Raw genomic sequence first — 56,715 nt, 5'->3', positions numbered from 1 at the left:
CAGCATAAAAAGGATGCCATTTCAATCAGGGCTAAACTAGTTTGTAAACTATAGTCCTTATTTATACGAAGAGCATTTTAAAATTATAAATTCGAATTCTTTCTTATATTTACTAAAAAACCAACTATGAGTATTTTTACAAAGATTATTAGCGGAGAATTGCCAAGCTATAAAGTAGCAGAAAATAACGATTTTTTTGCTTTTTTAGACATCAATCCCAATGCAAAAGGCCACACTTTAGTGGTGCCTAAAAAAGAAGAAAATAAAATTTTCGATTTGTCTAAAAACGAATATGCTAGCTTAATGGACTTTTCTTACAGCGTAGCAAAAGCCTTAGAAAAAACAATTGATTGTAAAAGAATTGGCATGTCTGTAATTGGTTTAGAAGTACCACATGTGCATGTGCATTTAATTCCTTTAAATAGTATGGAAGATGCGCAATTTACTAAAAAAGTATCTTTAACAAATAATGAATTTGTTGATTTGGCCAATGATATTGCTGCAAATTTTGAGTAAGTTGAAACATTGATAATTCAAATACTATTAGAAACTTTTGGTTTTTATGAACTACAATTACTCTTTCTATATTTTGTAATTTTTAAAACTTTTCCAACAAAATCTCAAAAGTAGTTCCTTTACCAACTTCAGATTTTAGGACAAATATTTTTCCTTTGTGGTAATCTTCTACAATACGTTTAGACAAAGATAAGCCTAAGCCCCAACCACGTTTTTTTGTAGTAAAACCTGGTTTAAAAATTTGTTTGTACATTTTTTTAGGCATGCCTTTTCCAGTATCTGAAACTGTAATTTTTACTTTTTTCTGTGTATTTTCTACTTTTACTTGTAAACTACCTTTGCCAGACATAGCATCTATAGCGTTTTTTAGTAAATTTTCTATCACCCAACCAAATAACTCTGTGTTTAAGTTTGTGTAAATAACATCTTCTGAAGCCCAAAATGTAGAGGAAATTTGCTTAGAACTTCTAGATGCTAAATAATCGAAAGCTGTTTTTGTAATGGTAATAATATTTTCTTTTTTCAATTCGGGTGTAGAACCAATTTTAGAAAAACGATTGGCAATAGTGTTTAATCTACTAACATCTTTTTCTATTTCTTCGACATACTTATTATCTACTTTTTCCATTTTTAAAATGGCAATCCAGCCTAATAAAGATGACAAAGGTGTGCCAATTTGATGGGCCGTTTCCTTTGCCATTCCTGTCCATAATTTATTGGTTTCTGCAATTTTATTAGAATTATAAAATAAATAAATTACACTTAAAAATAGTATTAAAATTAAAATTAAGGCAATTGGGTAATAGGTTAGTTTGTCTAGTAGTTCAGAATCTTTATAATATACAAATTGTTTGTTTTTTCCCTTATAACTTACTTCTATGGGTTTGTTTTGAGACTTCATAATTTGCAACTGTTTCGCTACATAGTTTTTATCTAAAGACTTTACAGGATCTAAGTTTTGTATCTCTAAAATTTCACCTTTAGCATTTACCAAAATCATAGGAATGTTATTGCTACTTTCAATTACTTTTAAAGGTAAATCTACACTTGCATTTAAATCGGAATTTGTTGCCAATTCTTTTTGTGCAGCTGCTAAAATTTCTATTTTAATTCTTTCTTCTTTCTTAAATTTTTGGAAAAAGATAAACGTATTCCATAAAACGAGAGAAACGATCACCAAAGAAGTTAAAACAGCAACTCTTTTAAAGAAAAAGGTATTGGTTGTAAAATTCATAAAAACAAATATAAAGGTTTCAAGGATATAACTCATTTGTTAATTTGATAGTATCTTTACAAGACATTTTTTTACTAAACAAATGTTTTTTTGGTACGGTTAAAAGATTTAGTTCTCAATTGGGCCTTAATAGACATTTTAAAAAATTACAATTTTTATGTTAAGTATAGATCCAAAAGAAATATCAACAGGAAAATTACATAGTTATTTATTAGGTAGTATTGCACCAAGACCCATCGCATTTGCTAGCACAATTGATACTAATGGCAAGCCCAATTTATCACCATTTAGTTTTTTTAATGTTTTTGGAGCAAATCCGCCTATTTTAATATTTTCTCCAGCAAGAAGAGTTAGAGACAATACTACAAAACATACTTTAGAGAATGCTTTGGCAACAAAAGAAGTGGTTATTAATATTGTAAATTATGCTATTGTACAACAAATGTCTTTAAGTTCTACAGAGTATCCAGCAGGTGTAAACGAGTTTGAAAAAGCAGGATTTACCATGCTAAAATCAGACAAAATAAAACCATTTAGAGTTGCAGAATCTCCTGTGCAATTAGAGTGTAAAGTAAATGATGTTATTTTTACAGGTGATGAAGCAGGAGCAGGAAATTTAATTATTTGCGAAGTTGTAAAAGTGCATATTTCTGAAGACGTTTTAGATGAAAATGGAGGCATAGATCAACATAAAATAGATTTGGTTGCAAGAGCAGGAGGTAGCTACTATTCTAGAGCAAGAGATGGCTTTTTTGAAATACCCAAACCCATTCGTACTTTAGGGATTGGTGTAGATCAAATACCCAAAGAAATTAGAAATAGTCCTATTTTAACAGGCAATAATTTAGGTATGTTAGGCAATGTAGAACAGTTGCCAACTAAAGAAACTGTTAATAACTTTGCAAAAGAACATCCGCAATTTATTGGGTTAGAAACCCTAAAAAAACATACATTTGCGCAAGAGTTTTTAAATAAAAATGATGTAGAAAGTGCTTGGAAAGTGCTTTTAATTAAATAGTTAAGATTTATATTATGGAAGTTATCGGGAAAATAAAATTAATTGGAGAGGTACAAACTTTTGGTTCTAATGGTTTTAGAAAAAGAGAATTAGTTGTTACTACAGACGAGCAATATCCGCAAATGATTATGATTGAGTTTGTACAAGACAAAACAGATTTGTTAAATAGCTATAATGTTGGCCAAGATGTAAAAGTTTCTATTAATTTAAGAGGTAGAGAGTGGATAAACCCACAAGGTGAAGCGAAATACTTTAATTCTGTACAAGGTTGGAGAATTGAGAACTTATCTCAAACCGCATCTCAAAATCAAAATTTACCTCCAGTAGACCAATTTGAGCCAGCAAGTAAAGTTTCTGACGAAGAACCAGATGATTTACCATTCTAAAATAGTCAGTAGTCTTTAGACGATAGACAATAATAATCAATAAAAAAGAGTACAATTTTTAAAATTGTACTCTTTTTTATTATTAGTCAGTTTCAGTTTTTCTGTTATAAAAAAAACTAAAAACTAAAAACTAAAAACTAACGACTACCGTCTTTCTCTGGCATTGGTCCACGTAAATGTATAATTAAGCCATTTAAGAAGTTTCTTAAAATTTGATCACCACATTCCATATACTTTGGATGGTCTTCGTTTCTAAAAAAAGCCCCTAATTCACCTTTACTTACTTTAAAATCTACCAATTTGCAGATTTCTATAATATCTGTATCTCGCAATTTATGCGCTACACGTAATTTTTTAAAAATATCGTTGTTTGTTAATCCCATAATACAAATGTAAACTATTAAGTAACTACTTTAAAAATTGCCCACCCATAAACTGCAAATCGTAAAAAACGAAATACCCCAAAAACAACTACATTTTTAAAAGGATATTTAATCATACCTGCAGCTAAACACGCTATTGAGAAAGGTAAAGGTAATAATGCACCTACTAAAATTAAAAAGCCACCCCATTTTTTAGTGTTTTTTAAATTGGCAGCCATTTTTACTTCTAAATATTTTTTTACAGCAGGTATTTTTAAAGTCATTTTACCTAAAAAATAAGATAATAAACCACCAAAATAAGATAGTGTTGCTAAAATGGATAAATTTAAAATCGGTTCTGGAGTTTTTTTAGTCCAGGCTATAAACATTTCTGGTGGTACTAAACCCAAAAGTGTTTCTGAAATAAAAAAAGTAGTTAAAATACCAATTCTAGAAAAAGTTTCTGTAATAGTTTCTAAACCCTCATTAACATCGTAAACATACTTATTAAATAAAAATAAGAGTAGAACCACCAAAACTATGGGAAAAAAAGCTCTTTTTAAACTTTCCCAAACAAATAGATAAAAACCTGTTCTGCCATAGTAAACATGTAATCTTTTGCCAATAAAAGCAGTGTTCTTTTTCCTTTTTTTCTTCTTTTTATTCAAAAAAATAGCGTTTTAATGAGCTTGTAAAAGTAAGAACTAATTCTAAATAAATTGCGTGTATTATAATAGATTAACTGTTTTTTGTGAAATGGTTAAATTTGCAAAAAAAAAGATAGATTTTAAATGATTTGGCTTTCAGATACTATTGCATTTCCACCATACGAATTTACAACAGAAGAAGGCATTATTGCTTTGGGTGGCGATTTGTCTGAACAACGATTAATTCATGCTTATAAAAACGGAATTTTCCCATGGTATTCTCAAGGAGATCCTATTATTTGGTATTGTCCTTTTGAAAGAATGGTACTGTTTCCAGATGATTTAAAAGTATCTAAATCCATGAAGAAAATCATCAAAAAAAAGAAATATATAATCACAGAAAACAAAGCTTTTGCCCAAGTAATTTACAACTGTAAAAGTATCGATAGAAAAGATGATTTTGGTACTTGGATTACAAATGATATGGAGCAAGCATACATTAACTTACATAAAAAAGGAATTGCAAAATCTGTAGAGGTTTGGAAGGACGCAGAACTGGTTGGTGGTCTTTATGGTTTGGAAATTAATGGCATTTTTTGTGGCGAAAGTATGTTTAGTAAAGTTTCTAATGCCTCTAAATTAGCCTTTATCCATTTGGTTAAAAACAAGAAGTATCAATTAATAGATTGCCAAGTTTATACTGATCATTTAGCCAGTTTGGGCGCCAAAGAAATTGATAGAACTGCTTTTTTAGAAATTTTAAAAACATACTAAAGAGTAAGCGCTGTTTTGAAAAAAAACAGCGTCTTACTAAGTAAACTAATAAAACCAAGTATTAGTAACTATATTAGAAGTTAGCTTTCTAATAAAATTTTATTCAATATAAGGTTGATGCTTATAATTAAGCACCCTTTTTAATTTCCAATTAGTATTTTTGAGAAATGCTTCCACCAGAAGAACTTTTCTTAGATATTTTTTTCGGATTTCCTTTAAAATCTACATCACCACCACTAGAAGCTTTTGCTTCTATTTTTTCTGAAGCAAAAACATCTATATCGGCACCACTTGCTGCGCTTACAATTACATTGTTACTTTTTAAATTATAGGCATTTATAGAGCTGCCACTTGCAGCATTAGATGCATGATTGATAGCTTTTCCACTTATTTCTATAGCAGCACCGCTTGAAGCGCTTGTAGATATATTTTTAGCATCAATTTCTATATTTATATCTGCACCACTAGAACTAGATAGGGCAATTTCATTTGCTTTTATAATGCCTTCTCCATACACATCACTTCCACTTGTGGCTTTTAAAGAGTTTAATTGTTTTATAGTAACAAATACTTTTCTAGCTTTTGCTTGCCAAATATTTTTTTCTGTGTATATTTTTAAAATTCCGTTCTCAACTTCAGTAACAATGATGTCGTGTAAATTTTCATCTGCTTCTACAGATATTGCCGTATTATCATCTTGAGAGATGTATAAATCGATACCATTACTTACGTTAATCCCTATAAAATCTGGTTGTAAAGTTCGTTGTTTTGTTACAACATTTCTGTTGCCATTTACGCTGTTAAATATGCCTACACTACAAGATGCAAGTAAAGTAGTTATAAAAAGTACTGTTAAAATTCGATTAATTGCTGTTTTCATAATAATGCTTTTAATTTTGATGGTAAATATCTCATAATAGACGCTTACCCTCTAAATTTAGTAGCCCAGTTGTTGATTGTTTCGGTTGAGTTGTAATTATATAGTTGCTTTAATTTCTATTTTTTCTTCTTCCTTTTTACAATCTGTACATTCTAAATAATTTTTTTTCATTCTAAAGTGATGATTCCCCATCTCTCTCTCATCAATACCATCCTTATTTCTAACATTCATTAAAAAATATCTCATAGAATTATCAAAATATACTGTGGTTTTCTCAGGAACAAAGAAGGTGATTTTTACTTCTTCATCTTTAAAAATATTTTTTACATCTGATAAGAAGAAAGCGTTTAATACTACTTGATTATTTGTAAAGTTGTATTTGTAATTAATTTGTTCTGCATTTTTACGAGCTTTAATGCTACTTCTACCATAAGATTCTTTTTGTATTACAAAATAAGCTTTACCTGTATTGCTTTTTTCTACATCTACACGTAAATAATTAGAATACAGTTTTATAGTATTTTCTATTTCTACTTCTTGTTTACTATAGGTTCTTTTTAGATTATGTCTGTAATAAATGCTATCATCATTTACCATTTTTAAGATTAGTGTATCTTTTTTAGTAATATTTAGCTCTTGTTTTTCTACATATTTACCATAATTAGCATGGGTTGTACCAAACTCGATTCCTGTAAAAATGATAGCTAATAAGGCAATTAACCAAATACCTAATAATGTTAAAGAAGTGGTTTTGCTAAACTGTTTTACGTTGCTTGATAAAATTCTTAATCCTAATATAAACAGTACAATAAATGGAATACCAATTAAGGTAAACAAACAAATAGTTAACACCCATTTTGGTAAACTAGCATCATAAAAAAAATGCGGATAGTTTATAAAATTGCCATCGATGTTTAAAAACTCTATGCTACCCAAAGAAAACCCTCCAATAATTAGAGATAAAATAACAGCAGCAGCTATAAATACTAGAATAATACCTATAAACTTTCCTATAACTCTAAAGAGCACTAGAAATAGGTTACCAATAGTATTTAAAAAATCTTCTATACCATTATTTTTTTTTGTCTTTGCTGAAAAAGTTTTATTTATTTTTTCTGAAAACTCATTTGCACCATCTTTAATTTTTAAAGACGCATTGTTGGCAAAATCTTTTACATTTTCAGAAACATGTGTAAACTCTTCTCTAATTTTTTTTTCTATGTTATCTATATTTACAGGTTCGCCTTCCATTTGTAATTTTTCAGCAGTGGTTTTAGCTTCAGGTAATAAAATCCATAAGATGATATAAAGAATAATACCAAAACCAGCTCCAAAAAATAAGGCTAATAGGCCTAAACGTATCCAGATTGCATCAATATCAAAATAGTGTCCAATACCAGAAGCAACACCACCTAAAAACTTGTCATCACCATCTCTAAATAGTTTTTTACCAGATGCGTTATTTTTTCGGGAAGCGTAATTGGCATCAGAATAGGTTTCTTCTGCTTCTGCATAATCTTCTGGTTGTCCCATAATTGCAATAATATCTTCAATATCGCTTTCATTTACAACCTGTCTTGCGTCTGTTATTTTTTCTGATAAAAGCTCGCTAATACGTGCTTCTATATCGGCAATAATTTCGTTTTTTCCCTGCGGATCTTCACTTAAAGATCTAGAGATAGATTCTAAGTATCTTTTTAATTTTTGATAAGCAGTTTCATCTATATGAAAGAAAAATCCGCCTAAATTTATATTTATTGTCTTATTCATTTGAAGTTGTTTTTGTGCTAATTACTTGGTTTACTGCGTTAACTAAATTGCTCCATGTTTTGTCTAATTCTTTTAAAAACATGCCTCCGTTTTCTGTTAAAACGTAATATTTTCTTGGGGGGCCAGAGGTAGATTCTTCCCATCTATATGTTAATAAACCTGCGTTTTTTAAACGGGTTAATAATGGGTAAATCGTGCCTTCTACCACAATCATTTCTGCATTTTTTAGAGTTGAAAGTATTTCAGAAGTGTAAGCATCTCCATTTTTTAAAATGGATAAAATGCAGTACTCTAAAACACCTTTTCTCATTTGTGCTTTTGTGTTTTCTATCTTCATATATTGTGGTTTATTTTATGAAATTTATTGTAAATGGATATTTGTAGTTTTCGCCATCTCTAACTTTTAAAGAGGCAATAATAACTAAAGCAATACCAACTAAATAAATAATACCTGCTGCAGAACCTAAGCCAATAACACCTAAAATGTTTGGGGTAAAATCTAAGTCGAAATGAAAATGATGACTAGCAATTAGGTTTCTAAAAAAAGACCCAAAAGCAAAAGGAATAAATAGTAAGGTTAATACAAAAGCATATAGGGTATAGCTAATATTAAAGTTTACAGCTTCTTTACCTTGCGCATCTAAAAATGCACTTCTTTCTTTTAATGTTTGCCACGCAACAAGTGGTGTAATAATATGACCAAATGGAAATATAAAACCTGCAAAAGCAGAAATATGAATTAAAAAAGCGTTTGTGTTTTGGGTGTTATGTTTCATGTTTGAATTGTATATAATACTTTCTTATGCAAATATATATCTTTAAAAAGGTATTATGCAATACATAGTACTGTAATTAACAAAATATTAACATTTAAATTCTTCGTTTGATTTATTAAAAAAATAGTAAATTGCTAATAAATACAAGATAAGATGAAAATAACACCCAACCGTATCAATTCTTTTATGCTTTTTAAACTACCCTTGGGCTGGCTGTCTGGTTTAAGGGTAAAAACCTTAAAGGATGGTGTTTGTACTGTACAAATTAAGCATCAATGGATAAATCAGAATCCGTTTAAAAGTATGTTTTGGGCTGCCCAGGGTATGGCTGCAGAAATGTCAACTGGTGCTTTGGTGATGTATGCTATATCTCAATCTAATCAGAAAGTATCTATGTTAGTTACCAAACAAGAAGCAGAGTTTTATAAAAAGGCAACTGGTAAAATTATGTTTACTTGTAAAGGTGGTCATACAATAAAACAAGCAATTGAAAAATCTATTGAAACAAAAGAAGGGCAAGTGATTACCTTAATTTCTCGAGGAAAAAATGAAGAAGCAGACGTGGTGTCTAAATTTAGTTTTGAGTGGAGTTTAAAAGTAAAAAATTAATCTTCTTTATTTCTTAAAATAGGTTTAGGTCTTTCTTCTGTATAATCACAATCTTGAAAAATACCACAAGAAACTCCAATTCTCGCTAAAGATTTTGTTTCTTCAAACTGTTTTGATAATGCTTCAATTTCTGGAGATAAGTATTTCATCTTATAAATTTAATAAAAAAAACTGAATTCTTAGATTCAGTTTTTTTTCTATTTCTCTTCGGTTTCTTTCAATCTTTTTATAAAGTTGTCCAAACGTTTTCCATAATCAGAAGCTTTTATTTTGGGTGTAAGCGTCTTGTTTATGGTGTCTAAAAGTTTAATGTTGGCATTGTATAATTCTGTTAATGCTATATAAGGTGCAGCCTCAGAGCTTGGGTGGGTAAGTGCAAAGTTTGTAGTATATAAGTATTTTCTACGAACCATTCTATTATAATCTTTTTGCACTTTAGCTAATAACTCTTTATCATTTGCTGCTTTTGCTTCAAATTCTTTTTTAATAAATTCTAAACTTTGGTTTTTAAACTGATTATTAATCTTAGCAAAATCATTAAGAACTAACTGGTTTTCAGATCCTATAATTTCTGGATTAAAACCAAAAGTTTCAATATTATCATTTACAGTAATAGTTCCTTTATTACCAAAAAATAGAATTCTTTTATCGGTAGTATTTCCTTTAAATGTGATGTAATACATTACAGGAGAATCAACATCATCTGTTAATTTAAAGTTTCCATCTCCAATCACTTTTGCAGAATCTATAGAAACCAAAACAGTATCTTTCATTTTTTGAAGATATAAAACTCCTTTTTTTAAACCTTTAATGTTTCCTTCAACGACCATGCTTCTTTCTTTTTTAGAAGAACATGCTGTTAGTAAAATAGTTACTAAAATAATACCAATTATACGTTTCATACTATGATTTTTTACGATTGCAAATATGCTTTATTTTTTTAAATGCTGGCAGATAATTCCATTAAAATTGTACACAAAATAGCACCAACTGTACCAATTGCATACCCAAATACTGCGAGTAAAACACCAACTGTTGCTAAAGACGGGTGAAAAGCTTGTGCAACAATAGGTGCAGAAGCAGCACCACCAACATTAGCTTGACTACCCACAGCTAAAAAGAAATATGGTGCTTTAATTAATTTTGCAATTCCTATTAATAAACCTGCATGAATACTCATCCAAACTAAGCCAATAGCGATTAAACCAGGGTTTTCAAAAATTAATTTTAAATCCATTTTCATACCAATTGTTGCTACTAAAATATAGATAAACACACTACCTAATTTGCTTGCTCCTGCCCCTTCGTAATTTTTAGCTTTTGTATACGAAATTAGAATAGCTACAATTGTAGAAATACTAATTAACCAAAAGAAACTCGATCCTAAAAATGAAAAAATATTACGCCATGTTTGAGACTCCATTCCTTTTACAAAGCTGTTAAAAAAACGGCCTAAGTATTTAGAAGCAAAATGGCCAAAACCAACTGTGCCAAAAGCAATGGCTAGCATAATCATTAAATCTGTTAAAGACGGATTTCTTTTTACTTTTTTAGAAAAAGAAGCTACTTTTTCTTTCAATTCTTCTATAGCAGAAGTATCTGCTTTTAACCATTTATTAATTTTATCTTTTCTACCAATACCAATTAATAATACAGCCATCCAAATATTAGCAACTACAATATCTACAAACACCATTCCTCCATATTTTGCTGGATTGTATTTGTATATTTCTAACATGGCAGTTTGGTTTGCACCACCACCAATCCAACTTCCTGCAAGAGTAGAAAGTCCTCTCCAAACAGCATCAAAATCTGCGCCACCAACTGTTTCTGGAGAAAAAATAGAGATTAATAAAATAGCTAAAGGACCCCCTATAATAATACCAATGGTTCCTGTAAAAAACATTATCAATGCTTTATTGCCTAAATTAAAAATGGCTTTTAAATCGATACTTAAAGTCATTAAAACCAATGCAGCTGGTAATAAAAATCTACTGGCTATAAAATACAATTGAGAGCTTTTAGCAATCGTTTCTCCATCGGTATTTATGGTTTCCCATTCTGGGGAAATAATACCTGCTGTTGTAAATAAAGCAGGGATAAAATAGGCCATAAATAAACCTGGTACTATTTTGTAAAATTTTGGCCAAAAACCTGTTTTTATACTTTCTGTGTAAAAAACAATTCCTAAAGAAATCATTAAAATACCAAATACAATGGCGTCGTTTGTGAAAATAGGCTCCATATTTTATGTTAATTTTTTAAAGTGATTCGTGTTTATAACAATACCGAGAAGTAATCTTTTTTGAATTTGATTTGGCAGTTTTATTTGTTGGTATCCAAAATTTAATTTTAACGTAGAATTTAGTTGATGTAAAAACCCAAACCCAGTTCTGTTTTCGCCAAACGGTTTGCTTGCAAATTTTATAAAAAATTCATTAAAGGCATAGGTTGTTAGCTTATTATTTAGCGGATATTTTACAAATAAACCATATCGAATTCTATGAGTAGTTTTGTTTGTAAAATTTTGTCTTTTAAAACGTTGTGCCAATCTAATTCTATGTTTTACTTTAAAATTACCCCAATTATCTTTCATATTTAAATCTTGATAAAAGCGATATTCATACAAATCTGGTAAATTTTCTTTGTAAGAAATATCTTTTATAGAATACACAGAGCCTAGGGTTAAATTTATTTTCTTATTAAAAGCGTAATTTACACCAAACCTGTATATTTCTTGCTGATATTCTGTAATAAACTCGTAATATCTTACATGAAAACTAGTTTTTAGAGTCCACTTTTTTGAAACTTTATGAGAACCATTGTACATATACCAAGTTCCCAATTGATCTTTAGTATTATTTTGAGCATGTATTTTACAAAATAGAAAACACATGCTTAAAATTAAAAGGTAAAAACGCATACATTTAATTGCTTGTAAATATTTTAGTCTTTTTAAAAGGAGATATTTTAATATTCTCAACAGAGGCTTTGTAGGTAACCCAATCATTATTAAAAAAGGTATTGGTTTCAGAAATTACTTTGGTAAATTCATTTTTAAATTGATTCATTAACATAGTTTCTGTAGCTGTTTGTTCGCCAAAACGAGAACGTATATATCTACTAGCTTGTCCAAAACGTTGGTTTACGGTTATTTCTGGGTTTCTGGTAATGCCTTGCCTTTTGTCAATAGAACCTAAATATTTAGCAATTAAATCATCAATTTTTTTAATAATTTCTGATGATTTTTTTATTTCTGATTTGTACTTCTTTTTGTCTTTTTTAGATAAATCACTTTTTATAGAAGTTGCAGTGTTTTTACTTTGTACTAATTGTTTTACAGCTGCAGCAATTTTTTCTTGGTATTTTTCCAATTCTTTACTAGCTGCATATTTTTGGTTGATTGCTGCCTGAGAAATCTGTAAACGGGGGTCAAACTCAACTTTAATATCTTGTTCTGAAACTTCGTTACCAAAAGTCATTTTTAATCTGTATGTTCCTGGTTTTACTTGAACTCCAGAAGGTTCTCTTTTCGATTCTCTAATTCTTCTAGAAGCTCTAGCAACTCCTTTTTCTCTTAAATACCAAGTTATTTTGTATACACCACTTTCTTTAGGAGCTTTAAATTTTAAGGTTCTAATTTGTGTAGCGTCATTAAAAATTTCTAGTTTAATAGAGTCGTATTTTACATCCTCTTTTTTCTTCTTTTTCGCTTTTTTATCAACCTTAGGCACATCAACAAAATAAGAAATCATAGCACCACCATTTTTGTTTTCTCCTTGATATATTGCATCTGCGCCAAACCTACTACCAGTGGGTTGTTGGTAGGCTGCTTGATATGCGGTAGGTGGTTCAAATAATTGTAATTTTTTTGAAGTAGCATTTTTATTTGCCAAAGCTCTTAAAGGGCGAATATCATCTAAAACCCAAGCAGCTCTCCCAAAAGTACCAATTACTAAATCTTGTTCTCTTGGGTGTATTACCAAGTCTTTTACAGGAACTGTTGGAAAACCATTGGTCCATTTTGTCCATTTACCTCCAGCATCCACAGAAATATACAATCCATCATCTGTACCTAAGAACAATAGGTTTGCGTTTTCTGGATCTTCTATAATACACAGGGTGTAACTTTGTACATCTTTTTCATCTACAATACGTTGCCAAGTTTTACCGTAATTTTTAGTTCTGTAGGCATATGGTGTGTAGTTAAAACGTCTATAATCATTGGCAATTAAAAGAGCTTCACCTTTATTTTTGTTAGAGGCTTTAATTTGCGTAATCCAGCTGTTTTCTGGCAAACCTTTAATGTTTTTTGCAACATTTGTCCAGTTTTCTCCGCCATTTTTGGTGATGTGTACTTGCCCATCATCTGTTGCGGCCCACAATACATCTTTTTGCAAAAGAGAGGGTTCTATTACTAAAACTGTACAATGATTTTCTGCACCAGTTGCATCCATAGTTAAACCACCACTTTCTGATTGTTTTAACTTTTCTGGGTTATTGGTAGATAAATCTGGAGAAATTACGGTCCAAGTTAACCCTTTATCTGTTGATTTATGCACAAACTGACTTCCAAAATATAAGGTATTATTATCAAAAGGATCTATGTTGATAGCAGCATTCCAATTAAAACGCAACTGGATATTTGGATCTTTATGAGTTGGTTTTACAGAGTAATTGTTTCCTGTAATATAATCGTAACGAACTACAGAACCTTGTTGGCTCATAGACCATCCATATTTAGAATTGTCTTTGTCTGGAACTACATCAAAACCATCACCAAAAGAAATTTCTTGCCAATAAGAATTTCTAATTCCTTGTGCTTTCCACACATAAGCAGGACCTCTCCAAGAACCATTGTCTTGCATTCCTCCATACACATTGTAAGGATATTCATTATCAACATTAATGTGATAAAATTGTGCTACAGGAATATTGCCAATAAATCGCCAAGATTTACCACCATCTTTGGTAATATTTAAACCACCATCATTTCCATCAATCATAAATTTACCATTTGCTGGATGTATCCACCAAGCATGATGATCTGGATGCACACCATTATTTACGCCATAAGCAGGCATTAATTGTTTAAAGTTTTTACCACCATCTTCAGAAACATTTACATAGGTAAAAACAGTGTAAAGTCTATTTTCGTTTTGTGTATCTACATAAATTTCTGAGTAGTAAAAAGGACGGTTTCCAATACCAGGTTTGTCGTTTATTTTTTTCCATTTAAAACCACCATCTTCACTTTTATACAGGGCATTTTTTTTAGATTCTACCAACGCATAAATTATATTTGTATTATTGGGCGCAATTGCCACACCAATTCTACCTAATTCACCTTTTGGGAAACCTTCTTTTTCGGTAATTTTCTTCCAATTTTCTCCTCCATCATGTGTAATGTATAAACCACTACCTTCTCCACCAGATTTAAAAAACCAAGGATCACGTTTGTGTTCCCACATGGCAGCAATTATTTTATTTGGATTTTTGGGATCCATAATTAAATCTCCAGTTCCTGATTTTATATTGGTAAACAAAATTTGTTTCCAAGTTTTTCCACCATCCATAGTTTTATAAACACCACGTTCTTTGTGTTCTCCCCAAGGAGAACCAATGGCACCAACATACACTACATCTGGATTTGTAGGGTGAATTAAAATTCTATGAATATGACGTGTTTTTTCTAAACCCATAGATTTCCAGGTTTTACCTGCGTCTAAAGATTTGTAAATTCCGAAACCACCATTTAAACTATTTCTTGGATTCCCTTCTCCAGTTGCTGCCCAAACAACACTTGGGTTGGATTGCTGAATAGCAACTGCCCCAATAGAAGCTGTTAATTCTTTTTCGAATATAGGTTCCCATTTTACCCCACCAGATGTAGATTTCCAAATTCCTCCAGAAGCAGTTCCTACGTAAATAATTTCTGGGTTAGATTCTACAACATCAATAGAAGTTACACGTCCAGACATTCCTCCAGGACCAATGTTTCTTGGTTTCATGTTTTTTACCAAATCCATAGAAAACTCTTGAGAAAAGAGTAGGGTAGAGCAAGCTAAAAAAAGTAGTGTGAATAGTTTTTTCATTTTGTAAAGTTTGAATTAATTGAATTAGTGGGAACAAGATACAAAATAGAAAACGCTCAATAAAAATTGAGCGTTTATTTTAACAGTTTTGTTTTAACAATAGGTTTTAACCCCTTTTTTATTCCTCCTTCTTTTTAGGTTCGCGATTTGCGTCTTTTAAAGCTTGCATTAGCATCCATTCTATTTGACCATTCGTAGAACGAAATTCATCTGCAGCCCATTTTTCTATGGCTTTTAACATATCTTCATTAACTCGCAATGCGAAAGCTTTCTTATTTGCCATTTTATTGTTTTACAAATTTTACGACAACTTCTATTAGTTTTTCTGAAATGGAAAATGTATTAGAATAGTAGGAAGTTAAGTTATCCTCGTTTTTAGTGATCTGTTTTAAAACATGATTCATGTTTTCTATCAATACCAATTTTGCGTTTGGTTTTGCCTCATTTAAAGCCTTTGCATCTTCAATTTTTACTTGTAAATCTTTGGTGCCTTGAATTATTAAAGTTGGCTTTTTAACTTTTTTAATTTCTTTGGTAGGATTTAATTGCATCCACGAAAGTAAAAAAGGTTGGTTGGGTTTTGCAAAAATACTTATCAAAAAAGGATTTACTGTTTCTATTTTTCCTTTGATTTTTAAGGTGTCAAATTGTTGTTTTGCAGCTTTACCTAAAGTTGGGTTTTTAGCGTTTAATTGTTTAAGGATGGTTTTGTCTATGGTTTCTCCTGCACCAGCAATTGAAATGTATTTATCTACATTTTTTGAAGCTAACATTGCAATTAAAGAACCTTGGCTATGACCTATTAATACAATTTTAGAAAAACGTTTGTCTTTTTTAAAGTGTTTTACAACTTCTTGAACATCTAACACAAAATCTGTTATTTTAGTGTTTTTTAAAAACGCGCTGTTTTTTTTATTGGAAGTTCTTTTATCAAAACTAAAAAAGGCAATATTTTCTTTATTAACAGCATCTCTAAATTGTTTAATGTAGCTTGCTTTTACAGGTGTGCCTAACTGATTACCATTTCTGTCTATATTACCAGAACCATGCACCCAAATTAATAAAGGTTGCTTTTCTGATGTATGGGTTAATGTACCAGGTAATTCTATTTGGCCATTTTGTAAAATGATGTTTTCAGACTTTACTTGTGCAATTGCCATAGTAACTCCTAAAATGTATATTAAAAAGTAAAGAAAAACTCTATTCATCTTTTTTTTATTTATACGTTTTTAAAACACTAATAGCCTCCTCTTTTTTTTGAGTACCAATTAGTAGTTTTTTACCATTTTTTAATTCTAATTGAATGCCAATATCACCAGAAACATTAATGCAAGTTCCTTTGGATTTTCTCCAGAAGAAACCGCCTTTTAAACCCCAACCACCATATTCTCCAATAGCATCATAAGTTCTTACAAATGCATTTTCAATTTCATACCAAAATATTAATTTGTATTTAAAATGAAATGGAAAAAATTGATAATAAATCCCTTTTTCGTCTATCCTTGTTTTTAATTTAAAGAAAAAAATGAGTAAACCGGAAGCTAAAATTGCAATAGTACTTCCTATTAGTTCATTGTTACTAATAGATGAGTTTTCTTTGCTGTACTCTTGAAAAATAAGAGCTATAGGTACAAATAAACCCACAGACATTAAAACAATTAACCAAAGTTGGGTAAAACGTTGTTCTTCTTTAAAAACTTTCATTTTTACCTGTTTTTATCTCTTTCTAAAATTACAGAATTCCATCCACTTGGTACTTCTTTAAAAATCCAACCTTCTCTTGCATATTGGTTTAATAAATCTTCAAAATTTTGAATTCTATTTCTAAACCCTAATTTTAAGGTTACTACTTTATATTCTTTCATTTTGTTTCGTTTCAGATTTTAAAATTATTCATTTTTGCATATTGCATACAACCATTAATGACTTAAAGTGCCCGTATTTACAACAGGTGAAGCTTCTTTGTCACCACATAAAATAACTAATAAGTTGCTTACCATTGCTGCTTTACGTTCTTCATCTAGCTCTACAATTTCTTTTTTGTTTAGTTCTTCTAAAGCCATTTCTACCATTTCTACTGCACCTTGTACAATTTTATGTCTTGCAGCTACAATGGCAGTTGCTTGCTGTCTTTTTAACATGGCAGAAGCAATTTCATTTGCATAAGCTAAATAGCCAATTCTTGCTTCTAAAACTTCTATACCAGCAATGGTTAAGCGTTCGTCTATTTCTTTTTCTAAAGCTTCAGAAACTTCATTTACACTAGATCGTAAAGTAATGTCTTCATCATGGCCTTCGTCTGCAAAATTATCATAAGGATACATACTTGCTAACTTTCTAACAGCAGCATCTGTTTGTACACGTACAAAATTTTCATAATTATCTACATCAAATGCAGCTTTATACGTGTTTGTAACTCGCCAAACCAAAATGGTAGATATCATTACTGGATTTCCTAATTTGTCATTTACTTTTAATCTTTCTGAATCAAAATTACTTGCTCTTAAAGAAATGGTTTTTTTTCTATACAAAGGATTTGCCCAATACAAGCCGTTTTCTTTAATGGTGCCTACATATTTACCAAATAATAAAATTACTTTTGATGTATTAGGGTTTACTAAAATAAAGCCAAAAAAGCCTATAAAACCTAGAATAGCAAGTGGTATATAAGCTGGTGTTTCTTTGATGAACGACATGGTTATACCCCCAAAGAATAATAAAAATACAATTGCCAACATTAAATAGCCGTTGGCAAGTTTAATAATTTTTTCTGCTTTCATAATGTAAAATTTAGTATGATATTAAATTGATATCACAAATATATTAAATTATTTTATTGATTTCCAAATATTTTCGACAAATAATTTTATAACTTCGCAAAAAACAAATTAAATTACTTCTCATGAAATTTAAACTTTTATTACTGATACCATTCTTTTTTATTTCTAAATCTAGTAACGAAGAAGCTTTTTTTTGGGGTCAAAATGGACATAGAGTTACTGGTAAAATTGCAGAAAAACATTTAACAAGAAGAGCCAAAAGAAAAATTGACAAACTTTTAAAAGGAGAAAGTTTAGCTTTTGTATCTACCTATGCAGACGAAATAAAATCAGATAAATCTTACAGTAAATACTATCCTTGGCATTATATTAATATGGATTTGGATGAAACCTATGCAACAGCAGAAAAGAATCCGCAAGGAGATTTAGTAACAGGTATTGACAAATGTATTAGCATTTTAAAAGATGAAAATAGTACAGATAAAGACAAAGCTTTTTTTCTAAAGTTATTGGTTCATTTTGTTGGAGATTTACATCAACCTATGCATATTGGTCAAAGAGAAGATAAAGGAGGCAATACTATACAAGTACAATGGTTTGGAAAAGGGACAAATTTACATGCAGTCTGGGATACCAAAATGATAGAAGAGTGGAATATGAGCTACGTGGAATTGGCAAATAATGCACAAGATTTATCAAAAAATCAGATAAAAGCAATTCAAAAAGGTACAGTTATAGAATGGGTAAATGAAGTACATGAAATTACCAAGGAATTATACAAATCTGTAAAAGAGGGTGAAAATTTACGTTACAGATATTCTTACGATTATTTAGGTATAGCTAGAAGACAATTGCAAGTTGGTGGTATTCGTTTAGCAAAAATACTAAACGACATATTTGGTTAATAATCAGTTAATTATTAATTTTATATTTAAATTATTTATATTTTTATGAAATGAAATATAAAGTTTATGTATTGTCTTTTTTGTTGATTGGTTTTCTTTCTTGTAAAAAAGAAACTGTAAACAATAAAGATCTAAAAACGGTGGAGATTGCTGAAAAAACTTCAGTAAAATCATATACATATAAAGAGTTAAAACCGCTTTTAGAAAAAAAAGATAACAAAATTTATGTTGTTAATTTTTGGGCAACTTGGTGTGGACCTTGTGTAAAAGAATTACCCTATTTTGAAAAAATTAATAAAGAATATGCAGATAAAAATGTAGAGGTTTTATTGGTGAGTCTAGACTTTCCAAAACAAATGGAAAAGAAATTAATTCCGTTTATAGAACAGAAAAACTTACAATCTAAAGTGGTCTTGTTAAATGATGTTAACGAAGATGTCTGGATAAAAGATATTGATAAAAATTGGTCTGGAGCAATACCTGTAACCATTATTTATAATAAAGACAAACGTAAGTTTTACGAACAATCTTTTGATTATAAAGCCTTAGAAACTGAATTACAAACCTTTTTAAACCAATAAAAATTACTTTTGTTTTGCTAACAAATCTCTAATTTCTGCTAATAAATCCTCTTGAGAAGGTCCTTTTGGTACTTCTGGTACAGGCTCTTTTTTCTTTTTAGTTGCGTTAATACCTTTAACTATTACAAACATTACAAAAGCAACAATTATAAAATCGATAACGTTTGTTAAAAAGTCTCCATAAAGTACAGCAACTTCGCCAACCACATTACCAGCATCGTTAGCAATACCATCTTTAATAATCCATTTTAAATTTTTAAAATCTGCATTAAACAGTAATCCAATTAGTGGAGAGACAATACCTCCCGTAAAAGAAGTTACAACTTGTTTAAAAGCTGCTCCCATAACAAAACCTACTGCAATATCTACAAGGTTACCCTTCATTGCAAAGTCTTTAAACTCTTTTAGTACTCCCATGTTATTGTTTTTTAATTAGTTAATTTGCTAACTAAGATAGAAAAAAATTATTTCTTTAATGTTTTTTTAACACGATTAGAGATAGCTGTTAAAGTTTCATATACAATAGTTTCTGAAACTGTGGTAAAATCTTGCAACATCTTTTGACTGTTAAAAACAATAACTTCATCCCCTTCTTTACAGTCTATTTTGGTAACATCAACCATAATCATATCCATACAAACATTACCAATAATTTTTACTTTTTTATTGTTGATGAGTACATAGCCTTTTTTATTTCCCAATTTTCTAGACAAACCATCTGCATGCCCAATAGGTATTGTAGCACTTTTTGTAGGGTTTTTTGCAACAAAAGCTCTGTTATATCCTACAGTTTCTCCAGGTTCTATAAAGTGTATTTGAGAAATAATAGATTTTAAATTATGTGTATTTTTAAGTTGATTAGTTTCTTTAGCACCATTACCAAAACCATATAAACCAATGCCAATTCTAACCATATCAAACTGTGCTTTTGCAAAGTTTACAACCCCAGATGTATTTAAAATGTGTAACATAGGTTTGTAGCCTAAAAGCTTGTAAAACTGCTGTGCTGTATATGTAAAATTACTTATTTGATTTACAGTAAAATCTTTCTCTTCTAAATCTTCGCTAGCAGCTAAATGAGAAAATAGAGATTGTACTTTAACACGATTAGTATTTTTTAACTTGGTAATTATTTTATCAATATCTGTATGGCAAAAACCTAATCTGTTTAAACCTGTATTAAACTTTATATGAAGTGGGTAATTCATTAACGGAATACTTTCTGCTAACTGTAAAAAAGCTTCAAAAATTTTAAAGTTGTATAAGTTGGGTTCTAAATGATGTTGAGTAATCGCCTCTAAATTTGAAATTTGAGGGTGTAAAACTAAGATAGGTGTTTTTACACCAGCTTCTCTTAAAGCAATACCTTCATGGGTATAGGCAACAGCAAAATAATCTACTTTGTCTTGTAAAAATTTGGCAACTAAAACACCATCACTACCATAACCAAAGGCTTTAACAACTGCTAAAATTTTAGTTTTTTCGTTTAATTTTTTCTTAAAATAATTTAGGTTGTGCAATAGGGCATTTCCATCAATTTCTAAAACAGTAACATGGTTATTCATAAGGCTTAAAACTGTTCCGTAATTTCGGAAGCATCTGTGTCTGTTAAATTATTTTGATCACTTTTTTTGTGTTGATTGTTTTCTTGCTGTTTTTGTAAGGCTTTATAGTAAGCAGCTCTGCTTAAAGGTTCGTATTCTTGGGTTTCGCCCAACATAACAATAGCATTATTTTGTGCTTTTCTAAAGCTATAATGAGCTAAATTACCTGTATGTGTACAAACTGCGTGTACTTTTGTAACATATTCTGCTGTTGCCATTAATGCAGGCATTGGGCCAAAAGGATTGCCTTTAAAATCCATATCTAAACCAGCTACAATAACACGAATACCTCGGTTTGCTAAGTCGTTACAAACAGCTACAATTTCATCATCAAAAAACTGGGCTTCATCTATGCCAACCACATCTACATCATTGGCTAACAATCTAATGTTAGAAGAAGCTGGTACAGGTGTAGATCTAATTCTATTGTCATTGTGAGAAACCACTTCTTCTTCATCATAACGTGTATCTAAAGCAGGTTTAAAAATTTCTACGCGTTGTTTGGCAAATTGCGCTCTTTTTAAACGTCTAATTAATTCTTCTGTTTTACCAGAAAACATAGAACCACAAATTACTTCTATCCAACCAAATTGTTCTGTATAATTTACCGTATTTTCAAGAAACATTTTGTAATTTTAGGCTTTATATTTATAAATTTACGTTATTTTTATTTGCTACAAATTTAGCAATATTTACGAGTAATAAATAATTTATATAAAATTCATTTTACCAATAAAATAAAATTTATGCACAAAAAATTGGAAAGCGATTTAGTGAGTTTAGCCCACAGTATTTTACAAATGAAAAACAGAACAGATGTTTTTGCTTTAAAAGAAAAAGCGCAAGAAGTCTATGAAAGGCTATCGTTACTTGCTTTTGTAGAAGAGTATGTTAATCATATACCAAACGCCAAAGACGCTAAAGAAACTTTAACTGTTACTCTAGAAAAAGCACTAGAAAATAAAACTAGAGTTGTAGAAAGTACTAAAGAAGATGTTGAAAAAGAATTGCCACAAACAAGTGTGACTAATTTAAATAATGAGTGTTTAGAGGTTGAAAATGAAAAGCTATCAGCAGAAGTAGCCGATGATTTTGAAGAGGAGGAAATTGAAAAACAGCAAGAAGAGGTCGAAAATGAAAGTGAATATTTAGAGGTAGATAAAGAGGATATTGAAGAAGAAATAAAGCAACCTGAGTTAGAAGGTTTGGTTTTTGGTGATGCGAAACCTCAAAATTTTAAAGATGCATCTTCAGATGAAGGTAAAGTTACTAGTTTAGAAGACGAATTAAAAGATACCATTCCTGTTGATGTAATGGCAAATTTATTTGAGCCGATACAACAAAAATCTTTAAATGACCAGTTGCAAGGAAATATACAAATTGGTTTGAATGATAGAATTGCATTTGTAAAAAACCTATTTAATGACAGTCAAGAAGATTTTAATAGAGTCGTTTCTCAATTAAATACAATTAAAACAGAAAAAGAAGCAAAAAAGTTTATCAAGAAAATGGTAAAACCAGATTATAATTGGTCTGAGCACGAAGATTTAGAAAATCGTTTTATAGAAATTGTAGAACGCAAATTTATTTATCATAAGTAATTTTTTTTGAAATTCTAATTACAATTATTCAAACTTCAAACTTATTTTGAAACCCATTTTAATACATACACATTTTCATAAAAGAAGAACAGGTGTTACTAGAAGCATAGAAAATGTGTTGCCTTTTTTTTCCAGGAAGTTTGAAACTTATTTATACGGTTATGGCGTAAATGGTTCACATTTAACCCCTAAACAATTAAGAAAGTTTTTATTTTCTGATAGAGAGGTAGTGGTGCATTGCCACAGAAATAACGAAATTATTAGAATGCTTGTTTATAGAGCTTTGGGTGCAAAATTTATTTTAGTTGCTACACGTCATGCAGAAACAAAACCTTCTGGATTAACTTTAAAACTCTTAAAAAGTGTAGACAGGGTAGTTACTTTAATACAAAGTATGAGTGTTAATTTAGGTGTAAAAAACACCATTGTTGGTCATGGAGTTGCTGCAGATAAATTTGTGCCTAAAGAAAATGTTCAGTTAGAAAATGTTTCGAAAAAAAATATTATTCTTTGTGCAGGTAGAGTTAGAAAAGCAAAAGGACAAGTCGTTCTATTAGAAGCTTCAGAAATTTTAAAAGAACATAAAGATTGGGTTTTGGTGATTGTTGGTAAAGTAGATAAACCAGCTTTTTTAGAAGAATTAAAAGAAATTGCCAAAAAACAAGCAATAGAAAATCAAGTATATTTTATAAATGAAACTTCAGATATAGTTAAGTATTACCAAGCTTCAAAATTGGTGGTTGTGCCTAGTTTTTCTGAAGGTTTTTCTTTAGTTACTGCAGAAGCTATGTCTTGTGGATGTACTGTTATAGCTACTAAAAATGTAGGCGTTCATTCATCATTAATAACAAATAATACAAATGGGTATTTGTTTAACGCTGGTAATGTTAACGAATTGAAAGATTTGTTAACGCAATTTATCACCAAAAAAATACCAGATATAGGAGTGCAAGCAAGAGAGGAAATTGTGTTAAATTGGAGTGCTCAAAAAGAAGCCGAAAACTTAATGAAAGTATATAAATCAAAATCAAATTAAATCAAAAACAAATTTTAAATAATGAAAAAAAGTATCCTTGTATTGTTATTATCAATAATTACACTAACAGCTGTAAACGCTCAAAAAATAGAAATGAAAAAAGTATTTGGTGGTTATACATTTTCTCAGAATGATAAAATGTTAACATTAAACCAAATGCAAGAGGTAGTGAAAGACAATAAACAAGTTTTTGAACTTGTAAAGTCAGCAAAAACAAACCAAACTTGGGGTATGGTTTTAGGTGCATCAGGTGGTGCATTGGTTGGTTATCCTATTGGAACTGCTATTGGTGGTGGAGATCCAAAATGGGTTTTGGCTGGTGTAGGTGCAGCTCTAATTGTAGCTACCATACCAATTATAAAAGGTTTTAATAGAAAAACGAAAGAAGCAGTTGAACTTTATAATGCTGATATGCCAAATAAAACATCTTATTATAAACCAACTTTAAATTTGAATTTCAAAGGAAGTTCTATGAGCCTATCAATGAATTTTTAAAAAAAATATTTTTTATTTATCCAACCTTCTCTTTTACTGCTGCAACTACTTTTTTACTGTTTCCTATAAAAATTTCATCATCAATAATAAAAACAGGACGTTTTAAAAAAGTGTATTCTTCTAATAAGTATTTTTTGTAATCTTTTTCTGTTAGATTTTTGTTTTTTAAATCCATAGAAGTATATAACCTAGCACGTTTGTTAAACAAAGCTTCATAACTTTTAGAAAGCTGAAATATTTCTTCTAGTTGCTCTTTATTTATGGGATTTGTTTTAATTTCTTGTTCTGTAAAACCTGTGGTGTTTACTTCTTTTAAAATTCTTCTACAAGTATCGCAAGTTTTTAAAAAGTATACTTTCTTCATATTAATCAATTATATTTGTGGTATCAAAAATAACATAAAAATGAAGATACAATTCGATGTTTTAAGAAAATCTCGTGAATTAGTAGCAAAAGAATTAGAGGGTTTATCATTAGATCAAATTCATAAAACTCCAGAAGGATTTAAAAATAATATAGCATGGAATGTAGCTCATTTGGTAGTTACACAGCAATTGTTACACTATAAATTGTCTGGTTTAAATTGTTTGTGTCCAGATGATTTAATAGAAGCTCACAAAAAAGGAACTTTACCTACTAAAACGTTTACAGAAGAGGAGTTTAAAGAGGTAAAAGAATTATTAATAGGTTTGCCAGATACTTTAGAAGAAGATTTTGAAGCTGGTATTTTTGAAAATTATAATGAGTACCCTACAAGTACAGGTTTTGTACTAACTTCTATAAACACAGCAATCGTTTTTAATAATTTTCATGAAGGAATACACTATGGTATTATAAGAGCTATCAAAAAACTAGTTTAAAAAAAGTATGGATTATTTTCTATTTACCACATTTTTTAGATTGTTTATCAGCCATTTTTGACCATATAAATAGAGCGTTAAAAATTGGTGTTATAGATTTTTTTTTACATTTGATTGTTGGTAAAAAAAATGTAGACGATTTGTTAATAGACCTAGACAGCGCTTTCCACGCATAAAATTAAAAATACAAAAAGGGGTGAAATTTAAATTTCACCCCTTTTTTTTGTATATAAAATAGTTACTAATAAAATAGACCATTAATTTGAGAATCAATTCTATCTATAATGTAACCTAAATCTTCTTGATTGCTTACAAAATCTAAATTATCTACATTAATAACCAATAATTTCCCCTTAGTGTATTTAGAAATCCACGCTTCATAACGTTCATTCAATCTGCTTAAATAATCAATAGAGATCGAGTTTTCATACTCTCTACCACGTTTGTGTATTTGCCCTACTAAAGTAGAAATATCTGCACGTAAGTAAATTAATAAATCGGGTGGAGAAACTAAATTTTCCATCAACTCAAATAAAGAAGAATAGTTGCTGTAATCTCTATTGGTCATTAAACCCATTGCATGTAAGTTGGGTGCAAAAATATGAGCATCCTCGTAAATAGTTCTGTCTTGTATGATATTTTTACCAGTTTCTCTTAATTCTAAAATTTGTCTGAATCTACTATTTAGAAAATAAACCTGTAAATTAAAAGACCAACGCTCCATTTCTGTGTAAAAATCATCTAAATACGGATTTTCATCCACAGACTCAAAATGTGGCTTCCATTTGTAGTGTTTGGCTAAAAGTTTGGTTAGCGTAGTTTTACCTGCGCCAATATTACCTGCAATTGCAACGTGCATAAATATAATTAATAAGATTAAAAAAAGTGTGGTTAAAGGTACACATTTTTTGTAATTATAAAAGTGTTAACAAATTAATTTATAACCAAAACCAGATACTTTTAAAATTTGTAGGTTTTTGTCTTTTTTAAGCTTCTTTCTTAATTTAGTTATAAAAACATCCATACTTCTGGCATTAAAAAAATCGTAATTACCCTACAATTTATTTAAAATAAATATTCTGTCTAGAACTTTGATTTTTTCTGACGTAAATAAAAAAGCAATTGTGGTTCTCTATGTGTAAGTTGCTGTTCTGTATCAGAAAAAAAAATAAGGATTTGTTTGTTATAATTAAGGGTTAATTGCTTCTTACTACTACTATTATTATTATTATTAGTAAAAAAAAAGCAAATTAAACTTTTAAGGTTTTTTTAAGTCTTAAGAGAAGCGAATAATACTATTTTCGTACAAAATTAGATAAAAAAATCATGAAACAATTATTTACATTACTCTTAGCCTTTGTTACAGTTGGTACATTTGCGCAGAAAAACTTTCAAGGAAAAGCAACTTATATGTCTAAAACTACCGTAGATATGAGTAGCTGGGGAAGCAGAATGAACAGCATGTCTGAAGCGCAAAAGAAACAAATTGCAGCAAGAATGAAATCGATGTTAGAAAAAACATTCATTTTAAGTTTTGATAAAACAGCATCTATTTATAAAGAGGATGAAAAATTATCTGCACCTGGTGCTAGTGGAGGAATGAGATTTGGAGGAATGACTGGTGGAGGAACTAAATATAAAAACACTAAAGATTTAGTGGCTTTAGAAGCTACAGAATTTTTTGGAAAAAACTTTCTCATTTCTGATACCATGGAAATGCCACAGTGGGAGCTGGGTAGCGAAACTAAAAAAATTGGAGAATATGTTTGTTACAAAGCAACACTTACCAAAGATGTAGATGCTACAGATTGGAGAAACATGAGAAGAAGAAATAGAGAGGATGATAAGAAAAAAGATGAAGCTAAAAAAGATTCTACAGAAACTGTAAAAGTTACAGAAGACATAGAAATACCAAAAAAAATTACAGTTACAGCATGGTATACACCACAAATACCAGTAAGTAATGGCCCAGGAGAATATTGGGGATTACCGGGTTTAATTTTAGAAATTAACGAAGGTAGAACTACTATTTTATGTACAGAAATTGTACTAAATCCATCAGAAAAAATAGAAATAACGAAGCCTACAAAAGGTGATGAAGTTACAAGAAAAGAATATGTAAGTATCATTACAAAAAAGATGGAGGAGATGAGACAAAATTTTAGAAGTAGAGGAAGAGGAAGAGGAAGATTCTAATTAAAAAAAACTAAAAAAACACAATGAAAAAATTACTACTATTAACCATTTTTATGGTTTCATTTATTACTAATGCCCAAATTACACTAACAGGAGTTGTAAAAGATAGTATTGGTGGTTCATTAGAAATGGCAAATGTATTGGCTATTAATAAAACTACTAAAAAAATGGCTTCTTATGGTTTTACAGACGCTAAAGGAAGGTATAAGTTAGACTTAGATAAAAATAGCACATTTGATATCAAGATTAGTTACATAGGTTTTAAAACAGCCAACTTTGTTGTAACTACAATAACTGAAAATATTGAAAAAAATATAACTTTAAAAGAAGATAATGCTTTAGATGAAATTACAGTAGTATCTAAAATGCCTGTAACTATTAAGGGAGATACTATTGTTTACAATGCAGATTCTTTTAAAAATGGCTCTGAACGTAAATTAGAAGACGTACTCGAAAAACTACCTGGAGTAGAAATAAACGATGCTGGCCAGATTGAAGTAGAAGGTAAAGTTGTAGAAAAAATTACAGTAGATGGTAAAGAATTTTTTAGTGGAGATACTAAACTAGCCTCTAAAAACATACCATCTAACGCTGTAGATAAAATACAAGTATTAAGAAATTTTTCTGATGTAAATCAATTAAGTGGTGTACAGAATAATCAAGATAGAGTTGCTATTAACATAAAGTTAAAAGAAGGTAAAAAGAACTTTTGGTTTGGAGATGTGTATGCTGGTGCTGGTTTTACACCAAGTGATGATTTATATCTGTTTCAACCCAAATTATTTTACTATAACCCAAAATATACATTAAATGTAATTGGAGATATTAATAATTTAGGAGAAGCAGTTTTAAACAGAAGAGATTTAAGAAGTTTTAGAGGTGGCTTTAGAAGTCAAAGTCCGTCAAATGGAACAAATATAAATTTAGCAAGTGCAGGTATTGGTTTTTTAACTCCAAATGCAAGAAATGCCAATAGAATTGAAACTAAATTAACAGCTTTAAATTTTAGTTATTCACCAAATAAAAAACTAGACTTAAGTGGTTATTTAATTTGGTCTAGCAATAGTAATGGGCAAAGAAATAGAAATATTGTCAATTATAATGATCCTACAATTCCAGATGATGTAACAGATAACACAACAGATCAAACTAGTAATTCTGGATTGTTTAATTTTAAAACGATTTACAAGAAAAACGTAAACAATCAATTAAATTATGATTTAAATGGTCGTTTTACAAACGAGTTTAGATTAGATAATGGTACGTCTCAAATAATAGGTAATAATGTGCCTATTGTAGAAAAAGAAAATGCAACACCATTTACAATCAATCAGAATTTAAGTTACTTTTATACTGCAAACGAAAACAATATTTTTGCTTTAGAAGTACAACATCAATTACAAGATGAAGATCCTTTTTATGTTTCTTCTATAGAGAATTTAGATCAAGATCCAAGCAACAATGCAGATGGTTTTGATGCTGCTGCAGATGTTTTAGGTTTAGATAAAACACAACAGTTTTATACTTTAGAACAAGATAGGCGAGTAAAATCAAATCAATTAGATGCTAAGTTAGATTACTATTATATTATAAATAATAAGAGTAATTTTAACTTTGTAGGAGGTACTATTTTAAGTAAACAAAACTTTGATTCTAGGTTTTTTCAATTGCTAGATAATGGTAGTACATTAGACCCAACTTTAAATATACCAAATGTTGCAAACGCAAGTACTACAAATGATGTAGAATATAATTTTTCCGATATTTATGCAGGTATGCGTTATCGTGTAAAAGCAGGTATTTTTACTTTTAGACCAGGTTTTACTGCACATTCTTATAACATAAATAATACTCAAGTAGCTATTACAAATGATTTTAAAGATTCTTTTACAAAAATTTTACCAGAATTAAATATTATCGCACAATTTAAAAAGAGTGAAAGTTTACGCTTTAACTACAGACAGCAAGTTAATTTTACAGACGTAAATCAACTTGCAGAAGGTATAGTTGCTAGAAATTTTAATTCGTTTTTCTATGGGAATAATGATATCATGAATGCAAGATTAGAAACCATGAGCTTAAATTATAGTAGCTTTAATTTATTTAACAATATGTTTATTTTTGGTAGATTATCTTATAACAAAACTATGGATCAAATTGCTTCAATTGCAAATTTTGTTCCTGATGTAAATAATCCCAATATTAGATCAAATGTTTCTACAAATACCAATTTAAACTTGCCTTATGATATAGAATCTATTAATGCTTTTGGACGTTTTACAAAAACGTTTAGAAAGATTAGAACCAGTTTAAGGGCAGACTTTTCAGATGCTCAAGCGTATCAATTATTTGGAGCAGAAACAACAAAATTGAATACTCAAAATTATACAATTAGACCTAGTGTTAGAACAAACTTTATAAAAGCACCTAACGTTAGTTTAAACTATAGGGCTTCTTTTTCAGATCAAAACAGAACAGAATTAAGCACAGGAAACACCTCTAATTTTAAATCTGTAACACATGCACCTTCTATAAATTTTGATGCTTATATTTGGGATTCACTAACTATAACTTCAGATTTTTCTTACAATGAAGTAAGGCAAAATGGGCAACATCAAACCTCTTTTAAAATATGGGATTTTTCAATGTCATATAGAAAAGATAAAGAGGCAAAATGGGAGTATGAGTTTCAAGCAAGTAACATTTTAGGAACAGAATCTAGAGTTAGTGTTAATAATGGTGCCATTTCAAACTCAATTAATGAGACTTTTATTTTACCAAGTTTGGTAACATTTAGAGTACGTTATCAATTATAAAATTAACAATTTCAATCATAAAAAATGGCTCAATTTATTGAGTCATTTTTTATTTACTTTAGTATTTTAGCACTATGAGTTTATTGGCTTCAAAATCTCCTTGGTATGCAGCAGGAAAAAGTATAGGTTTATTATTCTTTTTTTTGTTAACGGGTTTGTATTTAGATAGTTATCATTTTGTAAAAATAACGCCAAATGCACAATGGTATGCCAATGCAGTGATGTTTATAGTAACCACTATTGTTTTTTTACAAGTAACCAAACGTTGTAAAGAACAAATGATTTCTGCTATCTTAATTGCTATTATTGGCGAGTATTTATTTTCAATTGCTATGGTAATGTATACTTATAGATTAGGTAATGTGCCACATTATGTACCTCCAGGACATGCATTGGTATATATTGCTGTTTTATATTTTTCTAAAGCTAGTGCTATTATTAAATACAGAACACAACTAGAAAAAGTATTTGCAATTTTTATTTTTATATATGCATTGTTGTTTTTAATTTTTAAAAATGATGTTTTTGGTTTTGTAATGACGATTGCCACTCTATTCATTTTAAGAAACAAACCAAGAGAACGTTTGTTCTACTTAACAATGTATATCACTGTCGCTTTTTTAGAAATTGTTGGTACTAACTATTTATGTTGGAAATGGCCAGCTACAGCATGGGGTGTTTTCGATTTTTTACCTAGTCATAATCCACCAAGTGGTATTAGTTTCTTTTATTTTTTACTAGATTTAGGCTCATTATGGTTTTACAAACAACGTCATAAATTAACTTGGGCAAGAGTGAAAAATATCAGAAAAATAAGAAATAAAACGTTGGTTGCTGTAAACTAAAAGCTACTTAGATTCGTTACCATAATATATTAATTGTCAGGTTAATTGATTTAGAAATCTAATTATTTGTAAATATTTAAAATGTCCATAAAAGTATCATCAGTTACAAAAAACTACCAAGCACAAAAAGCGTTAAATAACGTTTCTTTTGAAGTTAATAACGGACAAATTATAGGTTTTTTAGGTCCAAATGGTGCCGGAAAATCTACCATGATGAAAATTTTAACGGGTTATATAACACCTAATGAAGGTAAGGTTTTTATTGATGATGTTGATGTTTTGAAAAATCCATTAGAGGCGCAAAAAACCATTGGATATTTACCAGAGCATAACCCTTTATATTCAGATATGTATGTTCGTGAATATTTGCAATTTCAAGCAAGTATTTATAGGGTTGATAAAAGCAATATAGAAGCTTGCCTAGAAAAAGTAGGCTTAGTTGCAGAAGCCCATAAAAAAATAAATCAATTATCTAAAGGATATCAACAAAGAGTGGGTTTAGCAGCTGCCATTTTACACAATCCTTCTGTCTTAATTTTAGATGAACCTACAACTGGTTTAGATCCAAACCAATTGGTAGAAATTAGAGCTTTGATTAAAGAGTTAGGAAAAGACAAAACCGTACTTTTTTCTACACATATTATGCAAGAAGTAGAAGCTGTTTGTGATCGAGTAATTATTATAAAAAAAGGCGAACTAATTATTGATAAAAACCTTTTAGAGTTGCAAAAAAACAATCAACAAATCATAAAGGTTATTTTTAATTTAGAAGTAGAAGAACCTCAAATTAAAACACTTGAAAACCTTGTTGTATCAGAAAATATAGCAAATAATACTTGGCAACTTACTTTTAATTCAGAAGAAGACATGCGTTCTAAAATCTTCGATTTTGCTCAAGAAAATGCATTTAAAGTGTTAGAATTAAGTTCAGAAAATAAAACTTTAGAAAGTTTGTTTAGAGAATTGACTTTATAATAAACCAATTTGCTTCTAAAATACAGACCTTACAGTTTTAAAACTTCTGAAGTCTTATTTTGTAAAAAATATCACGCCTTCCTTCAAACTCAAAAAAATTTTTTGTTTGAACTTTTTTTTTAAAAAAGTCAGTTTATTATGATAAGCTTTAAGATAAACTACAATTTTACATGAAAGAGCGCGCTTTAATTGGTGTTGTTTTGTAAATAGTGATAAGCTTCTAACAAGCTTGGAAATACCAATTGACTCCCCGCATTTTTTAATTCCTCTTCCGAATATTGTGTTAAGATTCCTACAGGAACCATACCTGCTAATTTCGCAGCTTCTGTGCCTGTTAAACTGTCTTCAAAAACCCAAAGATCTTTAAAATCCTTTTTATGAAAACCTAAAGCATTTGCTAAAGTTATATATGCTTCTGGTGCTGGTTTTGGTTTTACATAATCTTCAACTCCAAAAATGGTTGTAAAATTTAAGTGTAGTTTTTCTACACTGTTTCTTAAAAATTGTTTGGTTGCGTTACTTGCAATTCCGTAAGAAATATTTTTATCAGTTAAAAATGTTGTAATTTCATGTACACCTGGCAATACATCTGGTTTTGTATAATGTTTGTCTAAATGAATATCTTTTAAGAGAAACAAAGCTTCAGCTTTTTTTTCTTCGCCAATAACACTGCAATAATATTCTGCAATAATCATAGGGGATTTTCCTGAAAGATGTTTAGGAAATGGGGTTATCTCTTTATTAAATAATTCTCTAAAAGCGCTACTCCAAGCATTGCCATGGCTTTTAAAACTGTTTACTACAACGCCATCAAAATCGAATAAAAAACCTTTAGGCAGTTTCATTTACTAGCTTTTTTGCATTTACCAATTTAGCTAAATACGGATTTAAAAACTTATTTGTTGGATCTAATTCTGATCTTAACTCTTTAAAAGCTTCCCATTTTGGGTAAATTTTAGATAATTCAGTATCTTTTGCTTTAAAGCGTTTGCCCCAATGTGGCCTTCCACCATGTTTTATAAATATTTTTTCGATACTTTTAAAAGCCTCATAAGTGTCTGCTGTAGCTGCGTTTCTAGATACACAACCCATAGTTACCGTATCTTGTTTGTAGGCATAACTTAGCCAACTTTTGTCTTTGTACACAAAACGAACATCCATAGGAATATGAATAAAAGACTTATTACTCCACTTATTGATTTCTGTTTTCAACTCTTTAAACACTTGTGGGAATTTATCTAAAGCAATTGTCCATTCTGCTAATTCTAAAGTAGAACCTCTAGATTTTGTAACGGTTGCTTGGTATAAAGTACCTTTGTGCTCTTTTGTAGTGCTAAAAAATCCTTTGTATAAAAGTTTGTTAGCAATGGCCGTTAACCAAGGGAAGATATGGGTGTATTTGTACAAAATTTTAGAAGCTTTACGTCTATGTTTTAAATATTTTGGACCTAAATCTTCATGAACTTTTGTATTTGGGTCAATTTTATCACCAGTTATTACATACCCTTTATTGGTATGTGGTAACCATAAGATTCTTAAAAAATCGTGCTTTTTTAATCGGCTTTTTATTTTTGGTAACCATTCTTTATCACTTTCTGGACCTTCTTTAATGTGTAATGTGTAAGAAGGTTCGCACTGAAAGGTAACAGTAGACATAACCCCTAACATCCCTAAAGAAACACGAACAGCATCTATTAAATCGTCATCTTTTGTTACTGTTTTTACACTTCCATCTGCCAGTACTAATCTACATTCAGTCATATATTCGCACAATAATTTTCCACTTGTGCCATGAGTTCCAGTTGCTAATGCACCCCCAATGGTTATGGTGTTAATGTCTGGTAAACAAGGAATACACCAACCTACAGATTCTATAGCTTCTAATAATTCTTTTAAACTTAAACCCGATTGTACTGTAATTGTTTTTTGATTGTAATCATAAGAAACAATTTTGTTGTAGTTAGTCATATTGATAAGTGCATCTGTACCTGCTGCAATATCTGCTGATGACTGTTTGCTTCCAAAAAAACGTATTTTATCTCTGCTAGATACTATTTCTTGAAGTTCTTCTTCATTAGAAATATGATACATTTCTTTAAAATTGTACTTTAAATTTCCATTCCAACTAACCCAAGTTCCGTTTTTTTCTTGTTTCATTATATTTATTTAATGTTAAACAAAATTACGGAATTAAACCAATTTTAGTATTTTTTAAATGTTAAGAAAAACCAAATTGAATTTGTAATAAAAAAAAGGTTTATTTTTATTGAAATGACATTATTGTTCTGCTAATTGCAGAATATCCTATTTTAATTCAACTTATATTTAATTTGCTGACTCTCTAGAGTACTTAATAATTCATTAGAAATATGTATTTTAGTATTTCTACTAGGTAGGCTAACTTCTAATTTCTCTTTTTCGTCCCAAACTGTAAAATTTAAATTTTGTTTACCAGGGTTGTTTTTTAAAATGCTTTCTAAGTTTAAAATGGTATTTGCATTAATATCCTCTAAAGGCAATTGAATGGTTATTTTTTTGCACAATTCGTCCATAATATCGTGCAACAATTTCATTTCTGTAAATTTTAAACGAGGTTCGCCCATAACGCCAGTGTTTTTATTCATCCAACCAGGTTGAATCGTACATCTTACAAACAAGAAAGAATTGGGTACTAAAAAATGTTTCATTTTTAAGTAATCTTCTCCAAAAATTCTAAATTCGTGACTGTCTCCATAATCCTCTACAGTAAACATTGCCCAACCTTTACCAGCTTTAGAAACACGGTGTTGTACATCTGTAACTATGGCTGCAAAAGCCAAATTCATGCCTACAAATTTGCCAATATCACCTTTAAAATATTTTAAAGTACCGTTACAAAATTTTAGTTCGTTTTTAAAATCATCTAAAGGATGTGCAGAAATATAAATACCAATTACTTCTTTTTCTTGCGATAATAGTTCCATAGTACCCCAAGTGTCACAATCTGGAATATCTGGTTCTGGAAACTGAATTGTAGAGGCTTCACCAAACATAGAAACTTGCGCAGAATTCTCGTTTTCTTGAAACTTACTTCCAAATTTCATAGCACGTTCTAAAAAGGTTTGCCCTTTTTCATCTGTAGCAAAATATTGTGCTCTGTGTGTATCTGTAAAAGAATCAAACGCACCTGCTTTAATTAAGCTATCAAAAGATTTTTTATTGGCAGCTCTTAAATCGATACGTTTTGCCAAATCAAAAATAGACGAATAATTTCCGTTTTCTTCTCTTTCTTTAATAATGGCTCTTACTGCGGCAGCACCTACACCTTTAACAGCTGCCATTCCAAAACGTACTGCACCTTCTTTGTTTACCGAAAATTTTAAGAAAGATTCATTTAAATCGGGTCCTAAAACTTCTAATCCCATTCGTTTACATTCTTCCATAAAAAATGAAACGGCTTTAATATCTTTCATGTTATTAGAAAGTACAGAAGCCATATATTCTGCAGGATAATGGGCTTTTAAATAAGCAGTTTGGTAGGCAATCCACGCATAACAAGTAGAGTGAGATTTGTTAAAAGCATAACTTGCAAAGGCTTCCCAATCTTTCCAGATTTTTTCTAATTTATCTGCATCATGTCCATTTGCAGCTGCCTGTTCTATAAACTGAGGTTTCATTTTATCTAGCACAGCAATTTGCTTTTTACCCATGGCTTTACGCAAAACATCAGCTTCACCTTTGGTAAAATCTGCTAATTTTTGCGAGAGTAACATTACCTGCTCTTGGTAGACTGTAATTCCATAGGTTTCTGCCAAATACTCTTCCATTGCTGGCAAATCGTACTCAATATCTTCTGTACCATGTTTTCTGTTGATAAAACTTGGAATGTATTCCATCGGTCCAGGCCTGTACAAAGCATTCATTGCAATTAAATCTGCAAAAACAGTTGGTTTTAAAGAGCGCATGTGTTTTTGCATTCCTGGAGATTCATATTGAAAAATACCAACTGTTTCTCCTCTTTGGAATAATTCGTAGGTTTTTTCATCATCTAAAGGAAAATTTTCTGGATCTAAATCTACATGATGTCTGGCTTTAACAATTTTTACAGTGTCTTTAATTAACGTCAGTGTTTTTAGACCTAAAAAGTCCATTTTTAACAAACCTGCAGATTCTACTACAGAGTTGTCAAACTGAGTTACATACATGTCAGAATCTTTAGCTAAAGCAACAGGTACATAATTGGTGATGTCTCCTGGAGTAATAATTACACCACAGGCATGAATACCCGTATTTCTAACAGAACCCTCTAAAATAGTTGCTTTGTTTACAGTTTCTGATGCCAAATCGTTACCAAAAGAAATGTGGCGTAATTCTTCTACCAATTCTTTTTCTTCAGCGCGCAAACCATCAACTTTTCCTTTGCTTTTTGCATCATCACCAAAAATATTTTTTAGTTTGATGTTTGGTATTAATTTGGCAATTCTATCTGCTTCAAACAAGGGCAAATCTAAAACTCTGGCGGTATCTCTAATGGATGATTTTGCAGCCATGGTACCATAAGTAATAATTTGTGCTACTTGGTTGGCACCATATTTATCAATTACATAATCCATTACACGTCCACGACCTTCATCATCAAAATCGATATCAATATCTGGCATAGAAACACGTTCTGGATTTAAGAAACGCTCAAAAAGTAAATCGTATTTAATAGGATCTATATTGGTAATCCATAAGCAATAGGCAACTACAGAACCAGCAGCAGAACCACGTCCTGGACCTACGGCAACATCCATATTTCTAGCTTCTCTAATAAAGTCTTCTACAATTAAAAAATAACCAGGATATCCTGTTTTTTCAATAACTTCTAACTCAAAATCTAAACGTTCTTTAATAGATTCTGTAATTTCTCCATATCTTTTTGTGGCACCTTCGTATGTTAAATGTCTTAAGAAATTGTTTTCTCCACGTTTTCCTCCATCCTCTTCGTCTTTAGCATCTTTAAATTCATTTGGAATGTCAAAAGCAGGTAATAAAACATCTCTTGCAAGTGTAAAAATTTCTATTTTATCTACAATTTCTTGTATGTTGATGATGGCTTCTGGCAAGTCTGCAAAAAGCGTTTTCATTTCTTCTGTAGACTTAAAATAATATTCTTCATTTGGCAAACCATATCTATAACCACGTCCTTTTCCTTTTGGAGTAGCTTGTTTTTCGCCATCTTTTACACACAACAAAATATCGTGTGCATTTGCATCTTCTTTATGTAAGTAAAAAGTATTATTGGTTGCTACAATTTTTACATCATGCTTTTTAGAAAATTTTAGTAAAGTTTCATTCACAATCGTTTCATCTTGTTGATTGTGACGCATCAACTCTATATATAAATCGTCTTGAAATTGTTCTTTCCACCAAAGTAATGCTTCTTCTGCTTGGTGTTCTCCAAGGTTTAAAATTTTACTAGGTACTTCACCATATAAATTACCTGTTAAAACAATAATATCTTCTTTGTATTTGTTGATGATTTCTCTATCGATTCTTGGTACATAGTAAAAACCATCAACATAAGCGATGGAAGACATTTTTGCTAAATTATGATACCCTTTTTTGTTTTTTGCCAATAAAACTACTTGGTAACCATTGTCTTTTTGAGATTTATCTTTATGGTTTTCACAAACATTAAATTCGCAACCAATAATTGGTTTTATAGGGTTTTCTGCATTTTTATTATGATTTAAAATAGCGCTCACAAAATGAAAAGCAGCCATCATATTTGCAGTATCTGTCATGGCAATTGCTGGCATATTATCTGCAGCAGCAGCTTTTACAATGTTGCCAATTTGCATGGTAGATTGCAATACAGAAAACTGTGTGTGATTGTGTAAATGTGCAAATTGTACATCTTTTAATTCTGCTAAACCTTCAGAAGTAGATTTTGTATCTTCTACGTCTTTTAATTTTTCTAGACGTTTGCGTATTTTATCACTTTCCTTTTTTAGGTTGATGTGTTTTAAACCAATTACCTGAATCGGTTTTGGGTTGGCTTCTGAGAAATTTTTAAAGTAATCATCCTCTACATCTAGTTCCTCTTTGGTAAATTCTCTTAAACGAATTAATTCTAAAAAACAACGAGTTGTAGCTTCAACATCTGCTGTTGCATTGTGCGCCTCACCAAAACCAACACCAAATAAATGATTGTGTAATTCTGTTAAGGTTGGTAGTTTAAATTTACCTCCACGTCCGCCAGGAATTTGGCACATTTGTGCTGTTTTTTCTGTACAAGTATCTAAAAGTGGGAGTGTAGTTAAATTATTTTCAACCCCCAATCTATGAAACTCACAACCCATAATATTGATATCGAAACCAACATTTTGACCAACAATAAACTTAGTTTTTTTTAAGGCTTCATTAAATAACTGTAAGCCTTCTTCTAAACCGATACCTTGCTCTTGGGCAAGTTCTGTTGAAATACCGTGAATTCTTTCTGCATCAAAAGGAATATTAAAATTATCTGGTTTAATTAAGAAATCGTTATGTTCTAAAACATTCCCCATTTTATCATGCAATTGCCAAGCAATTTGAATACACCTAGGCCAGTTGTCTGTGTCGGTAATTGGTGCATTCCAACTTTTGGGTAAACCTGTGGTTTCTGTATCGAAAATTAAGTACATGTTTTTTGTAAACCTTGAATTATTTAACTGCTTAAGCGAATTGTAAAAATAGAAATTTGTTCTTAAAAAGTAGCCTAGAGTTATTGGCTTTTATCAACAATAGAAATAAATTATCTTTTGTTTTTATACTGTTTTACCTTTTCGAAAATAAAGAAATCTTATAAATTTGCTTAACAATGTGTTCGCTATTTTATATGACTTCTACTAAAATACCAAAGTGACAAATTTATGAAGTTTTGATTTTTGTGGATTTAAAATCAGATAGGGTACTAAGGCTGTTATCGCTTCAGATTTGCTATAATTATAGACCATATTTATCTAATTATATGCTAACGCTTAATCAAATGCACAAACAAAAGTAAATTGAAAGAAATTCTTAGAATAACAAAAAAATAGTGGAAAAATACTAATTTTTAATTTTATAAACTTATTTTAAAATTTCACAAATTTAAAGGGGTGTTTTAAATACCAAGTAAATAAATACGAGATAACCCAAAAAAAGAAATAACCCCTTAAACCTACTTAAAACAAGTTTCTTTTTCAAGAAAACCAGAGGAAGTAACACCGCTGTAAAACCTAGCATCCAAAAAATATCTCTAGACAGTATTTGCGGTTCTGTAACAGGTATTTCTTTTATTAAAGAAGTAAACCCTAAGACAGAGGCAATATTAAAAATATTAGAGCCAATTAAGTTTCCTAAAGAAATTGCTTTTTCCCCCCTAACAGCTGCAATTACAGATGCTGCTAATTCTGGTACACTAGTTCCAATAGCAATCATGGTTATAGAGATTACACCTTCGCTAACACCCATATTTGTAGCAATTTTTTTAGCACCTTCTACTAAAAGATCTGAACCAAAATACAATGAAACACTACCAATTATTAACCAAACAACTATTTTAAAATAACTAGTATCTGCTAATGTATCATCTACTTCTTCTAAAGAAACGTCTTCTTTTTTTGCTGTTTTAATAAGTATATATAGAAAAATAGCTAATGCAACTAAAAGTATAAAACCTTCTGTTTGAGACAAAACATTATCATTAGATAAAAAATAGTAGAGTAAGAAAGAAAAAAGTAGCATAACCGGCCAATTAAGCTTGTAAAAATCTTTACTAACTATAATAGGCCCAATAATTGCCGTAATACCCAATACCAAACCAATATTAGCAATATTAGAGCCAATAACATTATTTATAGAGATTGCTGGAGAACCATCTAAAGCCGCTTGTAAACTAACCAATAGTTCTGGTGCAGAGGTGGCAAAAGAAACCACTGTCATACCAATAACCATTTTAGAAATATTTAATTTAAAGGATAAGGCTATAGAAGATCTTACCAAAAACTCGCCACCTAGTATTAGTAAAGACAAACCTAAAAATACATATAAAAAACTCATTTATTTTATTTTTTACGAAGATACATTTTTATCAATGTAAGGTAAAAGGAAAAAATAGAAAGCCGAAAATTTATCTTTTACAAATACCAATTCCTTTCTCATTAAAAAACCCTCAAAACAAAGACTTTAAAGCCTAATAGCATTATTTTTTTATAAGAAAATAATATTTTAAGACTTTATGCAAGCAAATATTAAAACTTATTGTATATTTTAGCATCATATGATAGCTTAATTTTATTAATAGTTTACTTTTATTTAGAAGAGTGTTTACAATTCTGATATATTGAATTTATAATTTTGAAATTATCATATTTATTAACCCCAAAAAAAATTATAATGATACTTATTATTACAAAAATGCTAAAAGACATTGTTGACTTTATTATATCTGTTAGTATTTAATTAAATAGCATTCTAACCCTAGAAATTACTTATTTTTATTAAATTTGAGGTAAGATAACTTTGAATGAAAAAGAAAATGTTTATTTTTTTAGCAAAAGTAAATAAGGCCTTACTACCCTCTTTTACAAAAAAAGGTTTAGATATTTCTAAAGCAACTAAATTACAATTGGCAATTATTGGCTGGAGAGCTTTTGTGACAAAAAACGCATTATCCAAAAACAATAAATTATGAATATAGAACATATTAAAATATTTTCAGGATCATCTATTATCGTTAAAGGTTTACAAAATCTATTAGATGAAAAGGGGATACACTGCATTATTAAAGACAACTTTGAATCAGCAAGATTAGGTGGTCATGTTCAGCAACTTAATTCTGTTGAGGTATTTATACGTAATACAGATAAAGAAAAAGCACAACCAATTGTAGATGCATATAAAGCAGAAATTAATTTATAAAAAAGTAACTTTGACTTTCTAAATTAAAAAAACTCTGTTATATTTGCACCCGTTTTAAGGCCATGTGGCGCAACTGAATAGCGCACTTGATTACGGCTCAAGAGGTTACAGGTTTGAATCCTGTCATGGTCACTAAATTGGAGAATTGATTCACAGAAATCGATTCTCCTTTTTTTATGCCTTCTATTTTCATTGATAATGAAGTAGTTACAAAAAAAGCTCATTTATTCTTCACTACCCTATTAGAATTATATTAAAAAAAGTCCTATAATTTTTTAGAATATTTTCAAAAAAAACTTACCATTTTTTGTAAGTTTAGTCTAAATATTTTCTTAGTGCAATTCTATGTTCTGGAATGCTTTTATTATAGTCTACAACTACTGTTTCTAATATTTCAGGAGGTTTTAAGCCAATGTCTTTTTTTGACTGGTATTTAGAAACATATAAATTATACGTATTATTTTCTTTTTCGAAAATTAAAAAATGAGTTGCATTTAAAGTGGTATAAGAAATTGTATTTCCAGAAAAAGTGTTAGAATTATCTTTAAAAAAATCTGAAAATTCATAATATTTTAAAATATTTTCCATCTTTTAAACCAATTCTGCAGATAAACCCAACTGTAATAGTTTAGAACATCTTGGTTCTAAATCTTTATATTCGCCAGATTTTACAGTACATTTCCCTTTGTAATGCACTAAAACTGTACATTGTTCTGCTTGCTCTAAAGTATGATCGCAAACATTCATTAAAGAATCTATTACAAAATCGAATGTATTTACCTCATCGTTATGCAAAACAATTTCGTGCTGATGCGTTTCTTGCTCTAGTACATCTACTTCTTCTTGTATTTTTTCTTTTGTACACCTCATTTTATAAAAATAAAAAATAATTTTTAGTTATTGTATTTTAATGCCACCCAATTGTTTCTTTCTATGTAAGTATCTAAATTTAAATTGTATTTTGATACTTCTGCATCTATAATTGGAATATCTTCTTGGTAGAACCCACTTAAAAGTAAGATTCCGTTTTCTTTTAAACAGTTTGTATACACCTTCATATCCATTAATAAGATATTTCTATTGATGTTTGCAATAATTACATCGTATTTTTTGTTGATTAACAGAGAGGAGTCTCCTTCATAAACGGATATATTTTTACAATTATTGCGTGATACATTTTCTATAGAGTTTTCATAAGACCAATTATCGATATCTATGGCATCTATTGGCTTTGCGCCTTTCATTTCAGCAAAAATGGCTAAAATACCAGTACCACAACCCATATCTAGCACTTTTTTGTTTTCTAAATCTAATTGCAATAAATGCTGCACCATCATGTGTGTGGTTTCATGGTGTCCTGTACCAAAACTCATTTTTGGTTCTATTACAATCTCGTATTTTAAATTGGGATTTTCATGAAAAGGAGCACGTATACTAACTAAATCATCAACTTTAATAGGAGTAAAGTTTTTTTCCCATTCTGCATTCCAATTGGTTTGTGCCACTTCATTTTTAGTGTATTTTATAGAAAATTCTTCTGAATTTAAAATATAAATATCCTCTAAAATATTCTCTTTATAAGCTTCTTTTTGAATGTAAGCCGTTACGCCGATTTCGTTTTCTACAAAACTTTCAAACCCAACATTACCCAGTTCTGCAATTAATATCTCTGAAGTTGGTTCTTTGGGCGAAACTGTAAAATTGTACTCTATATAAATATTGTCCATAAAAAATGCATCAAAATTATAAATCTTGATGCAAATTTATTGGTTTTCTTTTAATTTTCTACTACTCTAGCTAACTTAAATCGCTGCAATAATTGCTGTAAAGTCGTCTACTTTTAAAGCTGCACCACCAATTAAGCCACCATCTACATCTGGTTTAGAAAAAATTTCCTCTGCATTTGCTGGTTTTACACTACCACCATATAAAATAGATACTTTTTCTGCTACTTCTTTATTGTATTTTTTTTCTATAATACTTCTAATAAAAGCATGCATTTCTTGCGCTTGTTCTGGGCTTGCAGTTTCCCCTGTACCAATTGCCCAAACTGGTTCATAGGCTAAAATGATGCTTTTCCAGTCTTTTGCTTCTAAGTGAAACAATGCATTTTTTAATTGGCTTTCTACCACCTCAAAATGGTTATCAGATTTTCTATCTTCTAACAACTCACCAAAACAGAAAATAGTTTCCATCCCTTTTTCTAAAATCGTATTTACTTTTTCTGCGAGAGCTTGGTCTGTTTCATTAAAATAAGTTCTTCTTTCTGAGTGTCCTAAAATAACTGTATTTACACCAACTGCTTTTAGCATATCTGCAGAAATTTCTCCAGTAAAGGCACCAGAAGTTGCTTGATGCATATTCTGTGCAACTACTTCTATATTCGATTTTTCTACTTTTTCAACAGCAGAAGATAAGTTTACAAATGTAGGTGCAATAATTACTCTAGTATTATTTAAAGGCAACTTATCAACCGATTTTTTTAAGCTTTCAATAAACTTATTGGTTGTTTTTTTATCGTAATTTAATTTCCAGTTTCCAGCTACAATCTTGGTTCTCATAATTATATATTTTAAGCTTTTTAAAGCTAATTTTTAAACATTTTTTAATGTCGTAAAATTAAGAAATGGAAAACTATTTTAATAGACTAATTAGAAATAGTTACTAAAACGATTTATAAGCTTTTATTTAAAACCTCTTCAATAGCAGAATCTGATGCTCTTGTAGCTTTAAAAAGTATAATTTTTCCATTTTCATCAACTACAACATATCTAGGTATCCATCCTAAATTTAAAAAATCTACAAAATCACCAGATTTCATCCCTTTTGGTAAATTATAGTGTTCTCCTTGTATTTTAAATCGGCGAATGCCATTTTTCCAAGCAGCTTTATTTGTATCTACAGACAGGAATAAAAAAACTACCTCTGGGTACTTTTTTTGTAAGTTTTTTACACTTGGTAGACCTTTTATACAATCTCCACACCAAGAAGCCCAAACATCTATAAACACTTTTTTGCTTTTATAGATTTTTAATATACTATCTATAGAAATTTCAGAATCTTGTATCGTAAATGCAGTATCTTGTAACGCTAACTCAGAAAATTTTGTGGGTTTTTCTATCGAACAACTTAAAAATAATACAGCAAAAAATAAAATGGCAAATCTCATATAATAAAGTATTTAAAAATTTTGTCTTCTTTGGTTTTCATAACATACAAAATAAAGTATTTTTGCTATACTTTATAAATGATTATGACTACACAAGAATTAGTTGCGCAAATTAAAAAGAAAAAATCTTTTTTATGTATTGGTTTAGATGTTGATTTAACTAAAATTCCACCACATTTATTAGATGAAGAAGATCCTATTTTTGCTTTTAATAAAGCGATTATAGACGCTACACATCAACTTTGTGTAGCCTACAAACCCAATATTGCTTTTTACGAGGCTTATGGTTTAAAAGGTTGGCTATCTTTAGAGAAAACAATTAATTATTTAAACAAAAGTTATCCTGAAATTTTTACTATTGCAGACGCAAAACGTGGTGATATTGGTAATACCTCTACCATGTATGCAAAAGCGTTTTTTGAAGATTTAAAATTTGATTCTGTTACCATAGCACCTTATATGGGTAAAGATTCTGTAGAACCCTTTTTAGCCTTTAAAAACAAACATACCATAATGTTAGCTTTAACTTCTAACAAAGGCGCTTTCGATTTTCAAACAAAAAAAATTGATGATAAAGAATTATATAAACATGTTTTAGAAACTTCTAAAACCTGGGAAAATTCTGAAAACTTAATGTATGTTGTAGGCGCTACAAAGGCTGAGTATTTTAAAGAAATTCGAAAAATTGTACCCAACTCTTTTCTTTTAGTGCCAGGTGTAGGTGCACAAGGGGGGAGTTTACAAGATGTTTGTAAATATGGCTTATCTTCAACTATTGGTTTATTAGTAAACTCTTCTCGAGGTATAATATATGCCTCGAATGAAAAAGATTTTGCAGCAAAAGCAGCCTTAGAAGCTGAAGTTTTGCAAAAAGAAATGGCAACTTTTCTATAAATTACAAATTAAAAAATGTTCATTTTAAATATTTACATGACCTATAAAATATAAAGAATCTATTTTTACTAAAAGTAAATTTTAAACAAAACTATCTGTTTTTTTATCATACCCATAAGGGCAATGTTTACAACCACTTTTACAGCAATAACCTCTTTTTAAATGATATTTTTCTGTAAAAACTTTATAACCCTGTTCGTTTAGGTAATAATCTCCTTCCTCTAAAAATATTCTTTTATGATACATACTGCAAAAATATTATTTTTATGCACAAAAAAAGCGTTCTAAAGAACGCTTTTTTAAATATTTATTTTTCTTCTCCTGGTGGAAATCTAGAAACAATTTCTTTTACAAATTGTTTTATTCTAATTTCCTTTTTTTCTCTGTTTTGAATTCTTAAAGCACCTGTACCTACTCCTTGCCAAACCAGTTCTTTCTTTTCTTTATCAATAAAATCTACAAATAAAGTACCTTCTGTGTATTGAGAAACATTTACATTATTGTTCATTCCTGCCCACATCCAAGGATTCCAACCCCAACCAAAACCATAGCCAAAATTACTTTGATTTACATTTACTCGTTCTCTAGACTTGCTAAAAATACTTACTAACATATCTGGATTTTCAGATTTAGAAAATCCTTTAGCTACCAATTCTGCTTCTATAGCTCTTAAAATTCTTTTTTTATCTAAATCAGAAATTTCTGCTTGATCTATTCCTTTTTTATAGAAAGCAAAAGTTTTATACTTATTAAAATCTACTTTGGCATCATAATCTGTAGCAACTTTTACACTACTACAAGAAGACAGTATTACAATACTAACCAATAATAAGGTTTTTATATATTTCATGGTACTTATTTTTTAGTGATTACTTTAATTAAATAACAATAATTGTGCCAATAAAGAAATAAAAATCATCAAATAAATATTAATAAAAAGTTAAAGATTTCTATTAATTTTTAAGATTTCCTTAAATTGCATGCCTAAAATCTAACTTTTATTACGAATGGAGCAAATATCACCTTATCAACCCCAGCACAAAGTACGTATTGTAACTGCAGCATCTCTTTTTGATGGACATGATGCAGCTATAAATATTATGAGACGAATCATACAAGCTACAGGGGTAGAAGTAATTCACTTGGGTCATGACAGGTCTGTGGAAGAAGTGGTTAATTGTGCCATTCAAGAAGATGCAAATGCAATTGCAATAACTTCTTATCAAGGGGGACATAATGAGTATTTTAAATACATGTTCGATTTACTAAAAGAAAATGGTGCTACACACATCAAAATATTTGGTGGTGGAGGTGGTGTTATTCTTCCTGAAGAAATTACAGCATTGATGGAGTATGGAATTACAAGAATTTATTCTCCAGATGATGGTCGTGAGTTAGGTTTACAAGGGATGATTAATGATTTGGTGAAAGCCTCCCTTAATCCCTCCAAAGGAGGGAAACACTCAAATGGGAAAGTTTGTAATGAAGATGGAGATTGGTTGTTGGAATTGGGTGATGAGAAAGTTTTAGAAAAACTTAAAAATAAAGACGTAAATACAATTGCAAGATTAATTTCATTAGCAGAAAATAATCAGGAAGCTTTCGCTAAAATTTTCAATAAAGATTGGAGCTCCTCCCCTTTGGGGAGGTTGGGAGGGGCACCCGTTCTTGGAATTACTGGAACTGGTGGTGCAGGAAAATCATCTTTAGTAGATGAGTTAGTTCGTAGATTTTTGATTGATTTTCCAGAAAAAAATGTAGGATTAATTTCTGTAGATCCTTCTAAAAGAAAAACAGGTGGTGCACTTTTAGGCGATAGAATTCGTATGAATGCCATTAATAATTCTCGTGTTTATATGCGTTCTTTAGCAACACGTCAATCTAACCTAGCCCTTTCTAAACACGTTAATGAAGCTGTAGAGGTTTTAAAAGCTGCTGAGTACGACTTCATAATATTAGAAACTTCTGGAATTGGACAATCTGATACAGAAATTATAGAACATTCTGATATTTCTTTATATGTGATGACGCCAGAATTTGGCGCAGCTACTCAGTTAGAAAAAATAGATATGCTCGATTTTGCAGATATTGTGGCCATTAATAAATTTGATAAAAGAGGCGCTTTAGATGCTTTGCGCGATGTAAAAAAACAATACATGCGCAATAATAATTTATGGGATATTCCTCAAGAAGATTTACCAATTTTTGGAACTATAGCATCGCAATTTAATGATCCTGGAATGAATACTTTGTATAAAAGTATTATGGATAAATTGGTAGAAAAAACGAACGCAGATTTAGCTTCTTCTATGGAAATTACTAAAGAAATGTCTGAAAAAATCTTTGTGATTCCACCTGCAAGAGTGCGTTATTTATCAGAAATTGCAGAGAACAATAGGGCTTATGATAAGAAAGTAGATGAACAAGTAATTGTTGCTCAAAAATTATACGGAGTTTATCAAACCATAATCTCAATTGTAAATTCTGATATTAACTTAACTAAAACAGGTTTAGATAATGATGCAATTCTTGATCAAACTAACGAAGACAAAGAATTTGTAAAGTTACTTTTAGCACAATTCGAAAAAGTAAAAATGAACTTAAATCCATACAATTGGGAAATCATTCTGAATTGGGATACCAAAGTTCAAAAATATAAAAACCCTATTTACTCTTTTAAAGTAAGAGATAGAGAGATAAAAATTGAAACGCACAGCGAATCACTTTCACACACTCAAATACCAAAAGTAGCTTTACCTAAATACCAAGCTTGGGGAGATTTATTACGCTGGAATTTACAAGAAAATGTACCTGGAGAATTTCCTTACACAGCAGGATTATATCCGTTTAAAAGAAAAGGAGAAGACCCAACAAGAATGTTTGCTGGAGAAGGTGGCCCAGAAAGAACAAACAGACGTTTCCATTATGTAAGTTTGGGTATGGATGCCAAGAGACTTTCTACAGCTTTTGACTCTGTTACCTTATATGGCAATGATCCTGGAGAAAGACCTGATATTTATGGGAAAATTGGAAATGCAGGTGTTTCTATTTGCTGTTTAGACGATGCTAAAAAACTATATTCTGGTTTCGATTTAAGTCATCACATGACCTCTGTTTCTATGACTATTAATGGGCCAGCACCTATGTTACTTGGCTTTTTTATGAATGCTGCTATAGATCAGAATTGTGAGAAATACATCAAAGAAAATAATTTAGAAGATAATGTTGAAGCTAAATTCAAAGAAATATATGATTCTAAAGGTTTAGAAAGACCAAAATATCATGGAAAGTTACCTGAAGGAAACAATGGTTTAGGTCTAATGTTATTGGGTTTAACTGGAGACTTAGTTTTACCATCAGAAGTTTATCAACAAATAAAAAAAGACACTTTAGCACAAGTTAGAGGTACTGTACAGGCAGATATTTTAAAGGAAGATCAAGCACAAAATACCTGTATTTTTTCTACGGAATTCGCTTTGCGTTTAATGGGCGATGTACAAGAATATTTTATTGAAAAGCAGGTTCGTAATTTCTATTCGGTTTCTATTTCTGGATATCATATTGCAGAAGCGGGTGCCAATCCAATTACACAATTGGCTTTAACTTTAAGTAACGGATTTACGTATGTAGAGTATTATTTAAGTCGTGGAATGGACATTAATAAATTTGGCCCTAACTTATCTTTTTTCTTTTCTAACGGCATTGATCCAGAATATGCTGTAATTGGTAGAGTTGCAAGAAAAATATGGGCAAAAGCCATGAAAAATAAATATGGTGCCAACCCAAGAGCGCAAATGTTAAAGTATCATATACAAACTTCTGGACGTTCTTTGCACGCTCAAGAAATAGACTTTAACGATATAAGAACCACGTTACAAGCTTTATACGCAATTTACGACAACTGTAACTCTCTACATACAAATGCTTATGATGAGGCCATTACTACACCTACAGAAGAATCAGTTAGAAGAGCCATGGCTATTCAGTTAATTATCAACAAAGAATTAGGCTTGACTAAAAATGAAAACCCAATTCAAGGGGCGTTTATTATAGAAGAATTAACAGATTTAGTAGAAGCTGCTGTTTTAGAAGAATTTGACAGAATTACAGAAAGAGGTGGTGTTTTAGGTGCTATGGAAACCATGTATCAGCGTTCTAAAATACAAGAAGAAAGTTTGTATTATGAAACTTTAAAACACAATGGAGATTTCCCTATTATTGGGGTAAATACATTTTTAAGTTCTAAAGGATCGCCAACTGTACAACCTGCAGAAGTAATACGTGCCACAGAACAAGAGAAACAATTTCAAATTAAAACCAAAGAATTGTTAAATAAGGCAAACCCACATAAAGTACAAGAACAACTTGGAATATTACAAAAAGCTGCCATACAGAATGAAAATTTATTTGACAAATTAATGGAAGCTACCAAAGTATGTTCTTTAGGGCAAATTACAAAAGCATTATTTAAAGTTGGTGGCCAATATAGAAGAAATATGTAAGCAGAGTAACAAAAGTTAAAAGCTTTATTTTGCAAATCGCTTATGCCTTAACGGCTAAATACCTTTAATGTCAAAAATTTCTATGGATGTTCTTTATAAATCGCTTCGTCTACTTTTGTGAAAACTTATAAACATTCATTAAAGTATAGACTTAAAATCCAACTGTACAATCTAAAAGTTTATAGGGTAAAAAAAGCTAATTATCTCCTTCTTTTTTTAGAGGTAGCTCTTCTCACTTTCTTTTTTCTTCTGTTAAAAGGAACAGCATCGTCAAAAGTATTTTTTACCTCTTTTGCTTTTTTGTTCTTTTTCCAAGAATTATTTTCTGGCAATAATACCTTTAACAAATCAGGTCTTCCAACTTTATTTAAGGTATTTCTAATCCACGCTTTATTTTCTTTTTTGTACCAAAAGAAAAATTTGTGCTGGTCTTCTTTCTCCTTTTTTGTTTTTGGTGTTTTAGTAGGTTTTAAGGTATAAGGATGATATCCTGAATAATAAATAACGGTTGCAACTGTCATTGGCGTAGGTGTAAAACCTTGCACTTGCTCTAGCTGAAAGCCCATGTTTTTGGTTTCTGCAGCTAAATTTGCCATATCTTCTACCTCACTTGCTGGGTGACTAGAAATAAAATATGGTATCAATTGTAAGTTGAGCTTTTTCTTGATATTAATTCTATCAAAACGCTCTTTAAATTTATGAAAATAAGTAAAAGACGGTTTACGCATCAATTTTAAAACAGGATCAGAAGTATGTTCTGGAGCCACTTTTAAACGCCCTGATACGTGTTTGGTCATGACCTCTTCTGTATACGCATCCAGCTCTTTAGCATCTGCATTTTTATTGAATTCTGGCACCAACATATCGTGTCTAATTCCACTTCCAATAAACGATTTTTTTACTTTTGGATGTTTATCAACTGCTTGATACAGTTCTGTTAACGGTTTATGAGACGTATCTAAATTACTACATACTACTGGCGAAATACAACTAGGCGCTACACATTTGTCGCAAATAGATTGCACCTTACCTTTCATTTGATACATGTTTGCAGAAGGACCACCAATATCAGACAAATAACCTTTAAAATCTGGCATACTTGCCACTTTATCTACCTCTTTTAAAATAGATTCCTGACTCCTACTTGCTATAAATTTTCCTTGATGTGCAGAAATAGTACAAAAACTACAGCCACCAAAACACCCTCTGTGAATGTTTATCGAGAATTTAATCATTTCAAACGCAGGAATTGGCCCACGCTTGTCGTATTTTGGATGGGGTAAACGAGTATAAGGCAAATCAAAAGAGCCATCAATCTCTGCTTCTGTCATCGTAGGAAAAGGTGGGTTAATCATTAATAATTGCTCTCCTACTTTCTGAAAAATTCTTCTTGCTTTTAATTTATTAGACTCTTGTTCTATGGTTTTAAAGTTAGAAGCAAACGTTTTTTTATCTGCCAAACAAGCTTCATGAGAATTAATTGTTACATCTTCCCAATCGTTTACAACTGGTATTTTCTCCTGTTTTTCATCAATTAAAACAGCCGTTTGTTTTATATTTTTTAAGCTAGAAAAAGGAACTCCTTTTTGCAATAATTCTACAATTTCGCGCAAAGGTTGTTCTCCCATTCCATACACCAACATATCTGCCTTAGAAGTTTCTAAAATAGTTGGCATTAATTTATCAGACCAATAATCATAGTGTGTTACACGTCTTAATGAAGCTTCAATTCCACCAATTAAAACAGGTACATCAGGAAATTTTTCTTTTAAAATTTTACTGTACACAGAGGTTGCATAATCGGGTCTAAAACCCTTATCACCATTTGGTGTATAAGCATCTTTATCTCTTCTCTTTTTACTAGCCGTGTAGTTAGAGACCATAGGGTCCATACAACCCCCAGTAGCTGCAAAAAACAAACGTGGTTTCCCTAATTTTTCAAAATCTTGTAAATTATCATTTACATTGGGTTGTGGCACAATTGCCACATGTAAACCATAACTCTCTAAAATTCTACCAATTACTGCAGGCCCAAAAGAAGGATGATCTACATATGCGTCTCCGCTAAATAAAATTACATCCAACTCTTCCCATCCACGAATTTTAACTTCTCTGTTTGTGGTTGGTAACCAATCTGTTAATTGATGTTTTTTAGTTTCTTGCATAGTTTGCAAAAATAGGGAGAAAATTTTTGAAGTTTTGACAGTTTGGGTGATTTTTTAAAAGCTATTTCCAGCTTTTTTTAAACAAAAATCATTTTAACAAAAGAATTTTTAACAACTGTTTTTAGTTTCGTAGATTTAACGCTACAAATCAATCTTCATTATGAAAAAAATAATCCTTTTTGCACTTATTAGTTTTTTAGCTTTTGCTGCTTGTAAAAACAAAGAAAGTGAACCTAAAAAAAACACTTATGTTGCAGATAATTACACCAAAAAAGAGGTAGATATAATCATGAGAGATGGTGTAAAACTGCACACGACTATCTATTCTCCTAAAGATACTTCTAAAAAACATCCTATTTTAATGCAAAGAACTCCCTACAGTTCTGCACCTTATGGAGAAGGAAAAATGAAAACCAAAATTGGACCTAACATACATTTAATGAAAGAGGGAAACATTGTGGTTTATCAAGATGTTAGAGGACGTTGGATGAGCGAAGGTGTTTATGACAATATGCGTGCCTACATTCCCAATAAAAAAGAAAACGAATCGGATGAAGTTTCAGACACCTATGACACTATTGATTGGCTCGTAAAAAACGTAGCAAATAATAATGGTAATGTTGGTACTTGGGGAATTTCTTACCCTGGCCATTATGCCACAGTTTCTACTATAGAAGCGCACCCTGCTTTAAAAGCTGCTTCTCCACAAGCTTGTATTGGCGATTTTTTCTTTGATGATTTTCATCATAATGGCGCTTTTTTATTAAGCTATTTTAGAGCTATTTCTTTATTTGGAACTTACAAAGACACACCAACAGACTCTGCTTGGTATTCTTTTCCTAAAATGAAATCTCAAGATCAATATCAATTTTTCTTAGACAAAGGTCCTTTAAAAAATTTGAACGAATATTTTCAGTACGATAAATTAGATGTTACCAATTCTGCTAAAAAAGACAAAATAGACGATTTTTTCTGGAAAGAAATTGTAGAACATCCAAATTACGATTCTGTTTGGCAAAGCAAAGGAATTATACAACATTTAGATAAAGTACCCTCTTCTGTAGCAACTATGATTGTTGGTGGCTGGTTTGATGCAGAAGATTTATATGGTCCTTTAGAAACTTATAAAGCGATAGAAAAACAGGGTAAGAATAATTATAACACAATGGTTTTTGGTCCTTGGGATCATGGAAAATGGTCTAGAAATACCGTAAAAAATTATGTAGGTAACTATTATTTTGGAGATTCTATTTCCTTAAAATTTCAATCAGAAATTGAAACAAAATTCTTTAATCATTTCTTAAAAGGAGACGCTGATAAAAACTCTGGTTTGCCTGAAGCGTATGTTTTTGATTCGGGTAAAAAAGAATGGAAATCTTACAATACTTGGCCACCAGAAAATACAGAAACTCAAAATTGGTATTTATCTGAAGATCAAAATTTAACTACCAATCAAAAATCAACAAAAGGAATTAATTTTATAAGTGATGTAAAACGACCTGTACCTTATTCAGAAGACATAAAAACGGTTTTTACACCACGTAAATATATGACAGACGACCAACGTTTTGCTGCAAGAAGACCTGATGTTTTAGTTTTTGAAACAGGGATTTTAACAGAAAACTTTACATTGGCTGGAGATATTTTAGCAAAATTAAAAGTAGCAACTACAGGTACTGCTGCAGATTGGATTGTAAAAGTAATCGATGTGCATCCAGCTGAACTAAGTGATGACAAAGAAAATGATAAATTACAAGATCATTTAAAAATGAGTAACTACCATTTAATGGTTAGAAGCGAAGTTTTACGTGGACGATTTAGAAATAGTTTCGTGAATCCTGAGCCTTTTATTCCAAATAAAAAAACAGACGTAAATATAAAACTACAGGATGTTTTTCATACATTTAAAAAAGGACATAAATTGCAAATTCAGGTGCAAAGTACTTGGTTTCCTTTAATCGATTTAAATCCGCAAACCTATGTAGACAACATTTACAAAGCAGACAAAAAAGATTTTAAAACCCAAACGCATACGCTATTTACAGATTCTTTTATTGAATTTTCTGTTTTAAAGTAATACTACATAATGAAAAATACAGTAATCTTATTTTACTTTTTAGGTTGATTTCTTTAGGACAAAGCATTAAAAACCATCAATATAAACAAAGAGTGCTTCTTGTTTTTACAAATGATTTACAAAATGATGTTTATAATAATCAACTATTGCGTTTATAAGAACACCCAAAAGAACTTTTAGAAAGAAAATTGATGGTGTATTGCTTTACCAAAAGTAATTATTACGATAACTTTGAAGCTGATTAGAAACCATCAACAAAATTTAAAAATGAAAAAGCTAGTTTTAAAGTATTGCTAATAGGTCTAGATGGAGGTACAAAACTAGAGCTAACTCACTATTTATCAACAGAAAGATTATTTACAATTATAGAGGGTGTGCCTATGAAAAAAAGAACACTTAAAATACAAAAACAATGACTTCTACAGAAATTGCACTGCTTTTAAATAATGATGCAGAAAAAATTACTAGAATTGGAGAAATTATTGGAAAAAAAATTCCTAAAAAAGATAATTTTAAAAATTTAAATGAATTCGAAAAAAACTTTATTTATATAGATATTTTAGAGAATAATGTTACAGAAGGTGGTTTTGTACAGTTCTTTTTTAATTCTTCTGGGCAATTTACACACGAAGTTTTTCAGGCATATTTAGCTATAAAAGCGACAAAAACAGTAGACCTATTAACAAAAGCCATTTTTCTGTTTCCAGAATTTCCTGTACCTAAAAACACGCACCTTCGTAGAAATATTTTAATGGAAAAAGAATCTAATATTGATTTATGGGACGATTTAGATAGAGAATTTGATAAATATGAAGACAATATTATTGCACTTACTTTAGAGTATGTAAGAGATAATATTGCCTTTTTTGATTGATATTTATTCTTCTAAAATTTTAGAAATATTAGGTTTAAAGTAATTTGGTCCTTTTAAAACTTTACCATCTTCTCTGTAAATCGGTTTGCCATCTTCACCCAATTTACTCATATTACTTCTTTGAATCTCGTTAAAAACCTCTTCTATTTTATGTTGCATACCATGTTCTATAATTGTGCCACAAAGTATATATAACATGTCTCCCAAAGCATCTGCAACTTCTACCAAATCGTTATTTTGTGCAGCCTCTAAATACTCTTCATTTTCTTCTTTCATTAAATTAAAACGAAGCAAGTTTCTTTCTTCGCCAATATTTGCAGTGGGTGTGTATTTTATGCCTGCTCCAAAAGCTTCATGAAATTCGTGTACTGCTTTTATTTTATTTTTCATCTGTAAAGTAATTATTAAAGGTTATTTATTTGTAATTTTGTTGCGTTATTTTATTTATGTAATTTTAAAAGACAATATAGTATAAGAGTGTAAAATTAAAATAACTTTTACAAAGATTTAATAAAGAACTTATTAAGAATAAACCATATGTTTTTAAGTGCATTTTTTACAACAGGAAGAATTGTTTTTATGATTTTTTTCATTATCGCTTTTATAGCGTTAATGGTTTATAGTTATAGAAAAGACATAAAAAACCACGAAAGATATTATAAAAATGCAGGTAAAAAAGTATTAATTTATGGTGGATTAATTGTGATAATATTTATGGCTATCCGTTTTTTTACAGGACATTAATCTAACTTTTCTACCTTTCTTAGTTTTACGCAATTTAACATTGTAAACCCTTCGTCATCAAAATTGTAAAAAGCCTTGTGTATTACAATGCTAGAATTATTCTCTTTAATACTATTTTATACATTTTGTTTTGTCTTGTAATCAAAATCTAGGTCTTTTACTTTTTTTGGTATATTATTTTTTCTAATTTTTCTGATATTCTTTAAACGTGACCATGCTATTTTATGTCTATTAATGTAGATAAAAAAACAACCCATATCTAATAAAAAACAAAAAAGGCTAATACCACTTGGTGGGTTATTACTAGGCAAAAGTTCAAATACTTGAAACCCTATTTTTGGCCATTTCCAAGATCCAAAAGCAGTACCACCAATTTCTAAAGTAGCCACTAACAGGTACATAGAAAAAAAATACAATCTATCCTTGGGTCTTTACCATAAAAATAAAAACACTCCAATTGTCATTACAAAACCAAAAACATCATTAAATAATAACAAATAGCTTGTTGCAAAAAGAGCGATAATTAATCCAAATAATTCTTCTATTAAAAATAGAAAAACTAGCTTTTAAATCTTTTAAAGGTACTTTTGTTATTTTCATAAAACAGAATATTTAAAACAGTCTGTTGTATGATCATTTACCATACCAATTGCTTGCAAATACGCATATACAACTGTAGATCCTACAAATTTAAACCCTCTTTTTTTTAAGTCGTTAGATATTTTGTCTGACAATGCTGAAGTAGTAGGTACATCCTCTTTTGTATGAAATTTATTTACAATTGGCTTGCCATCTACATAGCTCCAAATAAATTTAGAGAAAGAACCAAACTCTTTCTGAATTTCGATAAATAATTGTGCATTAATAATGGCACTTTTAATTTTTAGTTTATTTCTAATTATACCAGTATCTTGCAATAAAGAGTTGTATTTAACTGCTGGATAGTTTGCAATTTTTTTATAATCGAAATTATCAAATGCTTTTCTAAAATTTTCTCTTTTGTTTAAAATGGTAATCCAACTTAAACCTGCTTGAAATGTCTCTAAAATTATAAATTCAAACAAAGTTGCATCATCAAATACAGGTTGCCCCCATTCGTTATCATGATAATCTTTGTATAATTGACTATCTGTAACCCAAAAACATCTATTTTTCATTTCGTCTGGTTTTATTGCTTTATTGATGGCATGCATTAGTCTATTTTCTAAAACTGAATTGTTATGGTTTTCTTCTTTGTTATTACAATAAACAAAGTATTATCATTAATAGAAATAAGAGATTTTTGTACATAATTATTCATTTTAAAGACTTAAAAATAATGTTAAATATTAATAAGCTATCTATTTATAAAATAAATTTCGTAAATTAATTGAAGTTAACTCATAAAAAATAATGTTTCCTCCTTTTAGTTTTAAAACTACTATTTGCAAAATACTTTTGATGTAAAAACAAGTTATGGAACAGTTTAAAATCATGAAAAAAATTATACAAACAGTAATACTAATACCCGTTGTGCATTATGATTTAAGAAAAAAAAGTTGTTCATATTACTGAAAATCAGTAAATTGATTTAACCACAAATCATTAAATATGAACAACTTAAATGCAAATTACGAAAG

59 protein-coding genes, 1 tRNA gene and 2 pseudogenes are annotated in these 56,715 nt (G+C 30.0%); 24 read left to right on the top strand and 38 right to left on the bottom strand.

Annotation, left to right across the window (positions count from 1 at the left end; all coding sequences use genetic code 11):
- Positions 1-126 precede the first annotated feature (126 nt).
- Positions 127-516: an HIT family protein gene (locus Q0662_RS03275; protein ID WP_298947127.1), complete on the top strand. Its 390-nt coding sequence runs from the start codon at positions 127-129 to the stop codon at positions 514-516.
- 82 nt (positions 517-598) lie between these two features.
- Here the strand turns inward: Q0662_RS03275 and Q0662_RS03270 are convergent, their stop codons facing one another.
- On the bottom strand, positions 599-1,750 hold the full coding sequence (locus Q0662_RS03270; RefSeq protein WP_298947454.1) for a HAMP domain-containing sensor histidine kinase: 1,152 nt from the start codon (positions 1,748-1,750) through the stop codon (positions 599-601).
- A 157-nt stretch (positions 1,751-1,907) separates the two neighbouring features.
- Between Q0662_RS03270 and Q0662_RS03265 the strand changes: the two genes are divergently transcribed.
- On the top strand, positions 1,908-2,768 hold the full coding sequence (locus tag Q0662_RS03265) for a flavin reductase family protein (protein ID WP_298947126.1): 861 nt from the start codon (positions 1,908-1,910) through the stop codon (positions 2,766-2,768).
- Between the two features lie 14 nt (positions 2,769-2,782).
- Positions 2,783-3,154, top strand: a complete 372-nt coding sequence (locus Q0662_RS03260) for a DUF3127 domain-containing protein (RefSeq protein WP_298947125.1) — start codon at positions 2,783-2,785, stop codon at positions 3,152-3,154.
- 137 nt (positions 3,155-3,291) lie between these two features.
- On the opposite strand, the gene Q0662_RS03255 is transcribed toward Q0662_RS03260, so the two are convergent.
- Entirely contained in the window at positions 3,292-3,537 is a 246-nt protein-coding gene (locus tag Q0662_RS03255; RefSeq protein WP_298947124.1) for a DUF1456 family protein, read from the bottom strand.
- Positions 3,538-3,554: 17 nt separating this feature from the next.
- Positions 3,555-4,184 (bottom strand): short-chain dehydrogenase, encoded by a 630-nt coding sequence (locus tag Q0662_RS03250; RefSeq protein WP_298947122.1) that lies wholly within the window; start codon positions 4,182-4,184, stop codon positions 3,555-3,557.
- 123 nt (positions 4,185-4,307) lie between these two features.
- On the opposite strand from Q0662_RS03250, the gene aat reads away from it, so the two are divergent.
- The gene (gene aat, locus Q0662_RS03245; RefSeq protein ID WP_298947121.1) at positions 4,308-4,937 is read left to right on the top strand and encodes a leucyl/phenylalanyl-tRNA--protein transferase; all 630 of its coding nucleotides are present in this window, start codon (positions 4,308-4,310) and stop codon (positions 4,935-4,937) included.
- A gap of 151 nt (positions 4,938-5,088) precedes the next feature.
- Here the strand turns inward: aat and Q0662_RS03240 are convergent, their stop codons facing one another.
- The 4 genes from Q0662_RS03240 to Q0662_RS03225 form a co-directional block, all read right to left on the bottom strand.
- Positions 5,089-5,817, bottom strand: a complete 729-nt coding sequence (locus tag Q0662_RS03240; RefSeq protein ID WP_298947120.1) for a head GIN domain-containing protein — start codon at positions 5,815-5,817, stop codon at positions 5,089-5,091.
- Positions 5,818-5,913: 96 nt separating this feature from the next.
- Positions 5,914-7,587 (bottom strand): PspC domain-containing protein, encoded by a 1,674-nt coding sequence (locus Q0662_RS03235; protein ID WP_298947119.1) that lies wholly within the window; start codon positions 7,585-7,587, stop codon positions 5,914-5,916.
- Positions 7,580-7,924: a PadR family transcriptional regulator gene (locus tag Q0662_RS03230; RefSeq protein WP_298947118.1), complete on the bottom strand. Its 345-nt coding sequence runs from the start codon at positions 7,922-7,924 to the stop codon at positions 7,580-7,582. Before Q0662_RS03230 ends, Q0662_RS03235 begins: the two co-directional genes overlap by 8 nt.
- A 10-nt stretch (positions 7,925-7,934) precedes the next feature.
- Complete coding sequence (locus tag Q0662_RS03225; RefSeq protein WP_298947117.1) at positions 7,935-8,363, bottom strand: DUF4870 domain-containing protein; 429 nt, start codon at positions 8,361-8,363, stop codon at positions 7,935-7,937.
- Positions 8,364-8,516: 153 nt separating this feature from the next.
- On the opposite strand from Q0662_RS03225, the gene Q0662_RS03220 reads away from it, so the two are divergent.
- On the top strand, positions 8,517-8,972 hold the full coding sequence (locus tag Q0662_RS03220; RefSeq protein ID WP_298947116.1) for a DUF4442 domain-containing protein: 456 nt from the start codon (positions 8,517-8,519) through the stop codon (positions 8,970-8,972).
- Here Q0662_RS03220 and Q0662_RS03215 read toward each other — a convergent pair.
- From Q0662_RS03215 to Q0662_RS03170, 10 genes are all read right to left on the bottom strand, one after another.
- Positions 8,969-9,121: a hypothetical protein gene (locus Q0662_RS03215; RefSeq protein ID WP_298947115.1), complete on the bottom strand. Its 153-nt coding sequence runs from the start codon at positions 9,119-9,121 to the stop codon at positions 8,969-8,971. The genes Q0662_RS03220 and Q0662_RS03215 overlap by 4 nt on opposite strands.
- A 48-nt stretch (positions 9,122-9,169) precedes the next feature.
- On the bottom strand, positions 9,170-9,874 hold the full coding sequence (locus Q0662_RS03210) for a DUF4369 domain-containing protein (protein ID WP_298947114.1): 705 nt from the start codon (positions 9,872-9,874) through the stop codon (positions 9,170-9,172).
- A gap of 38 nt (positions 9,875-9,912) precedes the next feature.
- Complete coding sequence (locus tag Q0662_RS03205) at positions 9,913-11,217, bottom strand: DUF819 family protein (RefSeq protein ID WP_298947113.1); 1,305 nt, start codon at positions 11,215-11,217, stop codon at positions 9,913-9,915.
- 3 nt (positions 11,218-11,220) lie between these two features.
- Positions 11,221-11,868, bottom strand: coding sequence for a DUF2490 domain-containing protein (locus Q0662_RS03200; protein ID WP_298947112.1), 648 nt, complete (start codon positions 11,866-11,868; stop codon positions 11,221-11,223).
- 31 nt (positions 11,869-11,899) lie between these two features.
- Positions 11,900-15,067 carry a hypothetical protein gene (locus Q0662_RS03195; RefSeq protein WP_298947110.1) on the bottom strand — a complete coding sequence of 1,056 codons (3,168 nt, stop codon included), beginning with the start codon at positions 15,065-15,067 and terminating at the stop codon, positions 11,900-11,902.
- Between the two features lie 118 nt (positions 15,068-15,185).
- Complete coding sequence (locus tag Q0662_RS03190; protein WP_298947109.1) at positions 15,186-15,350, bottom strand: Arc family DNA binding domain-containing protein; 165 nt, start codon at positions 15,348-15,350, stop codon at positions 15,186-15,188.
- 1 nt (position 15,351) lies between these two features.
- Positions 15,352-16,275 (bottom strand): alpha/beta hydrolase, encoded by a 924-nt coding sequence (locus tag Q0662_RS03185; RefSeq protein ID WP_298947108.1) that lies wholly within the window; start codon positions 16,273-16,275, stop codon positions 15,352-15,354.
- A 7-nt stretch (positions 16,276-16,282) separates the two neighbouring features.
- Positions 16,283-16,771, bottom strand: coding sequence for a hypothetical protein (locus tag Q0662_RS03180; protein WP_298947107.1), 489 nt, complete (start codon positions 16,769-16,771; stop codon positions 16,283-16,285).
- A gap of 2 nt (positions 16,772-16,773) precedes the next feature.
- On the bottom strand, positions 16,774-16,932 hold the full coding sequence (locus tag Q0662_RS03175; protein ID WP_298947106.1) for a DUF4177 domain-containing protein: 159 nt from the start codon (positions 16,930-16,932) through the stop codon (positions 16,774-16,776).
- 54 nt (positions 16,933-16,986) lie between these two features.
- Positions 16,987-17,847 carry an SPFH domain-containing protein gene (locus tag Q0662_RS03170; protein WP_298947105.1) on the bottom strand — a complete coding sequence of 287 codons (861 nt, stop codon included), beginning with the start codon at positions 17,845-17,847 and terminating at the stop codon, positions 16,987-16,989.
- A 122-nt stretch (positions 17,848-17,969) separates the two neighbouring features.
- Between Q0662_RS03170 and Q0662_RS03165 the strand changes: the two genes are divergently transcribed.
- Positions 17,970-18,752: a S1/P1 nuclease gene (locus Q0662_RS03165; protein ID WP_298947104.1), complete on the top strand. Its 783-nt coding sequence runs from the start codon at positions 17,970-17,972 to the stop codon at positions 18,750-18,752.
- A gap of 50 nt (positions 18,753-18,802) precedes the next feature.
- Complete coding sequence (locus Q0662_RS03160) at positions 18,803-19,333, top strand: TlpA disulfide reductase family protein (RefSeq protein WP_298947103.1); 531 nt, start codon at positions 18,803-18,805, stop codon at positions 19,331-19,333.
- A gap of 3 nt (positions 19,334-19,336) precedes the next feature.
- On the opposite strand, the gene mscL is transcribed toward Q0662_RS03160, so the two are convergent.
- Genes mscL through Q0662_RS03145 form a run of 3 tightly spaced genes read right to left on the bottom strand, consistent with a single transcriptional unit; the run spans position 19,337 to position 21,563 of the window.
- Entirely contained in the window at positions 19,337-19,750 is a 414-nt protein-coding gene (gene mscL, locus Q0662_RS03155; RefSeq protein WP_298947102.1) for a large conductance mechanosensitive channel protein MscL, read from the bottom strand.
- A 47-nt stretch (positions 19,751-19,797) separates the two neighbouring features.
- Positions 19,798-20,898 (bottom strand): alanine racemase, encoded by a 1,101-nt coding sequence (gene alr, locus Q0662_RS03150; protein WP_298947101.1) that lies wholly within the window; start codon positions 20,896-20,898, stop codon positions 19,798-19,800.
- Between the two features lie 5 nt (positions 20,899-20,903).
- Positions 20,904-21,563 (bottom strand): thymidine kinase, encoded by a 660-nt coding sequence (locus Q0662_RS03145; RefSeq protein ID WP_298947100.1) that lies wholly within the window; start codon positions 21,561-21,563, stop codon positions 20,904-20,906.
- 120 nt (positions 21,564-21,683) lie between these two features.
- Here Q0662_RS03145 and Q0662_RS03140 point away from each other — a divergent pair, with 120 nt between their 5' ends.
- From Q0662_RS03140 to Q0662_RS03130, 3 genes are read left to right on the top strand one after another with little or no spacing between them, the layout of a single operon-like run.
- Complete coding sequence (locus Q0662_RS03140) at positions 21,684-22,538, top strand: hypothetical protein (protein WP_298947099.1); 855 nt, start codon at positions 21,684-21,686, stop codon at positions 22,536-22,538.
- A gap of 46 nt (positions 22,539-22,584) precedes the next feature.
- A complete protein-coding gene (locus Q0662_RS03135; protein WP_298947098.1) occupies positions 22,585-23,574 on the top strand; it encodes a glycosyltransferase family 4 protein in 990 nt (329 codons plus the stop codon).
- A gap of 21 nt (positions 23,575-23,595) precedes the next feature.
- Positions 23,596-24,069, top strand: a complete 474-nt coding sequence (locus Q0662_RS03130) for a hypothetical protein (RefSeq protein WP_298947097.1) — start codon at positions 23,596-23,598, stop codon at positions 24,067-24,069.
- Positions 24,070-24,085: 16 nt separating this feature from the next.
- On the opposite strand, the gene Q0662_RS03125 is transcribed toward Q0662_RS03130, so the two are convergent.
- Positions 24,086-24,433: an arsenate reductase family protein gene (locus tag Q0662_RS03125; RefSeq protein WP_298947096.1), complete on the bottom strand. Its 348-nt coding sequence runs from the start codon at positions 24,431-24,433 to the stop codon at positions 24,086-24,088.
- Between the two features lie 40 nt (positions 24,434-24,473).
- Here Q0662_RS03125 and Q0662_RS03120 point away from each other — a divergent pair, with 40 nt between their 5' ends.
- The gene (locus Q0662_RS03120) at positions 24,474-24,929 is read left to right on the top strand and encodes a DinB family protein (protein WP_298947094.1); all 456 of its coding nucleotides are present in this window, start codon (positions 24,474-24,476) and stop codon (positions 24,927-24,929) included.
- 241 nt (positions 24,930-25,170) lie between these two features.
- Here the strand turns inward: Q0662_RS03120 and Q0662_RS03115 are convergent, their stop codons facing one another.
- Together Q0662_RS03115 and Q0662_RS03110 are read right to left on the bottom strand one after the other, a co-directional pair.
- Complete coding sequence (locus Q0662_RS03115) at positions 25,171-25,788, bottom strand: deoxynucleoside kinase (protein ID WP_298947091.1); 618 nt, start codon at positions 25,786-25,788, stop codon at positions 25,171-25,173.
- Between the two features lie 66 nt (positions 25,789-25,854).
- Positions 25,855-26,120: pseudogene (locus Q0662_RS03110) on the bottom strand (winged helix-turn-helix domain-containing protein); the annotation flags it as partial.
- 135 nt (positions 26,121-26,255) lie between these two features.
- On the opposite strand from Q0662_RS03110, the gene Q0662_RS03105 reads away from it, so the two are divergent.
- From Q0662_RS03105 to gldA, 4 genes are all read left to right on the top strand, one after another.
- A complete protein-coding gene (locus tag Q0662_RS03105) occupies positions 26,256-27,125 on the top strand; it encodes a GLPGLI family protein (protein WP_298947089.1) in 870 nt (289 codons plus the stop codon).
- Positions 27,126-27,148: 23 nt separating this feature from the next.
- Complete coding sequence (locus Q0662_RS03100) at positions 27,149-29,941, top strand: carboxypeptidase-like regulatory domain-containing protein (RefSeq protein ID WP_298947087.1); 2,793 nt, start codon at positions 27,149-27,151, stop codon at positions 29,939-29,941.
- 74 nt (positions 29,942-30,015) lie between these two features.
- Entirely contained in the window at positions 30,016-30,786 is a 771-nt protein-coding gene (locus tag Q0662_RS03095; RefSeq protein WP_298947086.1) for a hypothetical protein, read from the top strand.
- 81 nt (positions 30,787-30,867) lie between these two features.
- Positions 30,868-31,761: a gliding motility-associated ABC transporter ATP-binding subunit GldA gene (gene gldA, locus Q0662_RS03090; protein WP_298947084.1), complete on the top strand. Its 894-nt coding sequence runs from the start codon at positions 30,868-30,870 to the stop codon at positions 31,759-31,761.
- Positions 31,762-31,946: 185 nt separating this feature from the next.
- On the opposite strand, the gene Q0662_RS03085 is transcribed toward gldA, so the two are convergent.
- The 4 genes from Q0662_RS03085 to Q0662_RS03070 form a co-directional block, all read right to left on the bottom strand.
- Positions 31,947-32,606 (bottom strand): HAD family phosphatase, encoded by a 660-nt coding sequence (locus Q0662_RS03085; RefSeq protein WP_298947082.1) that lies wholly within the window; start codon positions 32,604-32,606, stop codon positions 31,947-31,949.
- Entirely contained in the window at positions 32,593-33,918 is a 1,326-nt protein-coding gene (locus tag Q0662_RS03080; RefSeq protein WP_298947080.1) for a D-arabinono-1,4-lactone oxidase, read from the bottom strand. Before Q0662_RS03080 ends, Q0662_RS03085 begins: the two co-directional genes overlap by 14 nt.
- 152 nt (positions 33,919-34,070) lie before the next feature.
- On the bottom strand, positions 34,071-38,411 hold the full coding sequence (gene dnaE, locus Q0662_RS03075) for a DNA polymerase III subunit alpha (protein WP_298947079.1): 4,341 nt from the start codon (positions 38,409-38,411) through the stop codon (positions 34,071-34,073).
- 448 nt (positions 38,412-38,859) lie between these two features.
- On the bottom strand, positions 38,860-39,810 hold the full coding sequence (locus Q0662_RS03070; RefSeq protein ID WP_298947077.1) for a calcium/sodium antiporter: 951 nt from the start codon (positions 39,808-39,810) through the stop codon (positions 38,860-38,862).
- Between the two features lie 466 nt (positions 39,811-40,276).
- Between Q0662_RS03070 and Q0662_RS03065 the strand changes: the two genes are divergently transcribed.
- The 3 genes from Q0662_RS03065 (at position 40,277) to Q0662_RS03055 (ending at position 40,803) form a co-directional block, all read left to right on the top strand.
- Positions 40,277-40,444, top strand: coding sequence for an SsrA-binding protein (locus Q0662_RS03065; RefSeq protein WP_298947076.1), 168 nt, complete (start codon positions 40,277-40,279; stop codon positions 40,442-40,444).
- The gene (locus Q0662_RS03060) at positions 40,441-40,671 is read left to right on the top strand and encodes a DUF2007 domain-containing protein (protein ID WP_298947074.1); all 231 of its coding nucleotides are present in this window, start codon (positions 40,441-40,443) and stop codon (positions 40,669-40,671) included. Before Q0662_RS03065 ends, Q0662_RS03060 begins: the two co-directional genes overlap by 4 nt.
- 58 nt (positions 40,672-40,729) lie before the next feature.
- Positions 40,730-40,803 (top strand) — tRNA-Arg (locus Q0662_RS03055).
- Between the two features lie 183 nt (positions 40,804-40,986).
- Here Q0662_RS03055 and Q0662_RS03050 read toward each other — a convergent pair.
- The 5 genes from Q0662_RS03050 to Q0662_RS03030 all read right to left on the bottom strand — a co-directional run bounded on the left by Q0662_RS03050 (position 40,987) and on the right by Q0662_RS03030 (position 43,840).
- A complete protein-coding gene (locus Q0662_RS03050; protein WP_298947072.1) occupies positions 40,987-41,259 on the bottom strand; it encodes a hypothetical protein in 273 nt (90 codons plus the stop codon).
- A 3-nt stretch (positions 41,260-41,262) separates the two neighbouring features.
- On the bottom strand, positions 41,263-41,541 hold the full coding sequence (locus tag Q0662_RS03045) for an ATP-dependent Clp protease adaptor ClpS (RefSeq protein ID WP_298947071.1): 279 nt from the start codon (positions 41,539-41,541) through the stop codon (positions 41,263-41,265).
- A 23-nt stretch (positions 41,542-41,564) separates the two neighbouring features.
- Positions 41,565-42,398 (bottom strand): 50S ribosomal protein L11 methyltransferase, encoded by an 834-nt coding sequence (gene prmA / locus Q0662_RS03040; RefSeq protein ID WP_298947070.1) that lies wholly within the window; start codon positions 42,396-42,398, stop codon positions 41,565-41,567.
- A 75-nt stretch (positions 42,399-42,473) separates the two neighbouring features.
- A complete protein-coding gene (tpiA, locus tag Q0662_RS03035; RefSeq protein WP_298947069.1) occupies positions 42,474-43,232 on the bottom strand; it encodes a triose-phosphate isomerase in 759 nt (252 codons plus the stop codon).
- 113 nt (positions 43,233-43,345) lie between these two features.
- Positions 43,346-43,840: a TlpA disulfide reductase family protein gene (locus tag Q0662_RS03030; protein WP_298947068.1), complete on the bottom strand. Its 495-nt coding sequence runs from the start codon at positions 43,838-43,840 to the stop codon at positions 43,346-43,348.
- An 84-nt stretch (positions 43,841-43,924) separates the two neighbouring features.
- On the opposite strand from Q0662_RS03030, the gene pyrF reads away from it, so the two are divergent.
- The gene (pyrF, locus tag Q0662_RS03025; protein ID WP_298947066.1) at positions 43,925-44,734 is read left to right on the top strand and encodes an orotidine-5'-phosphate decarboxylase; all 810 of its coding nucleotides are present in this window, start codon (positions 43,925-43,927) and stop codon (positions 44,732-44,734) included.
- 81 nt (positions 44,735-44,815) lie between these two features.
- Here pyrF and Q0662_RS03020 read toward each other — a convergent pair whose 3' ends face one another.
- Together Q0662_RS03020 and Q0662_RS03015 are read right to left on the bottom strand one after the other, a co-directional pair.
- A complete protein-coding gene (locus Q0662_RS03020; RefSeq protein ID WP_298947065.1) occupies positions 44,816-44,980 on the bottom strand; it encodes a DUF5522 domain-containing protein in 165 nt (54 codons plus the stop codon).
- Between the two features lie 61 nt (positions 44,981-45,041).
- Positions 45,042-45,584: a DUF4136 domain-containing protein gene (locus Q0662_RS03015; RefSeq protein ID WP_298947064.1), complete on the bottom strand. Its 543-nt coding sequence runs from the start codon at positions 45,582-45,584 to the stop codon at positions 45,042-45,044.
- 157 nt (positions 45,585-45,741) lie between these two features.
- Here Q0662_RS03015 and Q0662_RS03010 point away from each other — a divergent pair, with 157 nt between their 5' ends.
- Positions 45,742-49,236: a methylmalonyl-CoA mutase family protein gene (locus tag Q0662_RS03010; protein WP_298947063.1), complete on the top strand. Its 3,495-nt coding sequence runs from the start codon at positions 45,742-45,744 to the stop codon at positions 49,234-49,236.
- A 200-nt stretch (positions 49,237-49,436) separates the two neighbouring features.
- Here the strand turns inward: Q0662_RS03010 and Q0662_RS03005 are convergent, their stop codons facing one another.
- Positions 49,437-51,401: a YgiQ family radical SAM protein gene (locus Q0662_RS03005; protein WP_298947061.1), complete on the bottom strand. Its 1,965-nt coding sequence runs from the start codon at positions 51,399-51,401 to the stop codon at positions 49,437-49,439.
- 160 nt (positions 51,402-51,561) lie between these two features.
- Here Q0662_RS03005 and Q0662_RS03000 point away from each other — a divergent pair, with 160 nt between their 5' ends.
- From Q0662_RS03000 to Q0662_RS02995, 3 genes and pseudogenes are all read left to right on the top strand, one after another.
- Positions 51,562-53,478 (top strand): CocE/NonD family hydrolase, encoded by a 1,917-nt coding sequence (locus Q0662_RS03000; RefSeq protein ID WP_298947059.1) that lies wholly within the window; start codon positions 51,562-51,564, stop codon positions 53,476-53,478.
- Between the two features lie 269 nt (positions 53,479-53,747).
- Positions 53,748-53,894, top strand: a pseudogene (locus Q0662_RS12000) (DUF4174 domain-containing protein); the annotation flags it as partial.
- On the top strand, positions 53,891-54,352 hold the full coding sequence (locus tag Q0662_RS02995; protein WP_298947057.1) for a DMP19 family protein: 462 nt from the start codon (positions 53,891-53,893) through the stop codon (positions 54,350-54,352). The pseudogene Q0662_RS12000 and the gene Q0662_RS02995, both read left to right, overlap by 4 nt.
- A 3-nt stretch (positions 54,353-54,355) precedes the next feature.
- Here the strand turns inward: Q0662_RS02995 and Q0662_RS02990 are convergent, their stop codons facing one another.
- On the bottom strand, positions 54,356-54,742 hold the full coding sequence (locus Q0662_RS02990) for a nucleoside triphosphate pyrophosphohydrolase family protein (protein WP_298947055.1): 387 nt from the start codon (positions 54,740-54,742) through the stop codon (positions 54,356-54,358).
- Positions 54,743-54,931: 189 nt separating this feature from the next.
- Here Q0662_RS02990 and Q0662_RS02985 point away from each other — a divergent pair, with 189 nt between their 5' ends.
- Positions 54,932-55,096, top strand: coding sequence for a hypothetical protein (locus tag Q0662_RS02985; protein WP_347187124.1), 165 nt, complete (start codon positions 54,932-54,934; stop codon positions 55,094-55,096).
- Between the two features lie 116 nt (positions 55,097-55,212).
- Here Q0662_RS02985 and Q0662_RS02980 read toward each other — a convergent pair whose 3' ends face one another.
- Both Q0662_RS02980 and Q0662_RS02975 read right to left on the bottom strand, forming a co-directional pair.
- Positions 55,213-55,497 carry a hypothetical protein gene (locus Q0662_RS02980; protein WP_298947051.1) on the bottom strand — a complete coding sequence of 95 codons (285 nt, stop codon included), beginning with the start codon at positions 55,495-55,497 and terminating at the stop codon, positions 55,213-55,215.
- A 195-nt stretch (positions 55,498-55,692) separates the two neighbouring features.
- Positions 55,693-56,253 carry a DNA-3-methyladenine glycosylase I gene (locus Q0662_RS02975; RefSeq protein ID WP_298947452.1) on the bottom strand — a complete coding sequence of 187 codons (561 nt, stop codon included), beginning with the start codon at positions 56,251-56,253 and terminating at the stop codon, positions 55,693-55,695.
- Positions 56,254-56,715 lie beyond the last annotated feature (462 nt).

It is taken from the genome of uncultured Polaribacter sp. (assembly GCF_947503855.1).
GTDB lineage: Bacteria > Bacteroidota > Bacteroidia > Flavobacteriales > Flavobacteriaceae > Polaribacter.
This window is presented reverse-complemented; position numbering and strand designations above follow the sequence as displayed.

Bases quoted from the DNA above. Each gene is read 5' to 3' on its own strand.
- Q0662_RS03275 (WP_298947127.1), top strand. From the start codon at position 127: ATGAGTATTTTTACAAAGATTATTAGCGGAGAATTGCCAAGCTATAAA.
- Q0662_RS03270 (WP_298947454.1), bottom strand. From the start codon at position 1,750: ATGAATTTTACAACCAATACCTTTTTCTTTAAAAGAGTTGCTGTTTTA.
- Q0662_RS03265 (WP_298947126.1), top strand. From the start codon at position 1,908: ATGTTAAGTATAGATCCAAAAGAAATATCAACAGGAAAATTACATAGT.
- Q0662_RS03260 (WP_298947125.1), top strand. From the start codon at position 2,783: ATGGAAGTTATCGGGAAAATAAAATTAATTGGAGAGGTACAAACTTTT.
- Q0662_RS03255 (WP_298947124.1), bottom strand. From the start codon at position 3,537: ATGGGATTAACAAACAACGATATTTTTAAAAAATTACGTGTAGCGCAT.
- aat (WP_298947121.1), top strand. From the start codon at position 4,308: ATGATTTGGCTTTCAGATACTATTGCATTTCCACCATACGAATTTACA.
- Q0662_RS03240 (WP_298947120.1), bottom strand. From the start codon at position 5,817: ATGAAAACAGCAATTAATCGAATTTTAACAGTACTTTTTATAACTACT.
- Q0662_RS03235 (WP_298947119.1), bottom strand. From the start codon at position 7,587: ATGAATAAGACAATAAATATAAATTTAGGCGGATTTTTCTTTCATATA.
- Q0662_RS03230 (WP_298947118.1), bottom strand. From the start codon at position 7,924: ATGAAGATAGAAAACACAAAAGCACAAATGAGAAAAGGTGTTTTAGAG.
- Q0662_RS03225 (WP_298947117.1), bottom strand. From the start codon at position 8,363: ATGAAACATAACACCCAAAACACAAACGCTTTTTTAATTCATATTTCT.
- Q0662_RS03220 (WP_298947116.1), top strand. From the start codon at position 8,517: ATGAAAATAACACCCAACCGTATCAATTCTTTTATGCTTTTTAAACTA.
- Q0662_RS03215 (WP_298947115.1), bottom strand. From the start codon at position 9,121: ATGAAATACTTATCTCCAGAAATTGAAGCATTATCAAAACAGTTTGAA.
- Q0662_RS03210 (WP_298947114.1), bottom strand. From the start codon at position 9,874: ATGAAACGTATAATTGGTATTATTTTAGTAACTATTTTACTAACAGCA.
- Q0662_RS03205 (WP_298947113.1), bottom strand. From the start codon at position 11,217: ATGGAGCCTATTTTCACAAACGACGCCATTGTATTTGGTATTTTAATG.
- Q0662_RS03200 (WP_298947112.1), bottom strand. From the start codon at position 11,868: ATGTGTTTTCTATTTTGTAAAATACATGCTCAAAATAATACTAAAGAT.
- Q0662_RS03195 (WP_298947110.1), bottom strand. From the start codon at position 15,067: ATGAAAAAACTATTCACACTACTTTTTTTAGCTTGCTCTACCCTACTC.
- Q0662_RS03190 (WP_298947109.1), bottom strand. From the start codon at position 15,350: ATGGCAAATAAGAAAGCTTTCGCATTGCGAGTTAATGAAGATATGTTA.
- Q0662_RS03185 (WP_298947108.1), bottom strand. From the start codon at position 16,275: ATGAATAGAGTTTTTCTTTACTTTTTAATATACATTTTAGGAGTTACT.
- Q0662_RS03180 (WP_298947107.1), bottom strand. From the start codon at position 16,771: ATGAAAGTTTTTAAAGAAGAACAACGTTTTACCCAACTTTGGTTAATT.
- Q0662_RS03175 (WP_298947106.1), bottom strand. From the start codon at position 16,932: ATGAAAGAATATAAAGTAGTAACCTTAAAATTAGGGTTTAGAAATAGA.
- Q0662_RS03170 (WP_298947105.1), bottom strand. From the start codon at position 17,847: ATGAAAGCAGAAAAAATTATTAAACTTGCCAACGGCTATTTAATGTTG.
- Q0662_RS03165 (WP_298947104.1), top strand. From the start codon at position 17,970: ATGAAATTTAAACTTTTATTACTGATACCATTCTTTTTTATTTCTAAA.
- Q0662_RS03160 (WP_298947103.1), top strand. From the start codon at position 18,803: ATGAAATATAAAGTTTATGTATTGTCTTTTTTGTTGATTGGTTTTCTT.
- mscL (WP_298947102.1), bottom strand. From the start codon at position 19,750: ATGGGAGTACTAAAAGAGTTTAAAGACTTTGCAATGAAGGGTAACCTT.
- alr (WP_298947101.1), bottom strand. From the start codon at position 20,898: ATGAATAACCATGTTACTGTTTTAGAAATTGATGGAAATGCCCTATTG.
- Q0662_RS03145 (WP_298947100.1), bottom strand. From the start codon at position 21,563: ATGTTTCTTGAAAATACGGTAAATTATACAGAACAATTTGGTTGGATA.
- Q0662_RS03140 (WP_298947099.1), top strand. From the start codon at position 21,684: ATGCACAAAAAATTGGAAAGCGATTTAGTGAGTTTAGCCCACAGTATT.
- Q0662_RS03130 (WP_298947097.1), top strand. From the start codon at position 23,596: ATGAAAAAAAGTATCCTTGTATTGTTATTATCAATAATTACACTAACA.
- Q0662_RS03125 (WP_298947096.1), bottom strand. From the start codon at position 24,433: ATGAAGAAAGTATACTTTTTAAAAACTTGCGATACTTGTAGAAGAATT.
- Q0662_RS03120 (WP_298947094.1), top strand. From the start codon at position 24,474: ATGAAGATACAATTCGATGTTTTAAGAAAATCTCGTGAATTAGTAGCA.
- Q0662_RS03115 (WP_298947091.1), bottom strand. From the start codon at position 25,788: ATGCACGTTGCAATTGCAGGTAATATTGGCGCAGGTAAAACTACGCTA.
- Q0662_RS03105 (WP_298947089.1), top strand. From the start codon at position 26,256: ATGAAACAATTATTTACATTACTCTTAGCCTTTGTTACAGTTGGTACA.
- Q0662_RS03100 (WP_298947087.1), top strand. From the start codon at position 27,149: ATGAAAAAATTACTACTATTAACCATTTTTATGGTTTCATTTATTACT.
- Q0662_RS03095 (WP_298947086.1), top strand. From the start codon at position 30,016: ATGAGTTTATTGGCTTCAAAATCTCCTTGGTATGCAGCAGGAAAAAGT.
- gldA (WP_298947084.1), top strand. From the start codon at position 30,868: ATGTCCATAAAAGTATCATCAGTTACAAAAAACTACCAAGCACAAAAA.
- Q0662_RS03085 (WP_298947082.1), bottom strand. From the start codon at position 32,606: ATGAAACTGCCTAAAGGTTTTTTATTCGATTTTGATGGCGTTGTAGTA.
- Q0662_RS03080 (WP_298947080.1), bottom strand. From the start codon at position 33,918: ATGAAACAAGAAAAAAACGGAACTTGGGTTAGTTGGAATGGAAATTTA.
- dnaE (WP_298947079.1), bottom strand. From the start codon at position 38,411: ATGTACTTAATTTTCGATACAGAAACCACAGGTTTACCCAAAAGTTGG.
- Q0662_RS03070 (WP_298947077.1), bottom strand. From the start codon at position 39,810: ATGAGTTTTTTATATGTATTTTTAGGTTTGTCTTTACTAATACTAGGT.
- Q0662_RS03065 (WP_298947076.1), top strand. From the start codon at position 40,277: ATGAAAAAGAAAATGTTTATTTTTTTAGCAAAAGTAAATAAGGCCTTA.
- Q0662_RS03060 (WP_298947074.1), top strand. From the start codon at position 40,441: ATGAATATAGAACATATTAAAATATTTTCAGGATCATCTATTATCGTT.
- Q0662_RS03050 (WP_298947072.1), bottom strand. From the start codon at position 41,259: ATGGAAAATATTTTAAAATATTATGAATTTTCAGATTTTTTTAAAGAT.
- Q0662_RS03045 (WP_298947071.1), bottom strand. From the start codon at position 41,541: ATGAGGTGTACAAAAGAAAAAATACAAGAAGAAGTAGATGTACTAGAG.
- prmA (WP_298947070.1), bottom strand. From the start codon at position 42,398: ATGGACAATATTTATATAGAGTACAATTTTACAGTTTCGCCCAAAGAA.
- tpiA (WP_298947069.1), bottom strand. From the start codon at position 43,232: ATGAGAACCAAGATTGTAGCTGGAAACTGGAAATTAAATTACGATAAA.
- Q0662_RS03030 (WP_298947068.1), bottom strand. From the start codon at position 43,840: ATGAGATTTGCCATTTTATTTTTTGCTGTATTATTTTTAAGTTGTTCG.
- pyrF (WP_298947066.1), top strand. From the start codon at position 43,925: ATGACTACACAAGAATTAGTTGCGCAAATTAAAAAGAAAAAATCTTTT.
- Q0662_RS03020 (WP_298947065.1), bottom strand. From the start codon at position 44,980: ATGTATCATAAAAGAATATTTTTAGAGGAAGGAGATTATTACCTAAAC.
- Q0662_RS03015 (WP_298947064.1), bottom strand. From the start codon at position 45,584: ATGAAATATATAAAAACCTTATTATTGGTTAGTATTGTAATACTGTCT.
- Q0662_RS03010 (WP_298947063.1), top strand. From the start codon at position 45,742: ATGGAGCAAATATCACCTTATCAACCCCAGCACAAAGTACGTATTGTA.
- Q0662_RS03005 (WP_298947061.1), bottom strand. From the start codon at position 51,401: ATGCAAGAAACTAAAAAACATCAATTAACAGATTGGTTACCAACCACA.
- Q0662_RS03000 (WP_298947059.1), top strand. From the start codon at position 51,562: ATGAAAAAAATAATCCTTTTTGCACTTATTAGTTTTTTAGCTTTTGCT.
- Q0662_RS02995 (WP_298947057.1), top strand. From the start codon at position 53,891: ATGACTTCTACAGAAATTGCACTGCTTTTAAATAATGATGCAGAAAAA.
- Q0662_RS02990 (WP_298947055.1), bottom strand. From the start codon at position 54,742: ATGAAAAATAAAATAAAAGCAGTACACGAATTTCATGAAGCTTTTGGA.
- Q0662_RS02985 (WP_347187124.1), top strand. From the start codon at position 54,932: ATGATTTTTTTCATTATCGCTTTTATAGCGTTAATGGTTTATAGTTAT.
- Q0662_RS02980 (WP_298947051.1), bottom strand. From the start codon at position 55,497: ATGTACCTGTTAGTGGCTACTTTAGAAATTGGTGGTACTGCTTTTGGA.
- Q0662_RS02975 (WP_298947452.1), bottom strand. From the start codon at position 56,253: ATGAAAAATAGATGTTTTTGGGTTACAGATAGTCAATTATACAAAGAT.